This window comes from Pantoea sp. UBA6567, assembly GCF_002434165.1.
Classification (GTDB): domain Bacteria; phylum Pseudomonadota; class Gammaproteobacteria; order Enterobacterales; family Enterobacteriaceae; genus Pantoea; species Pantoea eucrina.
On record NZ_DJJN01000003.1, the window covers coordinates 1 to 57,671 of the forward strand.

Below are 57,671 nucleotides of genomic sequence, written 5' to 3' on the forward strand. Positions count from 1 at the left end.
AGTTCTCGCCGGGTGACAAGCACTAATTTCAACTTTTTTGTCACCCGGTTAATGTTTGCGCAAAACCGATTATTTATGCCTGTTTAATGCGCGCCGGCAGCTCTGCCAGGCTATTTAACACCCAATCTGCTGCTGCTTCACCTTCAGCGGTAACCGTTTTACCGCTGCGCACCAGCACGCGGGTGCCGACGCCAGCGGCCTGCCCTGCCAGCATATCTTCCAGCTTATCCCCTACCATATATGAAGCGGCCATATCGATGTTCAGCTCTTGCTGCGCAGACAGCAGCATTCCAGGCTGAGGTTTACGACAGTCGCAGTTTTGACGGTAAGCAGGCACGGTGGCATCCGGCAGGTGAGGACAATAGTAGATGCCGTCCAGGTCGATATCGCGGTCGGCCAGTGACCAGTCCATCCACTCCGTCAGCTGCATAAAGGTATCTTCCGTAAACATCCCGCGGGCAATACCCGACTGGTTAGTGACCAGCACCAGCGCGTAGCCCATCTTTTTCAGCGCCTGCAGCGCTTCAATGGTGCCTTCTATAAACTGAAAATTGTCGATCTCATGAACATAACCGTGATCAACATTTAATGTGCCATCACGATCGAGAAAAATAGCCGGGACTGGGTTCGCCACGTAAATACTCCTGCTGCAATTAATAGTGCTAAGTATTGCATGATTGGGCATAGCGAGAGAATGGCAGATTGCATTACGTCGATTGATTTAGACGTCTGGATGCCTTACCATCCATTCAGCTTTCGTCCAGCTTCGCTGATCGAATATTGATACACCACGGATAACGTCAGACGATAATAATTAACTAATGATTAAACTCGAAAATATCACCAAAGTGTTCCAGCAGGGTTCACGCACAATACAGGCGCTCTCCGGCGTCAGCCTGCATGTGCCGGCGGGACAGATTTATGGCGTCATCGGTTCGTCAGGCGCGGGCAAGAGTACGCTGATCCGCTGCGTCAACCTGCTTGAGCGCCCTACATCCGGTCGTGTGCTGGTCGACGGGCAGGATCTCACTGCACTCTCTTCCGGGCAGCTGACGCTGGCACGTCGCCAGATCGGCATGATTTTTCAGCACTTCAACCTGATGAACTCGCGTACGGTGGCCGGCAATGTGGCGCTGCCGCTGGAGCTGGGCAATCTGTCAAGCGATCAGATCAAAGCGCGCGTTAGCGAGCTGCTGGAGCTGGTTGGCCTGAATGACAAGCATGACAGCTGGCCAGCTAATCTCTCTGGCGGGCAAAAACAGCGTGTGGCTATTGCGCGTGCGCTGGCCAGCAATCCCAAAGTACTGCTGTGCGACGAAGCCACCAGCGCGCTCGACCCGGCGACCACCCGTTCGATACTGGAGTTGCTGAAAGACATTAACCGCCGCCTCGGTATTACTATTCTGCTTATCACCCATGAGATGGATGTGGTTAAGCGCATCTGCGATCAGGTTGCTGTGATCAGTAACGGCGAGCTGATTGAAAAAGATAGCGTCAGCGAAGTTTTTTCTCATCCAAAAACGCCGCTGGCGCAGCAGTTTATTCAGTCGACGCTGCATCTGGATATTCCGGAAGATTATCAGGAGCGCATGCGCGCGCAGCCTGCCGCACAGGCTGTGCCCCTGCTGCGCCTGGAGTTTACCGGGAAATCTGTTGATGCACCGCTGCTGTCAGAAGCTGCCCGCCGCTTTAATGTGAACAACAACATTATCAGTGCGCAGATGGATTATGCAGGCGGAGTCAAGTTCGGCATCATGCTGGCAGAAATGGATGGCAGTGAAACAGATACGCAGGCCGCGATAAGCTGGCTGAAAGAACATCATGTGAAAGTAGAGGTATTAGGTTATGTCTGAAGCGATGCTGTGGTTACTGACGCGCGGCGTCTGGGAAACGCTGATGATGACCTTTGTCTCTGGCTTTTTCGGGTTTGTTATTGGCCTGCCGGTCGGCGTACTGCTGTATGTTACACGCCCCGGTCAGATTCTGGCGAACAGCGCGCTTTACCGCGTGCTCTCTGCTATCGTCAATATCTTCCGATCGATCCCGTTCATTATATTGCTGGTATGGATGATTCCGTTTACCCGCGCAATTGTCGGCACCTCTATCGGCCTGCAGGCGGCGATTGTCCCGCTGACCGTTGGCGCCGCGCCGTTTATTGCCCGTATGGTTGAAAACGCCCTGCTGGAGCTGCCGACCGGCCTGATCGAAGCCTCCCGCGCGATGGGTGCCACGCCGCTGCAGATTGTCCGCAAGGTGTTGCTGCCGGAAGCGATGCCGGGCCTGGTTAATGCGGCCACCATTACGCTCATTACGCTGGTTGGCTATTCTGCTATGGGCGGTGCCGTGGGCGCGGGTGGTCTGGGCCAGATTGGCTATCAGTATGGCTATATCGGGTATAACGCTACCGTAATGAATACTGTACTGGTGCTGCTGGTCGTGCTGGTATATCTGATTCAGTTCTGCGGCGATCGCATTGTTCGCGCGGTGTCGCATAAATAAGCCAATAACATCAATACTTCTCTATTAAGGAAAGGATATGTCTTTCACATTTAAAAAGATTGCCGCAGCAGGTGCTCTGATTGGTGCTATTGCTCTGGCCGGATGCGATCAGCAGGCAAAAGATCCCAACCATATCAAAGTGGGCGTGATTGTCGGTGCTGAACAGCAGGTTGCTGAAACTGCCGTTAAAGTGGCTAAAGATAAATATAATCTCGACGTCGAGCTGGTGACATTTAACGATTACGTGTTACCTAATGAAGCGCTGAGCAAAGGGGATATTGACGTTAACGCTTTCCAGCATAAGCCCTATCTGGATCAGCAGATCAAAGATCGTGGCTACAAGCTGGTACCGGTTGGCAACACCTTTGTTTACCCGATTGCCGGCTACTCCAAAAAGATTAAGTCGCTGACCGAACTGCAGGATGGCGCGCAGATCGCCATCCCTAACGATCCGACTAACCTGGGCCGCTCCCTGCTGCTGCTGCAGAAAGCGGGACTGATTAAGCTGAAAGAGGGTGTTGGCCTGCTGCCAACGTCGCTGGATATTGTGGAAAATCCAAAGAACCTGAAGATTGTTGAACTGGAAGCGCCACAGCTGCCACGCTCGCTTGACGATCAGCAGATTGCACTCGCGGTTATCAACACAACGTATGCCAGCCAGATTGGTCTGACCCCGGCAAAAGATGGCATCTTTGTGGAAGATAAAGATTCTCCATACGTTAACCTGCTGGTGAGCCGTGAAGATAATAAAGACGCTGAGAACGTGAAGAAGTTTGTTGAAGCGTATCAGTCAGACGAAGTGGCTGAGTCTGCGAACAAAATCTTTAACGGTGGCGCGGTTAAAGGCTGGTAAGTTCACTTCTTTTCTCTCCTGAGGGCGGCGCTGGCCGCCCTTTCTATTTCTGCATGTGGCTGCTGACTTGTTATTTGCGGGCGTCCTTGTTTCAATAACGCCACTTTTATTACAGGAGGATGTTGCCATGCGTTTTTTACCGCTCTGCCTGTTGGCGTTGATGCTGACCGGGTGCGTTCGTGAATATCACCCGATAAGCAGCGCTCCGGCTCGTCCGCAGCAGTCATCCGCTCAGCCACAGCGCAAGCCGGCTCCGCGCCCGGCTCCGGTGAAAATCTATACCGACGCAACCGATCTGGTCAGCAATCCTTTCCGCGATCTGGGTGAAGTGTCTGGCGAAGATTGCCAGAGCAGCACGCAGGATTCGCCTCCCAATATCAATACCGCGCGTAAACGTCTGCAGATCAAAGCAGCGGGTATGAAAGCCAACGCCGTGCTGCTGCACAAATGTGAAATTGTGACCAGTACGCCAGGCTGCTACCGCCAGGCAATCTGCCAGGGCTCAGCGCTGAAAGTTTCCGGTCAATGAGTGAGTTTGCCGTTGCGCAGATTGGCGTGATCCGCTCCCCGTGGAAAGAGAAATTTGCCGTGCCGCGCCAGCCGGGCCTGGTTCAGGATGGCGGCGGTGAACTGCATCTGCAGGCCCCCTACAATCAGCCGGAAGCCGTACGCGGTCTGGAGGCGTTCAGCCACATCTGGATCCTGTTTATGTTCCATCAGACCATGGCCGGCGGCTGGCGCCCTACTGTCCGTCCGCCACGCCTCGGCGGTAACGCGCGTATGGGCGTGTTTGCGACGCGATCAACGTTTCGTCCTAATCCGGTAGGCATGTCGCTGGTTGAGCTGAAAGGGATCCGCTGTGAAAAATCGCAGGTTATTCTGCAGCTCGGCAGCCTTGATCTGGTCGATGGCACACCGGTGATTGATATCAAGCCCTACCTGCCGTTTGCCGAAGCGCTGCCCGACGCGCGCGCCGGGTATGCTCAGGCTGCACCTGAAGCGGCCATGCCGGTGCGTTTTTCAGCCGCCGCTCAGCAGCAGATTCAGCAGCAGGCGCATATTCCCCAGCTGCAGCGTTTTATTAGCGAAGTTCTGGCCCAGGATCCGCGTCCCGCCTATCGCAAAAGTGAATCGCTGGATCGCGAATATGCCGCCTGGCTGCTCGATTTCAACGTGCGCTGGCGCATTGATGAAGCGGGTACTGAGGTCATTGCCGTGGATCCACGCTAAAACAGGCTTTTGAGCGCTGTTTCTCGCTGGTACACTAACGGCCAGTAACGGTCTGCTCTTCTTCTTCCATATAACTGGAATCATAATTAATGCGTACTACTCAATATCTGCTCTCCACGCTTAAGGAGACGCCTTCCGATGCAGAAGTGATCAGCCATCAGCTGATGCTGCGTGCCGGGATGATCCGCAAACTGGCTTCCGGACTCTATACCTGGCTGCCGACCGGGGTTCGCGTGCTGCGAAAAGTTGAAAACATCGTGCGCGAAGAGATGAACAACGCCGGCGCAATTGAAATCTCTATGCCGGTGGTTCAGCCGGCCGACCTGTGGGAAGAGAGCGGGCGCTGGGAGCAGTATGGCCCGGAGCTGCTGCGCATTAAAGATCGTCACGAACGTCCGTTTGTGCTCGGTCCGACGCATGAAGAGGTCATTACCGATCTGATCCGCAACGAGCTGAGTTCTTATAAGCAGCTGCCGCTTAATCTGTATCAGATTCAGACCAAGTTCCGTGATGAAGTGCGCCCGCGGTTTGGCGTGATGCGTTCGCGTGAGTTCATCATGAAAGACGCCTACTCCTTCCATACCTCGCAGGCGTCGCTGCAGGAAACCTACGATGCGATGTATCGCGCCTACAGTCAGAGCTTTACCCGCATGGGTCTCGATTTCCGCGCTGTGCAGGCTGACACCGGCTCTATCGGCGGCAGCGGTTCACATGAATTCCAGGTACTGGCGCAGAGCGGTGAAGATGATGTGATCTTCTCCAGCGAGTCAGACTACGCCGCAAACATTGAGAAAGCTGAAGCGCTGGCTCCGGCTGGCGAGCGTCCGGCGGCAACACAGCCGATGACACAGTTTGCCACGCCACATGCCAAAACCATCGCGGAACTGGTTGAGCAGCATCAGATCCCGGTTGAGAAAACGGTTAAGACGCTGATTGTGAAGGCGAGTGAAGAGAGCGGCCATCAGCTGGTTGCTCTGCTGGTGCGTGGCGATCATGAGCTTAACGAGATCAAAGCTGAACATCTCGATATCGTCGCTTCGCCGCTGGAAATGGGCAATGAAGAGGCGATCCGTGCCGTAACGGGTGCAGGCTTTGGTTCTATCGGTCCGGTCGGTCTGACCATCCCGGTCATTGCGGACCGTACCGTGGCAAAAATGAGTGATTTCTCCGCTGGTGCCAACATCGACGGTCAGCACTTTGCCGGCATTAACTGGGGCCGCGATCTGCCGGAAGCGCGGGTTGAAGATATCCGCAATGTGGTCGAGGGCGATCCAAGCCCGGATGGTAAAGGCGTACTGCAGATCAAGCGCGGTATCGAGGTGGGTCACATTTTCCAGCTCGGCACCAAATACTCCGATGCGATGAAAGCAGCCGTACAGGGCGAAGATGGCCGCAACCAGATTATGACCATGGGCTGCTACGGTATCGGTATTACCCGCGTGGTGGCTGCCGCAATTGAGCAGAACCATGACGAACGCGGCATTATCTGGCCTGCGGCGCTGGCACCGTTTGAAGTCGCAATTCTGCCAATGAATATGCATAAATCTTTCCGGGTTCAGCAGCTGGCAGAATCGCTCTACAGCGAACTGCGCGCCAGAGGCATCGACGTTATCCTCGACGATCGTAAAGAGCGTCCGGGCGTGATGTTTGCTGATATGGAGCTGATTGGCGTGCCGCACACCATCGTGATTGGCGATCGCAATCTCGACAACGAAGAGATTGAGTACAAATCCCGCTCCGCAAGCGAGAAGCAGATGATCAGCCAGCATGAGATCGTCAGCTTCCTGGCCAGCGCGCTGAATAAGTAATGGCAAACGCCTCCTGCGGGAGGCGTTTTTTATCGCACTTTGCCGCGCATCGCTTTTACGCTGCTGCGCCGCGATTTCCCCTCCAGCCGCCGTTCTTTTGACGCGCGCGTTGGCCGCGTCGCGCGACGCGCTTTCTCCACCGTGGTTAACTCGCGGATCAGATTGATCAGGCGCTGCAGCGCGGCCTCACGATTCATCTCCTGACTGCGATACTCCTGCGCTTTAATAATAACCACGCCTTCTGCCGTAATCAGGTGATGACTGGCAGCGAGCAGCCGCGTTTTATAAAACTCCGGCAGCGAAGATGCGCGGACATCAAACCGCAGATGAATAGCCGTCGAGGTTTTATTCACGTGCTGCCCCCCTGCCCCCTGAGCGCGGATAGCCGTCAGCTCTATTTCACTCTCCGGGATCTCAACCGTGCGCGACAGCATAATCATCTGTCACCTGCCGGTTCATACGGCGTTCTGTACTGAATTTTCCTGTTCATCAACTTAACCTTTTGTGCGCCAGCCAGCGTCCGGCAGGCCGTGCCAGCCGCTGTTCTGCTGCTTTTCTTTCTCTATTTCCCCGCTTGCCCTGGCTGATTTCCGGGAAACCCCTGTGTTATAGTCGCCAGGCAACCAGGGTATTTATGCTCTGCTGAGGAGGTGCATGTGCAAACGTATTGTGAGTTAGTTCGCCAGAAATATGCTGAAATCGGCAGCGGTGAGCCGGGATATGTGCCCGACGCGCTGATGTGCGCGCTGAATGCACTCAATGATATCGCCGCTCATTCCGCGCTAAACTCTTCTGTCAGGGATCAGGCAGCCTCGGCTGCTGCAAACTTATTGGTGAGCGACTATGTTGACAAATGAAGCTTATAAACCCATCAATTGCGATGACTACGACAACCTGGAACTCGCCTGCACCCGACACTGGATGCTGTCACTGCAGCTGAAAAATGGCGACCAGCTGAAGGCGAAAGCGCGGGATATGGTTTCGCGCAAAAACGTCGAATATCTTGCGGTTGACCTCTCCGGGGAAACCCGCGAGCTGCGCCTCGATCACATTGCCAGCTTCAGCCATCCTGAACTCGGCACCGTGGTGGTCAGCGAAGACGAGTAGTCTCGCGGCGGGCGGACCCTCTCCGCCCGCGTTTCCTACGGCTTAAGTCCGCTATAGTAAGCCGCTAAATCCTCAATATCGGTATCGCTTAGTCCCGCCACAAACGCTTTCATCACCTCTGCCTGACCGCCGCTGCGCTCACCTTTCTGATAGGCGTGCAACGCATGCGCCAGATAAGGCGCCTGCTGCCCGGCCAGATGAGGATAGAGGGGTATCGCGCTTTTGCCCTCTGCACCGTGACACGCCATACAGCGGGCTGCTTTTTCTGCGCCCGCGGCCGCATCGCCTTCTGCCCATAGCGGCAGCGATACAAAACATAGCACAGCCGTCAGCCAGTGCCTCATGATACCTTCTCCCTGTCAGGCTGATGCCAGATCGCCTGCCAGCCCCGATCGCTGCAGGCAGCGCCTTCATGGGTAACAAACAGGCCCGGCGCGCAAATCAGCGTATGGTTATAGTAGATCAGTGGAATACGCTCCCGCTGCCAGGGCGGGATCGCCAGCTCCTGCCACAGTTTTTTCATTTCGCGTCCGCCCGCCCGTCCCAGCAGATGATAGTAGCCGCGCGCCTGAAAGCGAACGTGAGCCGTTTCATCCGCCGCAGGCAGACGCAGCTCCGCGCGTGAGAAGTCAGCCAGCAGCTGACCCACTCCGCCGGGCAGTACCAGCGGTTGGGTAAGCTGCGGCCAGCAGCATGCCTGGTCACGCAGCGACGGCTGCGGCGGTAACCAGTAGAGCGCATCGCGATAGCGGCGCAGCGTAAAATTTCCCAGCTGCAGCGCCGGCTGTGCATCAGTCCGGCTCGCGATAACCTCAGTACTGATGCGCTGCAGCGCTGCACGTGACGGCATCGCCCCGCCCTGCCCGGCGATCCAGCGGCGCAGCAGCGCGTTACGCCGCGCTTCGCTCATGCTCTGCAACGGCGGAAAATGCAGTGCGCCCTGTGGCGTAAGCAGCTGGCTCAGCTCCTGCTTCAGCAGCTCATCCAGCAGCTGCTCCTGTTCTGCGCAGAGCGCGGCGCTGCGGGCGCTGGCAGCGCTGAAGTGCGGCCAGCGCTGATGCAGCAGCGGCATAATCTGCTGACGCAAAAAGTTGCGGTCGTAGCGGCTGTCGTCATTGCTCTCATCCTCAATCCAGCTGAGCTGGTGCTCAGCCGCCCACTGCTCCAGCTGCTCACGGCTAAGGCTGAGCAGCGGACGCAGATGTTCATGCCCCTGCACTGTGCGCCGCGGCGGCATTGCCGCCAGCCCCGCCGGGCCGCTGCCGCGCTTTAGCGCCAGCAGCAGCGTTTCGCACTGATCGTCCAGATGCTGCGCGGTGAGCAGCTGTTCATCCGGCTGCAGCCGGGCGAAGAGCGCCTGATAGCGCTCTCTGCGCGCCGACGCCTCCACGCCTCCTGCCCTGGCATCAACCGTTACCGGCAATACGTCGCAGGCGATATGCCAGCGCTGGCACTGCTGCCGGCAGTGTGCGGCCCACCGGTCGGCGTGCGGACTCAGGCCGTGATGCACGTGCAGCGCCCGCACGCTCAGCTGCGAATGCTGCTGCTGCCAGCAGACCAGCTGATGCAGCAGCACGGTGGAGTCGAGCCCGCCGCTGAATGCCACCACGTAGCGACCGGCGGGATCCAGCAGCGCAGCAAGGTGGGAAAAAGACATAGTGCCGTTCCATCTGATGATGCCGCCTGATTGCGGCATTCTGCGGCGGCTATTTTACGCCTGATAAAGCTCCAGCGGCAAACCATCCGGATCGGTAAAAAAGGTGCAGGCTTTACCGGTCAGCGCATCGATACGCACCGGTTCGCAGATCACGCCTTTTTCTGCCAGCGCCGCAACCGACTGCGCCACATCCTCTACGCAAAATGCCAGATGGCGCAGGCCGCAGGCTTCAGGTGCGGTTACGCGCGGCGGCGGGGAGGGAAATGAGAACAGCTCAATGGTATAGACGCCGTGCAGGCCGAGGTCGCCTTTCCATGAATCCCGCTCAGCGCGGTAGTACTCACCCAGCAGGGAGAAGCCCAGCACATCGCAGTAGAACGCTTTGCTGCGCGGATAGTCAGTGGCAATAATCGCAATGTGGTGAATCTGTTTGATCTGTAGCATAGCGGCTCCGAAAAAAAATCTGAGCCGCCAAGCCTACGTGCCGGACGTCAGCGTGACCAGAGGCATTTATCCGAAGTCAGGGCTGCGGCGCGTCGCGCAGTACCCGAACCAGATAGCGCCCATCCTCTGTCAGCGTGGTGCCGTGAATATCGGTTTCAAAGCCAGGGTAGTGGCGCCCGATGGTGCAGAGCATCAGCAGAAAGTCGAGCACGGCCCGGCTCTGTTCTGTGATCATCTCACCGGGCATTACCAGCGGCACGCCTGGCGGATAGGGCAAGATCATATTGGCGGAGGTACGCCCTACCAGCTCGCGGATATCCACGGTTTCAACCTCACCTTTGACCTGATGCTGGAACGCCTGATGCGGCGTCATTTTCATTTCAGGCAGGACATCAAAGGCTTTCAGCATCAGCCGCGGCAGATCGTGCTGCAGGATCAGCTGGTGGATCCCCTGCGCCAGCGTCTGGATCCGCATATTGCGATAGAAATCGGGATCCTCCGCATAGAGATCCGGCAGCATATTTTTCACGCGCAGATTAAGATCGTAGGCGCGTTTAAACTCGGTCAGACCGCGCAGCAGGCTCATGGCGCGGGTTTTATCGATCCCGATACTGAACAGAAACAGCAGGTTATAAGGCCCGGTTTTCTCTACCACCACGCCGCGCTGATCGAGAAATTTCGCCACCAGCGACGCCGGGATCCCCTCTTCCGCCATCGCGCCCAGTTCGCTCATGCCGGGCGTCAGGATCGTAACTTTAATGGGATCGAGATACATATGATCGCGATCGGCCTGCTGAAAGCCGTGCCACGCCTCTTCTCCCGGCTGGATCGGCCAGCACTCTGCCTCATCCACCTGCTCTGGCTGCCAGATATCAAAAAACCAGCCATCAGACTCTTCACGCAGCCGCTGGATCTCGCGCCGGAAGTGCAGCGCGCGCTCAACCGAACGGTTAATTAGCCGCTTACCCGGATTGCCGCGCAGCATCGCCGCAGCGGTTTCAATCGATGACACAATGCCGTAGCTCGGCGAGGTAGTGGTGTGCATCATATAGGCTTCGTTAAACGTATCGTGGTCGTAGTCGCCTTTGATATGAATCAGTGAAGCCTGGGAAAACGCGGCCAGCAGCTTATGGGTGGATTGCGTTTCATAGATCACCTTGCCCGGGATCCGTTCACCGCTCATGCCGCTTTTTCCGCTGTAGATGGGATGAAAGTTGGTATAAGGCACCCAGGCGGAATCGAAGTGGATCGACGGCACATCCAGCGTCTGCTTGATATATTCCGTGTTGTAGAGCAATCCGTCGTACGTTGAATTGGTGATCACCGCATGGACCGGCCAGCTGGCGCGCGGCGTGCTATCCACTTTGCTCTGAATAGCCCCCCGGGTAAATTCACGCTGCGGAATACCGCCCAGAATGCCCAGCGCATTACGCGTTGGCTTGAGCCAGACGGGCACGATGTCGCTCATCATCAGCAGATGGGTCAGCGATTTGTGACAGTTGCGGTCAATCAGTACCGTACTGCCTGCCGGGGCGGCATACATACCGACAATTTTGTTTGAGGTTGAGGTGCCGTTGGTCACCATATAGCTCTGCTCTGCCCCAAAGGTACGGGCAATATACTCTTCGGCGTCGAGATGCGGGCCGGTATGGTCGAGCAGCGAACCCAGTTCGGTGACGGAGATAGAGACATCGGCTTTCAGCGTGTTGGCACCGAAAAAGTCATAAAACAGGCTGCCGACCGGGCTTTTCTGAAAGGCGGTACCGCCCATATGGCCTGGCGTACAGAAGGTGTATTTACCCTCTTTAACATAGGTAAACAGCGCTTTGGTCAGCGGGGGTAAAATTTTATCGATGTACTCATCGGTATACTGGCGGATATGCAGCGCGATATCGTCTGCGGTGCTGAGCGCATATTCAAAAAACTGCAGCGCCATGCGCATTTCATTAACGCTGACGTCCATCTGCGAATGGGTGTTGATAAAGGCGTAGAGCGGCAGCGACTCATTGAGCTGGTTGATGTCGCTGCAGAGCGCCATGCTGTACTCATCCCAGTCAAATACGACGCCGCATACGCGCGGGTTGTGCTCAATCAGCTTCAGCAGGTCGCTGGCATTACTGGGATAAACGGTGTGAAAGCCCTGCAGTTTCAGCGCGGTATCCAGTTCGCGAATTGGTTCATCTTTGTAGAACGCGCCGTGCGGTCCCATGATCGCAATAATATTCAATGCTCACCTCCTGTGGTCTTGTGGCACAGAGTAAGGATAGCGAAAAGTGGCCGGAGAATGTTCCGGAATAGCGCCGTTGCAGGCCTGATGTTTTCAGCGATGCATTTCGGTCGCCATAAATGGCGCCCTTGGGGGATCGCTGCCGCCATAAATGGCGGTCCTGCAGGGAACTCAGGCCCGATCGTGGAAAACAGGCATAAAAAAAGCGGACCGGAGTCCGCTTTTTTGCTGCAGGGCTTACCTTACGCGTAACCGTAGTTCATCAGGCGCTGATAGCGGCGATCGAGCAGCTCTTCCGTGCTCAGCCCGTCGAGATCGGCCAGATCGGCCAGCAGCTGCTGTTTCAGAGAAGCGGCCATATCAACCGGACGACGATGCGCGCCACCCAGCGGCTCAGGAATGATTGAGTCGATCAGCTTCAGCTCCTGCAGACGCCCGGCGGTGATGCCCATCGCTTCTGCCGCCAGCGGCGCTTTATCTGCGCTTTTCCACAGAATTGACGCACAGCCTTCCGGTGAAATCACCGAGTAGGTGCTGTACTGCAGCATGTTCACTTTGTCGCCCACGCCAATCGCCAGCGCGCCACCAGAGCCGCCCTCGCCAATCACGGTGCAGATCACCGGAATTTTCAGACCAGACATCTCACGCAGGTTACGGGCAATCGCTTCAGACTGACCGCGCTCTTCGGCGCCCACGCCCGGATAAGCACCCGGCGTGTCGATAAAGGTGATAAGTGGCATCTTAAAACGCTCTGCCATCTCCATCAGACGCAGCGCTTTACGATAGCCTTCTGGTGCAGGCATACCGAAGTTACGGCGAATTTTCTCTTTGGTTTCACGCCCTTTCTGATGACCAATGATCATCACCGGACGGCCATCCAGACGTGCGATACCACCCACAATCGCTTTGTCGTCAGCATAGGCGCGATCGCCTGCCAGCTCGTCAAAGTCGTCAAATGCGTTGCGCACGTAGTCCAGCGTATAGGGACGCAGCGGATGACGCGCCAGCTGCGCGACCTGCCATGCACCTAAATCGGAGAAGATTTTACGGGTCAGTTCAACGCTTTTCTCGCGAAGGCGCTGAATCTCTTCATCCAGATTAATATCGTGTTTCTCATCTGAACGGCCAATCGATTTAAGCGAATCGATCTTCGCTTCGAGTTCGGCGATCGGCTGTTCAAAATCCAGGTAATTAAGACTCATAATGTTCCTGTTTTAGTCAAACTCCAGTTCCACCTGCTCCGATCCTACTAACGACCGCAGGTCGTTAAGTAAACGATCGCTGGGCGAAATACGCCACGCTGCACCAAAGCGCAGCTTCGCCCGCGCATCTGCTCTCTGATAATAGAGATGTACCGGAATGGTCCCGGAACGATGAGGTTCCAGAGACTGGCGGAGACGGTTTAAAAGCTGGTCATCAATTTGCCTGTCCGTCAGCGAGATAGCAAGTCCGCGCGCATATTTTTCCCGCGCTTCATCGATATCCATCACTTCCCTGGCGGTCATTTTAAGCCCGCCGCTGAAGTCATCAAAGCTGACCTGTCCGCTGACGATCAGGATACGGTCTTTCTCCAGCAGCTGCTGGTACTTATCTAACGCATCGGTAAATAGCATGACTTCCAGACGACCGGAGCGATCGTCTAGAGTACAAATACCAATTCGGTTGCCGCGCTTGGTCACCATCACGCGGGCGGCAATCACCAGCCCCGCAGCGATGGTGACCTTGCCACGTTCAGTAGGATGCATATCTTTCAGCCGCATCCCGCCGACGTAGCGCTCAATCTCTTTCAGATACTGATTAATCGGATGCCCGGTAAGATAGAGCCCCAGCGTTTCACGCTCGCCATCCAGCTGCACCTGCTCTGGCCACGGCGTAATTGACGCATACGATTTTTCGACCTGCTCCGGCTCTTCAGCCAGCACGCCAAACATATCTGCCTGCCCCGTCGCCTCTGCTTTAGCATGCTGGTCAGCGGCTTTCAGGGCATCGCTCAGGGCGCTCATCAGCGCCGCACGATGGGGTCCGAGCCGGTCAAACGCGCCGGACATGATCAGCTTCTCCATCACCCGGCGGTTAATTTTGCGCGTATCGGTACGCGCGCAGAGATCGAACAGCTCTTTAAAATAGCCGCCCTGATTACGCGCTTCGAGAATCGCTTCAATCGGGCCTTCACCGACGCCTTTGATCGCGCCGATGCCGTAGACAATTTCACCGTCGTCGTTAACGTGGAACGGATAGAGGCCGGCATTGATATCCGGCGGCAGCACTTTCAGGCCCATGCGCCAGCACTCATCCACCAGCCCGACCACTTTCTCGGTGTTATCCATATCGGCGGTCATGACCGCAGCCATAAACTCAGCCGGATAGTGTGCTTTCAGCCACAGCGTCTGATAGGAGACCAGCGCATAGGCTGCAGAGTGCGATTTGTTAAAACCATAGCCGGCGAACTTCTCTACCAGGTCGAAGATTTTCATCGACAGTTCGCCGTTGATACCCATGCTTTCAGCGCCCTCTTTGAACACTGAACGCTGCTTCGCCATCTCTTCCGGTTTCTTTTTACCCATCGCACGACGCAGCATATCAGCGCCGCCCAGCGTATAACCCGCCAGCACCTGTGCGATCTGCATCACCTGCTCCTGATAGAGAATGATGCCGTAGGTAGGCTCCAGTACCGGCTTCAGACTCTCATGCTGCCACTGGATGTCAGGATAGGAGAGTTCTTCGCGGCCATGCTTACGGTCGATAAAGTTATCCACCATGCCGGACTGCAGCGGGCCGGGACGAAACAGCGCCACCAGGGCGATCATATCTTCAAAGCAGTCAGGCTTCAGTCGCTTGATCAGATCTTTCATGCCGCGCGATTCAAGCTGGAACACCGCGGTGGTCTCTGAGCGCTGCAGCATATCGAAGCTTTTTTTATCATCAAGCGGAATAGCCGCAATGTCGATCGGCGGCAGCCCCTGCTTTTCACGGCGCGGGTTGATCATCTTCAGCGCCCAGTCGATGATGGTCAGCGTACGCAGGCCGAGGAAGTCAAACTTCACCAGTCCGGCATACTCCACATCATTTTTATCAAACTGGGTGACGGGGAACTGGCCGTTTTCATCGCAGTAAAGCGGGGCAAAATCGGTGATTTTGGTCGGCGCAATGACCACGCCGCCAGCGTGCTTGCCGGCGTTTCGCGTGACGCCTTCCAGCTTGCGCGCCATGTCGATCAGCGCCCTGACCTCTTCATCGGCGTCATAGATCTCAGGCAGCTGCGGTTCAGCCTGAAACGCTTTTTCCAGCGTCATGCCCGGATCGGGCGGCACCAGCTTGGAGATGCGATCGACAAAGCCATAAGGATGGCCCAGCACGCGCCCTACATCGCGGATCACCGCTTTCGCCGCCATGGTGCCGAAGGTGATAATCTGCGAAACCGCTTCACGGCCATACATCTCGGCAACGTGATCGATCACCTGATCGCGCTTCTCCATGCAGAAGTCGACGTCAAAGTCGGGCATGGAGACACGTTCCGGATTCAGGAAGCGTTCAAACAGCAGGTCAAATTCCAGCGGATCGAGGTCGGTAATCTTCAGCGCATAGGCCACCAGTGAACCGGCACCGGAACCGCGTCCGGGTCCGACCGGGATCCCGTTATCTTTTGACCACTGGATAAACTCCATCACGATCAGGAAGTAGCCCGGGAACCCCATCTGGTTGATAACGTTGAGCTCAATCTCCAGACGCTCATCGTAGGCCGGGCGCTTCTGCGCACGCAGCTCTTCATCCGGAAAGAGAAACGCCAGGCGCTCTTCAAGCCCCTCGCGTGATTTCACCACCAGAAACTCTTCGGTGGTCATCTCGCCGGTCGGGAACTGCGGCAGAAAATATTCGCCGAGGCGGACGGTGACGTTACAGCGCTTAGCAATCTCTACGCTGTTTTCCAGCGCTTCCGGGATGTCCGAAAACAGCTCGCACATCTCCTCTTCGCTGCGCATATATTGCTGAGGACTGTAGTGGCGCGGACGTTTCGGATCGTCCAGCGTATAACCGTCGTGGATCGCCACGCGGATCTCATGCGCATCGAAGTCCTCTTCATTGATGAAGCAGACTTCATTGGTTGCCACTACCGGTATCCCTTCCGCTATCGCCAGCTCAACGGCGGCATGCAGATAGCTCTCCTCATCGGCGCGTCCGGTGCGGAGCAGCTCAAGGTAGTAACGGTCGGGAAAGTGCTGCTGATAAAAGCTCAGACACTGCGCCACCAGCGCGTTATTGCCGCGCAGCAGGCTGCGTCCGACATCGCCGCGTCGTCCGCCCGACAGGACAATCAGCCCTTCGCCCAGCTCAATCAGCCAGTCGCGATCGAGGATAGGCCCGGCAATGCCGTAGCCGCGCTGATAGGCGCGCGAAATCAGCAGTGTCAGATTCTGATAGCCGGTGTTATTCGCCGCGAGCAGCGTAAGCTGCGTAAGCTCATCGCCCATCAGCTCGCTGGCGACCTGAAAATCAGCGCCGATAATCGGCTTAACGCCGGCACCGTGGGCGCTGCCATAGAAGCGCACCAGGCCGCAGAGGTTGGTGTAATCCGTAATCGCTATTGCCGGCATCCCCAGCGCCGCGGCTTTTTTCACCAGCGGACCGGTCTTCGCCAGGCCATCGACCATGGAGTAGTCGCTGTGCACGCGCAGATGTATAAAACGAGGTTCAGCCATATCGGTTTCCGGTTAAAACAGCGTCAGGCTTAATAAAGCGGCGCGGGTTGTACTGAGGCGTGCAGTTCGGCATCCAGCAGCGTGTTGCGCACCGGCGCAAAACTGCGACGATGATGCGGCGTGGCACCAAACTGTTTGAGCTTCGCCATATGAAGCGCGGTGGGGTAACCTTTATGCTGCGCAAAGCCATACTGCGGAAAGAGACGATCGAGTTCAGCCATTTCGCGATCGCGCGTCACTTTGGCAATAATGGATGCAGCGCTGATTTCCTGCACCAGACTGTCGCCTTTGATCACCGCCTGCGCAGGCATCGCCAGCGCCGGACAGCGATTGCCATCGATCAGCACAAAATCGGGCGTAAGGTGCAGCCCTGCCACCGCGCGCTGCATCGCCAGCAGCGTGGCATGCAGAATATTGAGCTGGTCGATCTCTTCTGGCTCAGCCCTGCCGAGGCTCCACGCCAGCGCCTTTTCGGTAATTTCATCATACAGCGCCAGACGGCGCTTTTCCGACAGCTTTTTTGAGTCTGCCAGACCAGCAATCGGGTTAGCAGGATCGAGGATCACCGCCGCCGTTACTACGGCCCCTACCAGCGGGCCGCGTCCGACTTCGTCCACGCCCGCAATACGTTGCGCATCAGGATAGATAAATTCAGCCATGAGCAATCTCCAGTACCGCATCCGCCGCCTGCTCATCGGCATTCCAGCGGATCTGCTGATGCAGTTGAGTAAAGGTTTCCAGCAGCGCGTCGCGTTCGGCACCCGCATGCAGCAGCGGCTCCAGCGCGGCGGCCAGCGTCTGCGGCTGGCACTCATCCTGCAGCAGCTCTTTAACCAGCTCCCGTCCCGCCAGCAGATTAGGCAGCGAGACGTAAGGCGTTTTGACCAGGCGCTTCGCCAGCCAGAAGGTAACGGGTTTCATACGATACCCCACGACCATCGGGCACTTTGCCAGCATACACTCCAGCGCCGCCGTGCCGGATGCCAGAATAGCCGCATCGCTGGCGATCATCGCCTGACGCCCTTTGCCATCCAGCAGGTGCATAGGCAGCTCAGGCGCAATCTCCGCTTTAATCTGTTCAAACTGCGCCCGCCGCTTTGCGTTAACCAGCGGAACCACGATTTCCAGCGCCGGGTAGCGCTGACGCAGCAGCTGCGCCGCGCGCAGAAAATCGGCGCTCAGCATTTCAACTTCTGCGCCACGACTGCCTGGCAGTAAACCCAGACAGATCGCGTCGTCTGCAATACCCAGCTCGCGACGCGCGGCCTGCTTATCAGGCTGCAGCGGCATCGCATCAGCCATGGTGTGACCGATAAAACGACACGGCACGTTAAAGCGATCGTAAAACGCTTTCTCGAACGGCAGAAACGCCAGCACCATATCGGTATTGCGGCCAATCTTAAAGACGCGCTTCTGACGCCATGCCCAGACGGAAGGGCTGACGTAGTGCACGGTACGAATACCGGCGCGCTTCAGGTTGCCTTCCAGGGTGATATTAAAATCTGGCGCATCGATACCCACAAATACGTCAGGGCGGAGCGCGGTGAAGCGCTGCGTCAGGTCTTTGCGGATGGTCAGCAGGCGTCGCAGGCGGCCCAGCACTTCGACAATGCCCATGACCGCCAGCTCTTCCATTTCGTACCAGACTTCGCAGCCTTCTGCCTGCATCAGCGGACCCGCTACGCCAACAAAGCGTGCATCAGGATGACGCGCTTTCAGCGCGCGGATCAGACCGGCACCAAGAATATCGCCGGAGGTTTCTCCGGCGACCAGGGCAATCGTTAAGGGACGCACTGACATGAATTAACGGATCAATCCACGGGTTGAACGGGCGAAGAAATCAAAGAACGGCTGGACTTCGCTGTGCTGCTGCGCCAGCGCCTCGATTTCAGGCTTTACCTCATCCAGCGTTTTACCACTGCGGTAGAGCAGCTTGTAAGCGTTGCGAATAGCATGCAGCGCCTCTTTGCTGAAGCCGCGACGCTTGAGACCTTCAATATTGACGCCAAACGGCGTGGCGTGGTTACCCTGCGCAATAATGTATGGCGGAATATCCTGCGCCACGCCGGAACAACCGCCAACCATAACGTGAGCGCCGATAGTGCACCACTGGTGCACGGCCGTCACGCCGCCGATGATCGCAAAATCATCCACGGTAACGTGGCCGCCCAGCGTCACGTTATTTGCCAGAATGCAGCGGCTGCCGATCACGCAGTCGTGTGCAATGTGCGCATTCACCATCAGCAGGTTGTCGCTGCCAACTTTAGTCAGTCCGCCACCCTGCGTGGTGCCGCGATGAATGGTCACGCTTTCGCGGATCCGGTTGCGATCGCCGATTTCGGTGCGGGTAGGCTCACCCGCATATTTCAGATCCTGGTTTACCTCACCAATAGAGACAAACTGATAGATCTGGTTTTCTTCGCCGATGCGCGTATGGCCATTAACCACAACGTGTGATTTCAATACCGTACCTGCGCCAATTTCCACGTCAGCGCCCACAATACAGAAGGGACCGATATGAACATTTGCACCCAGTACAGCACCCTCTTCAACGATGGCGGTCGGATGGATGGTGGCGGTTGAATCAATCACTAATTATGCCTCCCGGCTACGGGCACACATCATGGTCGCTTCACAGACAATTTTACCATCCACTGTAGCAACGCCTTTAAAACGTGTCAGACCACGACGGGTTTTTTCGAAGGTGACTTCCATGATCATCTGGTCACCTGGTACTACCGGGCGCTTGAAGCGGGCTTCATCGATACCGGCAAAATAATAGAGCTCGCCAGGTTCCAGTTTGCCAACGCTTTTAAACGCCAGAATACCGGTCGCCTGCGCCATCGCTTCTAAAATCAGAACGCCTGGGAAAATCGGTTTACCAGGGAAGTGCCCCTGGAAAAACGGTTCATTAACAGAAACGTTCTTTACCGCACGCAGATATTTGTGCTCTTCAAAATCCAGCACGCGATCCACCAGCAAAAACGGATAGCGGTGCGGCAGCAGTTCTAAAATCTCTTCGATTTTCAGAGTATGCGTTTCAGTAGTCAAAATACTCTTCCTGTCCTAAAAAATCTGATGGCAACAATAACACGGCCTGCACCGATCAAAATGATCTTTCGCAGGCCGCAAATCAGTTCGGTGGCGTTCGCTTCTCTGCGCTACCTGCCGTCCTTTACCACACTGAAGGGCAAAAGCAGGCAGGCGGCATTATTATGAAAGCGGGTCGCGCGGATGTGCTTAGCTGTTTTTATCAACTTTGCGTTCGATGGCTTTCAGACGTTTGCTTATGTCATCGATATTCATCACCAGCGCTGCCGTTTTACGCCAGGCTTTGTTCGGTTGCAGTGGGATCCCTGAGGAGTAAACCCCCGGCTCTGTAATGGGACGCATTACCATGCCCATACCGGTTACGGTTACTTTATCGCAGATCTCCATATGGCCGTTAATGACGCTGGCGCCGCCAATCATACAGTAACGTCCAATCTTCAGGCTACCGGCCATGATCACACCTCCCGCAACGGCTGTATTGTCACCAATTACAACGTTGTGGGCAATCTGACACTGGTTGTCTATGATAACACCATTGCCGATCAGAGTGTTATCCAGCGCACCGCGATCGATAGTGGTGCAGGCACCAATCTCTGTCCGGTCACCGATGATGACCGTGCCGAGCTGAGGGATTTTCACCCAGTTGCCGCGATCGTTAGCATACCCGAAACCATCTGCACCGATGACAGTGCCTGACTGAATCAGACAATCCTGACCAATCTGAATCTCATGATAAATCGTCACGTTGGCCCAGAGGCGCGTGCCGCTGCCAATCCGGCTCTTTTTGCCGACAAAGCAGCCTGCACCAATCACGACGTTGTCACCCAGCTCAACGCCAGACTCAATCACCGCGTTCGCCCCTACCGACACATTTTGTCCCAGCGAGGCGGAAGGATCGATCACCGCGCTGGGCGCGATATTCTGCGCGGGCTGCGGCGTGGTGTCCAGCAGTTGTGCCATGCGGGCATAGGTAAGATAGGGATTTTTCACTACCAGGGCGGCAGTATTGCACCATTCCAGATCCGCTTCCGTCAGCACCACGGCTGACGCCTGAACGCTGGCGAGCTGCTCGCGGTAGCGGCTGTTGGCAAGAAAAGTGATTTGACCAGGGGTGGCGGATTGCATAGAAGCAATGCCGGAGATGACGATATCGCCATCTCCGTGCAATTCTGCATCCAACTGCTGGGCTAAATCAGCCAGTCGAATTGATGACATCGATTATTTAACCTGTTTCAGCACGTCAGCAGTAATGTCTTTCGCATTAGCAGCATAGGCTACGGCGTTAGCATCAATCACGACATCATAACCATCGCTGTCTGCCACTTTCTTCACGGCATCCTGGATACGGCTCAGCAGTTTGTTACGCTCTTCCATCTGGCGACGACGGTTATCCTGTTCGAAAGCCTGGGCTTTGCTGGAGAAGGCTTCGCGCTGGGACATGATGTCTTTTTCCATGCGGCTGCGCTCGCTCGCCTTCATGGTAGAAGCATCACGCTGCAGTCTCTGCATTTTGGTCTGCAGATCGCGTTCCTGGCCCTGCAGCTCAGTTGCGCGGCCTTTGAACTCATTTTCAAGCTGTTTAGCAACGGTCGCACGTTGCGGTAACTGCTGGAAAATGCTGGACACGTTTACCACTGCAATTTTGTCAGCAGCCTGAACGCCAGCGGAAACCGCTAAAGCAAGACCCAGACCTGCGGCACACAACAACTTTTTCACTATAAACTCCTTACCATCAACGTTTGTGTCTGCGACACAGTGTTTGGCTCGCTTAGCGCTTTGCTGCGCTAAGCTATGCCGTACTTCGCTTCCGCTTCCCTGCTCAGAACATTACCAGGTTTTACCAATGTTAAACTGGAACTGCTCTGCTTTGTCTCCCTCGACTTTCTTCACCGGCTGGGCATAGGAGAAGACCAGCGGGCCCAGTGGCGACATCCACTGCAGCGCCAGGCCTGCAGAGACGCGAATGTTGTTAGGATCGCTGTAGTCCGGAATATCCGCAGCGCGGGTGGCTGCCGTATTCTGCCAGTTGGTATCCCAGACGGTACCGGCGTCCACAAACAGTGAAGTGCGCACAGAGTTAGCGTACTTCTCGCTCAGGAACGGCGTTGGCGTGATCAGCTCGAGGCTGGCAATCGCCATTGCGTTACCGCCTACTGCATCATCTGACTTACAGATCCCGTTTGGATCGGTCAGATTACACGATGAGGAGCGATCGTTGAGGTAAGCGGCTTTCGGACCAATCGTATTGGAACGGAAACCACGTACCGTGCTGGAGCCGCCGGCGTAGAAGTTCTCATAGAACGGCATCTCTTTATCCCCGATGCCGTCTCCATAGCCCACACGACCACGCCCCAGGACTACCCAGGTGCCGTCACGGTTCAGCGGCACATACTGCTGCGTATCCAGCGTCGCTTTATAGAACGCGTTGTCTGAACCTGGAATCGTCACCTTACCGTTCAGGTTGGTGCGGTTACCGCGCGTCGGGAAGAAGCCGCGATCCAGCGTATTGTAGGTCCAGCCATAGTTAAAGGTAAAATCATCCGCAGAGAAATCGCCTTTATTATTGAGTCCCTGTGGACGCCCGACCGAGTCGAGGTAACGCCACATTGCTACCTGCGGCCGCATGTTCGACAGATCGTTATGCACATAGCCTAAGCCAACGCGCAGGGTGTTGTTCTCATTAACCGGGAAGCCGAGCGTGCCATCAACACCGTAACTCTTGTTGGTGTAGTCTGACAGATCGGCATCGTCCGCTTTAAAGTCGTTATAGAACAGGCGACCGCCCAGACTCACGCCGTCAACCGTAAAGTAGGGATCGGTCAGTGAGAATTCAGCATAGGTCTGATAATCATTTTTGGTACCGCTGATACTAACGGTATTACCGGTACCGAGCCAGTTATCCTGGGTAACACCCACCTGGAAGCTGACGCCGCTTTCTGTTCCGTAGCCCACGCCAAAGTTAAAGGTACCGGTGTTGCGCTCTTTAACTTTGTAGACCACATCCACCTGATCCGGCACGCCTGGTACGCGCTGCGTATCCACATCAACCGTTTCAAAGTAACCGGTGCGGTTCAGACGCTCTTTACCCTGATCAACCAGATCGCTGCCCAGCCATGCGCCTTCCATCTGACGCATCTCACGGCGCAGTACAGCATCTTTTGAGGTGTCGTTCCCTTCAAAACGGACTTTACGCACGTAATAGCGATTACCGGCATCAACGTTAATATGCAGCTTAACGGTTTTGTCAGCGTCGCTGATTTCCGGCTGCGTCACGACGCGCGGATAGGCATAGCCATAGCGGCCCAGCAGCTTTTTGATATCATCTTCCATCTGCGTCACTTTGGTGCCGTTGTAAAGCTCACCATTCGGGATTTTGGTCAGATGTTCAATTTCTGCTGAGTGGCCTGCCATGCTGCCGTTCACAATCACGCCGGCGATTTTATACTGGTCGCCTTCGTTGATGTTGACGGTGATGTAGATGCCTTTTTTATCCGGCGTCAGGCTGACCTGAGTCGAGTCGATATTAAAGCGCGCATAACCGCGATCCAGATAGAAACTGCGCAGCGTCTCAAGGTCGCCGGCCAGCTTCTGCTTCTGATATTTGCGATCGCCAACCACGTTCCACCACGGCACTTCATCACGCAGCTGGAAGCGGGAGATCAGTTCATCAGAGCTGAACGCTTTGTTACCCACGATGTTGATCTGCTGAATTTTGGCAGAGACACCTTCCTGGAAAACAAATTTCAGATCCACGCGGTTACGCGGCAGCGGTGTGGCAATCGCTTTTACGCTGGCGGTGTATTTGCCGACGCTGTAGTAGAAATCTTCCAGTCCCTTCTCGATTGAAGAGAGCGTGGTGCGATCCAGCGCTTCGCCGACGCGAACGCCTGACGCTTCGAGGTTCTGCTTCAGCTGATCCTCTTTCACCGCCTTGTTACCGGAGAATGTGATGCTGGCAATAGTCGGACGCTCTTTAACCTGAACAATCAGGGTCGTTCCGTCACGTAAAACCTGCACATCTTCAAAATTGCCGGTGGCAAACAGTGAGCGAATGGTGTTTCTGATATCATCATCATTCACCGTATCACCGACGCGTACCGGCATGCTGAGCAGAGCCGCGCCGACGGCGACTCGCTGGAGACCTTCGAAATGAATGTCGTTCACCACGAAATCGTCTGCACCGTAAACGGTGGCGCTGCTAAACAGCAGCGACGCTATGAGCAACTTTTTCATCGCCATCGTTGTTATGCGTTTTCCTAACACATCCCGCACCTGTCTGCGTTCCAGACGTTACAGGCGAGAGAAATCATTGAAAAGTGCAAGCCCCATTAACAGCACCAGCAGAATTGAGCCGATGCGATAACTGAAGTCCTGAACTCGCTCGGACACCGGTCCTCCTTTGATCTTTTCGATCGCCAGAAAAAGCAGATGCCCACCATCTAAAACCGGTAACGGAAACAGGTTGATGATGCCCAGATTGACGCTTATCAGCGCCAGGAACATCAGATAATAAATCACCCCGTACTCCGCTGATAAACCGGCACCCTGCGCAATCGAAATCGGGCCGCTCAGGTTATTCAGCTTTACATCACCTGTAATCAGCTTACCCAGCATCGACACCGTAAGCTTCATCAGCTGCCAGGTTTTGACGCCTGCCTCACCGATAGCGGCCACCGGCCCATACTGTTTCACCGTTTTATATGCGTCAGGCAGCGGCTGCACGCGCGGAATAACGCCGGCGAATCCCTCTTCAGGCTTGCCCGGCTTCGCGGCTGGCGTCAGCGTCAGAGAGTGCCGGGCGCCATTTCGCTCAACCTCAAGCGCCATCGGTTTACCCGGATTATCCCATACCTGCCCGGCAAATGCCTGCCACTGCGTTAACGGCTGACCATCGACTTTAACGATCCTGTCGCCCGCTTGCAAACCGGCAGCGCTGGCGGGTGAATCCGCCTGTATTTCTGCCAGCGTGGTTTCAATCTGTGGCCCGCGTGGACGAATGCCGAGCGCTACCACCGGATCCTGCTTGTCTGGCTCAAACTGCCAGTCACGCAGGTCGACCCGCTTCTGCTGGGTTGCGCTTTCGCCAAACTGAGAAACGGTCAGCGTGGTACTCTCATCGCCGATTTTCCCAATCAGGGCCATGCGCACAGCATCCCAGTCAGGCGTTTCGATACCGTCAACTGCGTTAAGTTCCATGCCTGACTGAATTTGCGCTTCCGCTGCGACGGAGCCGCTCACAATTTCGCCAACCACCGGCCGTACGCCGGGCACGCCATGCATAAAGACCAGCCAGTAAGCGAAGATAGCGAAGAGGAAATTGGCAACCGGCCCCGCGGCGATGACGGCAGCACGCTGCAGCACGGTTTTGTTGTTAAACGCCTCGTGACGGCGCTCAGCGGAAACGCTCTCTACGCGCTCATCCAGCATTTTGACATAGCCGCCGAGCGGGATCAGCGCAATAACATACTCTGTCCCCTGCCGGTCAGTCCGTCGCCAGAGCGCCTTACCGAAACCGATAGAAAAGCGTTCGACATAGATGCCGCACCGGCGTGCCACCCAGAAGTGGCCAAACTCATGCACGGTGATCAGCACGCCCAGCGCGACGATGAAAGCAGCAAAACTCCAGAGAATGCTTAACATAGTTGCTGCTCCTAGAGGGTATGAAACACCAGCAGCAGCAGGCAGGCAAATACCGGCACGGCCGCTGTGAGGCTATCGATACGATCGAGGATACCACCGTGGCCGGGGATAAGATTTCCGCTGTCTTTAATGCCCGCTTCACGCTTAAACATACTTTCAGTGAGATCGCCCAGTACTGAGGCGAGCGTGGCAACAACGGCACACGCAATCAGCGTGCCCGGCGCCACCGTCAGCGGAGCCAGCAGCGCAAACAGCCAGGCGATGATAGCGGAGGAGAGCAGCCCGCCAAAAAAGCCTTCCCAGGTTTTACCCGGCGAGACTTTAGGCGCCAGCTTGTGTTTGCCGAACAGCCGACCAAACATATAGGCACCCGAGTCCGCGCCCCATACCAGCAGCATAACGAACAGGAGCCACCAGGCGCCGGCGAAGTGATCAATGTCGTAGTGATACTGGCGCAGCGCGATCATGCCACAGAAAAACGGGACGATAGTCAGCACGCCAAACAGCAGACGAAGCGGACGCGAGCCGCGCCAGAGTGCGGCAGAGGCGGGATAGAACAGCACCAGAAAGAGAGCAACGACCCACCAGCCAAGTGCGGCCCAGAGCGAGCTTTCCAGCTGAGGCTGATGCGCATCGTGAGAATAGGACGGTAAGGTAAACAGCATCGCTGCCAGCAGCAGGCCACAGAGCAGCGCCAGCCAGACGCGCTGCTGACGGGTAGCCATACCGGCCAGCTGCCCCCACTCCCAGGCGGCGAGCATGCAGATAGCAATCGTAGTAATCGCGAAACCAGACAGCGGTAACCAGAATAGCGCAGCGATCACCAGCGGAATCAAAATAAACGCGGTGATCAGACGAGACTTCAGCAAAGGTTACCCCCAGGTAGCTCAGGCGCCGCCTGGTGCAGCGCCGCCATAGCGTCGCTCCCGCAGAGAGAATGCATTCAGTGCACCTTCAAAAACATGTTCATCAAAATCAGGCCAAAGAACATCGGTAAACCAGAACTCAGCATAGGCTATCTGCCACAGCAGGAAGTTGCTGATTCGATGCTCTCCCCCGGTCCTTATCACTAAATCCACCGGCGCCAGCTCCTGCATACAGAGGTAGGGAGCAAGGCTTTCTTCGGTTATCTGGTCAGGACGCAGTAGCCCTTCCTGAACCTGTTCGGCCAGTTTCCTGGCACCCTGGATAATATCCCAACGGCCGCCATAGTTGGCAGCAATGTTGAGGGTCAGTCCATTATTTTGTTGAGTCAGTTCCTCGGCGCGGCGAATGCGTTCCTGAATACGACCAGAAAAACGGCTGATATCACCAATAATGCACAGACGTACATTATGTTTATGCAGGCTCTTTACTTCACTGTCGAGAGCCCAGATAAATAATTCCATTAACGCCGTCACTTCCTGCGGCGGTCGGCTCCAGTTTTCACTGCTGAACGCATAGAGCGTTAACGCTTCCAGCTTGTGGCTGACCGCAAAGCTGACGGCACGGCGAACCGATTTTACCCCGGCTTTGTGGCCTGAAATACGCAGTTTGCCCTGATTTTTTGCCCAGCGACCATTACCATCCATAATGATGGCCACGTGACGTGGTGTGCAGTACGACCCGTCATCGATTGTATTGTGATTGTTGGACGACATAACGCGTAATAATTCCTTTCATCAGAAATGCTGTGTTTTCTGAATACATTGCGCCTGCGGCAAAGGCCGGCCCGTAAGCCGGATGACATCGAAACAATGTCGTGCCGTAAAACGCGAGCGACTATACCATTTTCAGCCAGAGCGAACAAATAGCGGGGCTATCAGCCAGCCAGAGTGACGCGTGACAGCAGTGCCTTTGCATGCTGCCGCGCCAGTCGATCGATTTCCAGCACCTCATCAATACTGGCTGGCTCCGGCGAGCTGAGCGTAGCCAGTACTTCGCTGTTGAGGGCGGCAATATCGGTAAAGCGAATCTGATGCTGCAAAAACGCTGCTACCGCGATTTCATTTGCTGCATTCAGCGTCGTCGTGGCCGCCTGCCCTGCAGTACACGCATCGATTGCCAGCTTCAGGCAGGGATAGCGTACGTAATCGGGTTCAGCAAACGTCAGCGCTTTCATTCGGGTGAAATCAAGCGGCGTGACGCCAGCGGCGATACGTGCAGGCCATGCCATGCTGTGAGCAATCGGTGTGCGCATATCAGGCGATCCCAGCTGCGCCAGCACGCTGCCGTCACAATAACGCACCATAGAGTGGATCACCGACTGCGGGTGCAGGATGACCTCCATTTGCGCGTCAGTGGCGTTGAACAACCAGCGGGCTTCAATGTATTCAAGACCTTTATTCATCATAGTGGCCGAATCAACGGAGATTTTGCGCCCCATTGACCAGTTCGGATGCGCACAGGCCTGATCCGGCGACATAGCAGCCAGATCTGCCAGTGGCGTGTCACGAAAAGGACCACCCGATCCCGTGAGGAGAATCGAGTCGATCCCGTTCTCCCGCAGATCAGCGTACCCCAACTGATGCTGTATGGAAGCGGGCAAACTCTGAAAAATGGCATTATGCTCGCTATCGACCGGCAGCAGCTGCGCCTGATGCTGACGCACAGCCTCCATAAACAAGCGGCCGCACGTGACAAGTGACTCCTTGTTAGCCAGCAGCACGGTTTTTCCGGCACGAATCGCTGCCAGCGTTGGCTGCAGGCCCGAGGCGCCGACAATCGCCGCCATCACCTGATCAACCTCATCCAGCGCCGCCAGATCGCAGGCTGCCTGAACGCCGGAGAGCACTTCGGTATCGACGTTGAGTGCTCTCAGTCGCTCACGCAGGTCGGCAGCGGCGGTCTCATCAGACATCGCCGCATAGCGCGGCCGGAACTGCTGGCACTGCTCAGCCATCAGCGCAGCATTCTGCCCTGCGACCAGCGCCGTAACCTGATAGAGATCGGGATTCGCGGCGACAACCGCCAGCGTACTGGTGCCAATTGAGCCGGTGGATCCCAGAAGAGTTAATTGCTTCATCATGCTATCCCTGTGAAGTCATCATAGGTGCCCGCAACGGCGCCAGGCACAATGTAAAACGCCGCCAGAGTGCATTCGGTACGAATACGGCTCTGAACGGCGTTTTATATCTGTTACAGGCAGGCGCTTACCTGCCTCCAGCAGATACAGATCGGGCTGACAGACTCAGAAGTCCATCAGCTCCTTCTCTTTTTCTGCCAGCGCAGCATCAACATGCTTGATGTGAAGGTCGGTCATTTTCTGGATATCATCCTGTGAACGACGTTCGTCATCTTCGCTGATCTCTTTATCTTTCAGCAGCGCTTTGATCTTATCGTTGGCATCACGGCGAACGTTACGCACGGAAACACGCCCCTGCTCTGCTTCGCCACGAACGATTTTGATCAGATCTTTACGGCGCTCTTCTGTCAGCGCCGGCAGCGGAACACGGATGTCGGTGCCGGCTGAACTTGGATTCAGGCCGAGGTCGGACGTCATGATCGCTTTCTCAACGGCCGGACCCAGAGAGCGATCGAACACGTTGATTTTCAGCGTACGGGAATCTTCTACCGTTACGCTGGCGAGCTGACGCAGTGGCGTAGGTGTACCGTAGTATTCCACCACAATGCCGTCGAGCAGTGAAGGTGAAGCACGACCGGTACGCACTTTGCTGATGGTGCTTTTGAATGCTTCCACGCACTTGTCCATGCGTGTTTCGGCATCTTTTTTAATATCGTTAATCACGTTAAAACCCTTGGATTCGGTTTGACCTGGCCATTTCCGCACGCGTCGGAACTGGTATCGATAAACATCGATCATCCTGCTACCTGCTGCTGACGTACAAGCCGCCTGCAACATCGATTATGTCAGGTAGTGGCGCAGCGTCAGGCACTGCGCTATCAGAATATACCTTATTTTACCTTGCGTCGGATATTAATGCGTAATCAGGGTGCCTTCTTTTTCACCCATTACCACGCGACGCAGTGCGCCAGGCTTATTCATGTTGAAGACGCGAATCGGCAGTGCGTGGTCACGCGCCAGCGTAAAGGCGGCCAGATCCATAACTTTCAGCTCTTTTTCCAGCACTTCAGCGTAGCTGAGCTGATCGTACAGCGTCGCGTCCGGATTTTTCACCGGATCGGCTGAGTAGACGCCATCTACTTTGGTCGCCTTCAACACGACGTCCGCTTCAATCTCAATGCCGCGCAGGCAGGCAGCAGAATCGGTAGTAAAGAACGGGTTGCCGGTACCGGCAGAGAAGATCACCACGCGGTTATTACGCAGCAGGCTGATCGCTTCAGCCCAGCTGTAGTTGTCACAGACGCCGTTAAGCGGGATGGCAGACATCAGGCGTGCGTTCACATAGGCGCGGTGCAGCGCATCACGCATTGCCAGGCCGTTCATGACGGTCGCCAGCATACCCATGTGGTCGCCTACTACGCGGTTCATGCCCGCCTGAGCGAGGCCTGCGCCACGGAACAGGTTACCACCACCAATCACCACACCTACCTGGATGCCCAGCTCAACCAGCTCTTTCACCTCTTGCGCCATGCGGTCAAGCACGCTCGCGTCGATACCAAAACCTTCGGCACCCTGCAGGGCCTCGCCGCTCAGTTTCAGTAGGATACGTTGGTATACAGGTTTTGCGTTGGTCGCCATGGTCAATTCTTCCTGGAGGATAAGATGAATGAGAAGTTAAATCTGGTGGATCATCCGCTTAGCGCGTCAAAAAAGCTATTGGGATGAGACTGAAAATTACTGCGCCAAAACGCAGACAAAAAAGAACCGCCTCGCGGCGGTTCCGGTCACTCATTAAGACTGTTTGGACATCGCAGCCACTTCAGCTGCAAAGTCGGTTTCAACTTTCTCAATGCCTTCGCCCACTTCAAAGCGGATGAAGTTGATGACATCTGCGCCTTTCTCTTTCAGCGCCTGACCCACAGTTTTGCTTGGGTCGATAACGAAAGCCTGACCAGTCAGAGAGACTTCGCCGGTGAATTTCTTCATACGGCCTTCAACCATCTTCTCTGCGATCTCTTTTGGCTTGCCAGACTGCATCGCGATATCCAGCTGTACCTGGTACTCTTTCTCAACCACGTCAGCAGAAACATCTTCTGGCTTAACGAACTCTGGCTTGCTTGCCGCAACGTGCATTGCGATCTGCTTGCTCAGCTCTTCATCAGCAGCGGTGGTAGAAACCAGAACGCCGATACGCGCGCCGTGCTGGTAGCTGTTCAGCTGAGCGCCTTCCAGTACTGCTACGCGACGGATGTTGATGTTCTCACCGATTTTAGCAACCAGTGCAACACGCTCTTCTTCGAACTGTGCTTTCAGCGCTTCAACGTCGGTGATTTTGCCGGCAGTAGCTGCATCCAGAACTTTGTCAGCAAACGCCTGGAAACCGCCATCTTTAGCAACGAAGTCAGTCTGGCAGTTAACTTCCAGAATCACACCGTAACCATCAACGATTTTGGTTTTGATCACGCCGTCAGCTGCAACGTTACCTGCTTTTTTCGCAGCTTTGATTGCGCCAGACTTACGCATGTTTTCAATTGCCAGCTCGATGTCGCCGTTCGCTTCGGTCAGCGCTTTTTTGCAGTCCATCATGCCTGCGCCAGTACGCTCACGCAGTTCTTTTACCAATGCAGCGGTAATTTCAGCCATTCCAGAATCCTCGGTTCGTTTCCGGGTGCGTGCGCACGCGCAGAAACCTGTTGCGGAAAATTTACTCTGCCCCGCCAGCCCGTAACAGGGAGCGCGACAGACGGAGATAAATAAAAGGGGCCTGTGCGGCCCCTTATACAGATAACATCTGATGTCTAAGGGCTCTCAGAAAGAGCAATCCTTATTAAGCGTTTTCTAAAGACGCGTCTTCAGCCTGCTCAGCCAGGTCCTGTGAACGGCCTTCGCGCACGGTAGTGGCAACAGCAGTCAGGTACAGGCTTACAGCACGGATCGCATCGTCGTTACCAGGGATAACGAAATCAACGCCATCTGGATCAGAGTTGGTATCAACGATAGCAAATACCGGGATACCCAGGTTGTTTGCTTCTTTGATTGCGATGTGTTCGTGGTCAGCATCAACAACAAACAGCGCATCTGGCAGACCGCCCATGTCTTTGATACCCCCCAGGCTGTTTTCCAGCTTGGCCAGCTCACGAGCACGCATCAGTGCTTCTTTCTTGGTCAGTTTGTCGAACGTGCCGTCCTGAGACTGAGTTTCCAGATCTTTCAGACGTTTGATTGACTGACGAACGGTTTTCCAGTTAGTCAGCATACCACCTAACCAGCGGTGGTTAACGAAGAACTGGTCGCAGCTCAGAGCTGACTCTTTTACCGCTTCAGCAGCAGCGCGCTTGGTACCAACGATCAGGATTTTACCTTTGCGAGAAGAGATCTTCTGCAGCTCAGCCAGAGCGTCGTTGAACATTGGTACAGTTTTCTCAAGGTTGATGATGTGAACCTTGTTACGTGCACCAAAAATGAATGGCTTCATTTTTGGGTTCCAGTAACGGGTCTGGTGACCGAAGTGAACACCAGCCTTGAGCATGTCGCGCATGGAAACAGTTGCCATGATTACCTCTAAAGTATGTTTGGGGTTGGGCCTCCATGTATCCCATACGACCGACCTCTTTCAAGGCACCCCGGCGTATGTGTCGATACATGTGTGTTTTAGTACACATAATGAGATTTATGCGCTTCCTGCCGTCTCGCTTTCGTAAGACAGCAGAGAATCGTCGGCGCGCTTTATACCATAACAGGTATAAATACGCCAGCGGTTGTTAGCGCAAAACGTGTGCGGCAATCCCGATTTGGCAGCCCATTTGCTGCCTGCTAACATGACTGCCACAGAACTCATTATTGTCGAAAATTTCGGCGATTGCGGAAAAATTCATGGCTATCTCAATTAAAACTCCTGACGAAATCGAAAAAATGCGCGTGGCGGGCCGCCTGGCCGCTGAAGTGCTGGAAATGATCGCCCCTCACGTTGTGCCGGGTGTGACCACCGGTGAGCTTGATCGCCTCTGCCACGAGCACATCACACAGCAGCAGCAGGCGGTTTCTGCCTGCCTTGGCTATCACGGCTTCCCTAAATCGGTCTGCATCTCGGTAAACGAGGTGGTGTGCCACGGTATTCCCAGCGACGATCGCGTCCTGAAAGAGGGTGATATCGTGAACGTTGATGTCACCGTCATTAAAGATGAGTATCACGGTGATACCTCAAAAATGTTTATCGTCGGCAAACCCACTATCCTCGGCGAGCGCCTCTGCCGCGTGACGCAGGAGAGCCTCTATATCGCTCTGCGTCTCGTTAAGCCAGGCATTCGCCTGCGTGAGCTGGGACGCGCGATCCAGCAATACGTTGAGGCGCAGGATTTCTCCGTGGTGCGTGAGTATTGCGGTCACGGTATTGGCAAAGGCTTCCATGAAGAGCCGCAGGTGCTGCACTATGACGCCGACGACAGCGGTGTGGTGCTGCAGGCCGGCATGACGTTTACCGTGGAGCCGATGGTTAACGCAGGCGATTACCGCATCCGCACCATGAAGGATGGCTGGACGGTGAAAACCAAAGATCGCAGCTTGTCCGCGCAGTATGAGCATACTATTGTGGTGACAGAAACTGGCTGTGAGATTCTGACGCTGCGTGAGGATGACACTATTCCGGCGCGGCTGGAAAACGTCTGATCCTCTCTCTGCTACCCACTGAGCCGGCTTAATGCCGGCTTTTTAATGCGCGAAGGGGCATGTTGATGAGCGGTAACGTGACCGAGGCAGTACACAAAATTCTCACCGATTCACCCGCCGGCTGGGCTGACGACGCGCTAACGCGTGAACAGCTGAAAGCCGCGCTGGAGCAGTTTCAGCACGCGCTGAGCCTCGCCTTTGATGCCGGCAGCGACGTGGAGTCGCTGATCGACACGCGCACGCTGTTTATCGATCGTCTGCTGCGACGGCTGTGGCGTTTCTTCGGTTTTGATACGCTAAGTGATATGGCGCTGGTCGCGGTGGGCGGCTATGGCCGTGGCGAGCTGCATCCGCTGTCGGACATCGACATTCTGATCCTCAGCCGTCAGCCCCTTGATGAGGCCGCCGCGCAGCGCACCTCTGAACTGATCACGCTTATGTGGGATCTGCGGCTTGAGGTGGGACACAGCGTGCGCACGCTTGAGGAGTGCCTGCTGGAGGGCTTATCCGATCTCACCGTGGCAACCAACCTGATTGAGTCGCGCATGCTGACCGGCGACGTTGCGCTGTTTCTTGAGCTGCAGAAGAATATCTTCAGCGAAGGCTTCTGGCCCTCATCGCGCTTTTTTGCTGCCAAAATTGAAGAGCAGCAGGAGCGCCATCAGCGTTACCACGGCACCAGTTACAATCTCGAACCCGATATCAAAAGCAGTCCGGGCGGCCTGCGCGATATCCATACCCTGCAGTGGGTAGCGCGTCGCCATTTTGGTGCCACCACCATGGATGAGATGATGGGCTTTGGGTTCCTGACCGAAGCGGAGCGCAATGAGATCAACGAGTGTCAGGAGTTTCTCTGGCGCATCCGCTTCGCCCTGCATCTGACGCTGCCACGCTACGACAACCGCCTGCTTTTTGATCGGCAACTGACCGTCGCGCATCGCCTCAGCTACTCCGGCGAAGGCAACGAGCCGGTTGAGCGCATGATGAAAGATTTCTACCGCGTAACGCGCCGCATTAGCGAGCTGAACCAGATGCTGCTGCAGCTGTTTGATGAAGCGATCCTCGCCCTGCCAGCGACCGAAAAGCCGCGTGCGCTGGATGATGATTTTCAGCTACGCGGCGACCTGATTGACCTGCGCGACCCGGATCTGTTTCAGCGCGAGCCGCAGGCCATTCTGCGCATGTTTTATGTCATGGTACGCAACGCCTCAATTACCGGGATCTACTCCACTACCCTGCGCCAGCTGCGTCATGCGCGCCGCCATCTGCGGCAGCCGCTGTGCCAGATTGCTGAGGCGCGCCGCACTTTTATGGCGATTCTGCGTCATCCCGGCGCGGTAAAACGCGCGCTGCTGCCGATGCATCGCCATAGCGTACTCTCCGCCTATACGCCGCTCTGGGGCAACGTGGTCGGCCAGATGCAGTTTGATCTGTTTCACGCCTACACGGTGGATGAGCACACCATTCGCGTGTTGCAGAAGCTGGAGAGCTTCGCCGATGAGAGCACGCGGCCAAAGCATCCGCTGTGTGTGGAACTCTGGCCGCGCCTGCCCCAGCCGGAGCTGCTGCTGATGGCAGCGCTGCTCCATGATATTGCCAAAGGCCGCAACGGCGATCACTCAATACTGGGCGCGCAGGATGCGCTGGAGTTTGCTGAGCTGCACAACCTCAACTCCCGGGAGACCCAGCTGGTGGCCTGGCTGGTGCGTCATCATCTGCTGATGTCGGTCACCGCCCAGCGTCGCGATATTCAGGACCCTACGGTGATCCAGCAGTTCGCCGAGATAATGCAGAATGAGAATCGCCTGCGCTATCTGGTCTGCCTCACCGTCTCCGATATCTGCGCCACCAATGAGAGCCTGTGGAACAGCTGGAAGCAGAGCCTGCTGCGCGAGCTGTTTTTTGCTACCGAGAAGCAGCTGCGACGCGGCATGGAAAATAGCCCGGATCTGCGCGAGCGGGTGCGCCACCATCGTCTGCAGGCGCTGGCGCTGCTGCGCATGGAGAACCTCAATGAAGAGCGGCTGCACCATATCTGGAGCCGCTGCCGCGCCGACTATTTTCTGCGCCATACGCCTAATCAGCTGGCGTGGCACGCCCGTCATCTGATTGACCACGACCTCAGCCAGCCGCTGGTGCTGGTCAGCCCGCAGGCGACGCGCGGCGGCACGGAGATTTTTATCTGGAGCCCGGATCGCCCCTATCTGTTTGCCGCCGTAGCGGGTGAACTCGACCGCCGTAATCTCAGCGTGCACGACGCGCAAATCTTTACCAGCCGTGACGGCATGGCAATGGATACCTTTATCGTCCTCGAACCCGATGGCAGTCCGCTTTCACCCGATCGCCACCCGCTGATTATTCAGGCATTACAGCAGGCCATTACGCAGCAGGAGTGGGTGCCGCCGCGTACCCGTCGCCAGTCCGCGCGCCTGAAACATTTCAGCGTGGACACTGACGTGAAATTTTTGCCGACCCACACCGACCGGCGCAGCTATCTGGAGCTGATCGCGCTCGATCAGCCAGGACTGCTTGCCCGGGTAGGTGAAGTCTTTGCCGATCTCGGCGTGTCGCTGCACGGTGCGCGCATCAGCACCATCGGCGAACGGGTTGAGGATCTCTTTATCCTCGCCAATAGCGAACGGCGCGCGCTGAATGCAGAAATGCGCGATGTGTTACAACAACGGTTGACAGAGGCCCTTAATCCAAACGATAAAGTGTCCTGAATCACACTGCACAGATAAATTGAATCCTGTCCGGACACGTCCGGGCATCCGTATGACAGACTCAGGAAATAGCTATGCAACAGTTACAGAGCGTTATTGAATCCGCCTTTGAGCGCCGTGCTGACATCACGCCCGCCAGCGTCGACAGTGCCACCCGTGAAGCGATCAATCAGGTGATTGGTCTGCTGGACAGCGGCGAACTGCGCGTCTCTGAAAAAATCGATGGCGAATGGGTAACGCATCAGTGGCTGAAAAAAGCGGTGCTGCTGTCGTTTCGCATCAATGACAATCAGGTTATGGAAGGGGCTGAAACCCGCTTTTATGACAAGGTGCCGATGAAATTTGCCGGCTGGGACGATGCGCGCTTTAAAGCGGCAGGTTTCCGCGTGGTGCCACCAGCAGCCGTACGCCAGGGCGCTTTTATTGCGCGTAACACCGTGCTGATGCCTTCCTACGTCAACATCGGGGCTTTTGTCGATGAAGGTACCATGGTTGATACCTGGGCCACCGTGGGCTCCTGTGCGCAGATTGGCAAAAACGTGCATCTCTCCGGCGGCGTGGGCATTGGCGGCGTACTGGAGCCGTTGCAAGCTAATCCAACCATCATCGAAGATAACTGCTTTATCGGCGCACGTTCCGAAATCGTTGAGGGCGTGATTGTCGAGGAGGGTTCGGTGATCTCAATGGGCGTTTATATCGGCCAGAGCACCAAAATTTACGATCGCGAAACCGGTGAAGTTCACTACGGCCGCGTCCCGGCTGGTTCAGTAGTGGTCTCAGGTAATCTGCCGTCGAAAGATGGCAGCTACAGCCTCTACTGCGCGGTAATCGTGAAAAAAGTTGACGCTAAGACGCTGAGCAAAACGGGTATCAACGAACTGCTGCGTACTATCGATTAACTTCTCTGAGCGCTTTTCTTACTCATGACGGCACTGGCAACGGTGCCGTCATTTTTTCTTTACACCCCGCCTGATACAACCTGTTTTGCGCCGCAAATTAACTGGTGCGTTTACTTTTCAAACAGTCCATAATTCGCGCCAGTTAACTCCGGACGCGCACTGTCTGACCCGGTTTTTCGTCTAAAGTTTATAAGTATGCCGTAAGCATTCCGGATCCGACCTGGAACGATTGATGACATGTCTGCGCGCTCACTCATTCTCAGAGGAAATTTAAACGCCATGTATGACAACCTGAAAAGCTTAGGTATCAGCAATCCTGAAGACATCGATCGTTACAGTCTGCGTCAGGAAGCGAACAACGACATCCTGAAAATCTATTTCCGCAAAGATAAAGGCGAATTTTTTGCCAAGAGCGTGAAATTCAAATATCCGCGCCAGCGCAAAACCGTGGTGGCCGAACATAACGGTCAGGGCTTCCGTGAAATTCAGGAGATCAGCCCCAACCTGCGTTACGTTATCGATGAGCTGGATCAGATTTGCCAGCGCGATCGGGTTGAGGTGGATCTGAAGCGCAAGATCCTCGACGATCTGCGCCATCTGGAGAGCGTGGTCTCTAATAAGATCGCTGAGATTGAAGCCGATCTCGATCAGCTGACCCGTAACAGCCGCTGATCCGTTTACACATCGCACTCAGGCCAGCGCTGCTGGCCTTTTTTACGCCCGTTCATCCAGCTGCAGCGCCACATACAGCAGCAGCCGGTCGTCGAAATTGCCGAGATCCAGTCCGGTCAGTTCTGAAATCCGGTTCAGACGATACTCCAGCGTATTACGATGAATAAACAGCGCGCGTGCCGTGGCGCCAGGCTGCACGTTATGGCTGAACCAGGCGAGCAGCGTACGCCGTAATAAACCGTTGGTATCGATGCTTCTGAGTTTTTCCAGCGGACGCGCCAGCTCGCTGGCCTGCCAGCCGCCACGCAGGCTGTCGAGCAGTACCGGCAGCACCAGATCCTGATAAAAAAAACTGCGCTGCTCCGGCATACGCTGCTTGCCCACTGACATAGTGGTGCGGGCAGTACGCCACGAGCGCGCAATGCCGCCCGGTCCGGGGAAATAATTGCCCAGCGCAATCCGCATACGCACCTGACCGCTCTCTTTCATACGCTGCAGCAGCTGGTCAACGCGCCGGCGGTGATCGTCGTGATCGTAACGGCCGTGAGCGTTCAGCGCGGGTTTCAGCACCACCATCTCCGTCAGCGATACGATGGCAATGAGGTTATCGCGATCCGGCGTGGTCAGCAGCGTCTGCAGCTGCTGCAGCTCTGACATTGCGCTGTCTACGCCCAGCTGGCCGCTATCCACTTCCACTACCGCCACCACACGCGGCTGGTTAAGATCGATGCCCAGCCGCTGCGCCCATTCGTTCAGCGTCGGCGAGAGTGTGTCGCTGCGGATCAGGTTAAGCACCAGCTCTTCGCGCAGGCGGCTATCCTGCGCCAGCAGATGCAGCAGCCGCGCCTGTTCCAGCATCATCTCCGCCGTCATACAGACCAGTTCGCCGTAATGCCGCAGGGCAGCAGGTTCTCCGGTCAGCCCGATGACTCCCACGATGCTGCCTTCAATGCGCAGCGGCAGATTGACGCCAGGCCGCACGCCGTGCAGATGCTTTGCTACCGCTTCATCAATATCCACCACCCTGCCCTGCGACAGTACCAGCAGCGCGCCCTCGTGCAGCTCGCCGATACGTTCACGATCGCCGCTGCCGATAATGCGCCCGCGCGCATCCATCACGTTGACGTTGCTGTCGATAATTTTCATGGTGCGCGCAACGATATCCTGCGCCAGACGCGCATCAAGATGAGAGGTTGCCATGGATCACTTCCTGAGCAAGGGGCAAACCGACAGAATACGCATCCTGCTGACGGCTGACATTGTGCAATTGCACATAGTGGCGGAGAGATTGCGGAAAATGTTACCGGGCGCACAAAAGAAAAAAGGCGAGCCGCAGCCCGCCCGGTTTATGCAGGGAGAATTACTGCATCAGCAGATAAAGCGACGCGTCACCGCGCAGAATGTTGAGCGCCAGTACCGGCGGTTTCGTGTCGAGAATTTTACGCAGTTCACCCAGGTTATCGATCGCCTGCTGGTTAACCCCGAGGATGATGTCACCTTTCTTCAGGCCGATACGCGCGGCCGCGCTGCCTGCTTTCACGCTGTCAACGCGCACCCCTTTGTGGCCATTGCTCTCCACGTTGCTGAGATCGGCGCCTTCAATACCGGTGTAAATGGTCGCCGACTGCACTTTATCTTTGGTGCTCTGCTGCAGCTCTACCGTCACGCTCTGGGATTTACCCTCGCGCAGCAGACCCAGCTGAAGTTTGGTGCCCGTCGGCAGCGAGCCCACTTCAGCACGCAGGGCAGCAAAGCTGCTCAGCGGCTTGCCATTCAGTGAAACCACGACGTCGCCGGCTTTCACGCCCGCTTTTGCCGCCGCAGAACCAGGCAGAACCTGGCTGACAAAGGCGCCGCGCTGGGCATCAACCTTCATCGCTTTCGCCAGCTCTGAGTTCAGCTCGGTGCCGAGGATCCCCAGCTCACCGCGTTTAACCTGACCAAACTCCACCATCTGCGCCGTCAGGTTTTTCACCATCGAGCTGGGAATAGCAAAGCCGATGCCGATGTTACCGCCATCCGGTGCCAGAATAGCCGTGTTAATCCCGATCAGCTCGCCGTTCAGATTGACCAGCGCACCGCCCGAGTTGCCGCGGTTGATGGCGGCGTCAGTCTGGATAAAGTTCTCGTAATTCTCCACATTCAGGCCGCTGCGGCCCAGCGCAGAGACGATGCCGGAGGTCACGGTTTCACCCAGCCCGTAAGGGTTGCCGATCGCAACGGTATAGTCACCTACCCGCAGCGTATCAGAATCGGCCATTTTAATCGCCGTGAGGTTTTTCGCATCCTGCAGCTGGATCAGGGCAATATCAGACTGCGGATCTTTACCGATGATTTTGGCCTCATAGCGGCGGCCGTCGCTGAGCTGAACCTGAATTTTTGTGGCGTTGTCCACTACGTGGTTGTTGGTAACCACATAGCCTTTCTCTGCGTTAATAATGACGCCGGAACCGAGTGCGCGGAACGGCTGTTTTTGTGCATTGCCCGGTGCGCCATCATCTGCGCCACCGCCACCCTGACAGAGCGGCGATCCCTGAAAAGGCGATCCATCCTGACAGAAAGGCGAATTATCGCCAAAGAACTGCTGAAACTGCTGCGGCATGCGCGGCGTTTTTACCGCAGTGCTGCCTTCAACGTTTATGCTCACCACGGAAGGCATCACTTTTTCCAGCATGGGTGCCAGACTGGGCAGCTGCTGGCTGGAGGAGGACGCCGTTTCAGCGGCAAATACTGCAGCAGGCGCGCACGCCATACTCAGACTCAGTGCCAGCGCACTCAGCATCAATCTGTTTTTTTTCATTCGTTTTTTCTCTCTGAAAGTTGCAGCCTGACCATTGCTGTGGCCGTCATAACGGAGATAAATTTTATACGCAAAAAAGGCGATAAAGTTTTGCCTAAAGGTAAATATTTATGCGTCGTCTTTACAAAACTGGCCCTATTCTACCGCCATCATCCGGCGATATTCGTCCCACGCATAATTATCCGTCATGCCGCTGATATAATCCTGAATAAGGCGGAAGCGATAATAGCGCTCCCATAACAGCCGCTGATATTTATGCTCAACGACGCGCGCGCGCATCTGCTGCTGGTACGCCTTACGATGTTTACCGGAGAGCTTATGGAACAGGCGCGTCTCAATAGGATGGCCCGCCAGATAATCATCATTCATTAAGGTGGTAAATTGCTCATAATTGAGCTGCATCAGCGACTGATAGATCTCCAGCAGGCCTTTAATTACCCGGTAGCCCTGCAGCTCCAGCTGCTCTACTTCAGGATGATTAAATACCTGCTGACGCGCCACGGTTTTAAACAGCTTCAGCAGCCGCCCTTCATCACCATCATCTTCCAGCAGGGCGTGATTAAAATTGCCGGAGAAAATGGCCGGCAGGTTATCGACAAAGCGCCGCACCGCATGGCCTACCAGCAGATTCTGCACGTTTACGCGCAGCGACATAAAAAACTGATCGCTGATGCTGCGCCGTTTTTTCTGATTCGCCTCTTTCCAGGCCTCACCAATGGTGCGGCTAAATGCATCACCGGGAATCAGCGGCCCCCAGGCTTTAACCAGCGCGTGATAGAGCGTATCCACGGTAAATATCGCTTTTTCAACGGCATCATCCAGGTCGGCAATACAGTATGAAATATCATCCGCCGCCTCCATTATCCAGGTCAGCGGATAGCGATGATGTTCCGCCAGATCGGTGGCGACGCGCAGCTCCGCAATATATTCCCGTTCAGAGAGATAAAAGCCGGGTTTTTTCATCAGGACGCTGAATTCAGCCGGCTTCTCACCCTGCCACCAGGCGGGGGCAGTATATTTCAGAATGCAGGCGACCTGGGCATAGCTAAGGTTAAGCTGCAGCAGCGTATGGACCAGCCGAATCGCCTGTGCATTCCCCTCAAAATTGCACAGATCCTGACGAATCATTGCATTCAGTTCGTTAAAGTCAGCCTGCTGTTCGTCGCTGGCCACGCCGGCGACCAGCGGATCCACCAGCTCTGCCGGCAGATTATCTTCGAACCAGTCATTAATCGCCGCTTCGCCAAAATGTCCAAACGGCGGGTTGCCGACGTCATGCAGCAGACAGGCCATCTCGACCAGCGTCTCTGTAGCCCCTTCAAAACCGTCCAGGCCATACTGCTCCAGCCCGCCGCCCTGGGTTTTCAGGGTATGGAGAATCTCCTTGGTAATGTAGCGGCCGGTCTGCTGGACCTCCAGCGAATGAGTCAGCCGCGAGCGTACGGCTGCGTTGCGCTCCAGCGGGAATACCTGGGTTTTTTGCTGCAGCCGGCGGATAGCGGCGGAGTTAATGATCCGGCCCCGATCGCTCTCAAAATGGCGGGTGATCGCGTATTCGCCTTCCGGCGCTTTACGGCTGGTATAAGGGCGCGTGAAACCGATCTTCTTCCTGAAATTAATCGCCACCATAGCGGGCCCTCTTTTTGGTGAATTCATCGCTCTGAAGCCATGATAGACTATGCCTCAGTTTCCTCTTAAACATCTATAAACACAGCGAGATTCTTTATGAAAGCAGGCATTATTGGCGCGATGGAGCAGGAAGTTACCCTGCTGCGTGACAAAATTGAAAACCGTCAGACGCTGAAGCTGGCCGGATGTGAAATCTATACCGGTACCCTGAATGGCGTTGAGGTTGCCCTGCTGAAATCAGGAATCGGGAAAACGGCCGCCGCGCTGGGCACCACCCTGCTGCTGCAGCTCTGCAAACCCGATCTGGTGATCAACACCGGCTCTGCGGGTGGCCTTGCGCCGACGCTGCAGGTCGGGGATATCGTGGTATCTGATGAAGTACGCTATCACGACGCCGACGTCACCGCTTTTGGCTATGTGCCGGGTCAGATGGCAGGTTGCCCGGAAGCGTTTGTGGCCGACAGCCAGCTGGTGACGGCCGCTGAGCAGACAATTAGCGAGCTGCAGCTGAACGCCGTGCGCGGCCTGGTGGTCAGCGGCGACGCGTTTATCAACGGTGCAGAGCCGCTGGCACGCATCCGCTCACAGTTTCCGCAGGCGATTGCCGTAGAAATGGAAGCCACCGCCATTGGTCATGTTTGTCACCAGTTTAACGTGCCGTTTGTCGTGGTACGCGCCATCTCTGACGTCGCCGATAAAACCTCCCACCTGAGTTTTGATGAGTTTCTCAGCGTGGCGGCCAGACAATCCTCTCTGATGACAGAGCGCCTGCTTGCCCGTCTGACGCATGGCTAAGTGGCTGCTCGCCGGGCTGCTGCTGCTCTGCAACGGCCTGGTGTTAGCGGCTCCGCGCGTCATTACCCTCGCCCCGCATCTTACAGAGATGGCCTTTGCCGCCGGTATCACACCGGTGGCGGTCAGCGCCTGGTCCGACTATCCACCCGCTGCCCGGACGCTGCCGCAGGTAGCGAACTGGCAGGGCATCGGCGTTGAGCAGGTGCTGCAACTGAAACCAGACGTGGTACTGGCGTGGCGTGGCGGTAACCCGGCGCGTCAGATTGAACAGCTGCAGCACGCTGGCGTCAGGGTGGTCTGGATCGATCCGCAAAGCCTGGATGAGATGATAGATACCGTGCAGTCGCTGGCGCGCTGGAGCCCGCGGCCTGAACAGGCTGTTTCAGCTGCGCAGGCGCTGCGGGCGCAGGAAGCTGCATTGCGCCAGCGCTACCGGCACGCTGCTCCGGTGGCGCTGTTTCTGCAGTTCGGACAGCAGCCGCTGTTTACCGCTTCGCGTAACACGCTGCAAAATGAGATCGTCACGCTGTGCGGCGGGCAGAATATTTTTGCCGACAGCCGGGTTAGCTGGCCGCAGGTCAGCCGGGAGCAGGTGCTGATACGGCAGCCGCAAGCGATTGTCATCAGCGGCGATACCGCACAGGCCGCCAGCATCACCCGGTTCTGGCGCTCACAGCTCAGCGTACCGGTGATTGCCATTAACCCCGACTGGCTGAGCCGCCCCGGTCCGCGCCTGCTGCTGGCCGCGCAGCAGCTCTGCGCTGCGCTGCATCCGCTAAAAAAATAAGCGCCCGCGCATAAAGTTCAGCCCGCATATGTCGACAATGAAGAGAGCAGGCACGGCAGCCACGTAAGCTACGTGCCCTTTTAGCGCAACGCGCTTTTGACTACACCAGGAATTAATCATGACCCGAGCTGTACTGCTGGCCATTATGCTGGCGGGCGCGGCGTCCGCCATGGCGGCTGGCACCAGCGGCTCGATTGCGGTGTCGCTGACTATCGTGTCACGCTGCACTGTCTCATCCGCCAGTGCACCGGGGCTGCCCGCCGCTGACTGCGCGGGCGGTAGCGGCGCTCAGCCGCGTATTTCCCGGCAGACGCTCACGGGCGATGCGCGCCGGCACGACACAACACAATTAGTCACTATTGAGTGGTAGAACTGGCTGCCGGAACGGCAGCCAGACTGGCATCAGATACTGAAAGAGGAACCACAGCCGCAGGTGGTTTTAGCATTGGGGTTGGTAACAATAAAGCGCGAACCTTCCAGACCTTCGGTGTAGTCCACCGATCCGCCCACCAGATACTGCAGGCTCATTGGATCCACTACCAGCGATACGCCCTGCTTTTCGATGGTCATATCGCCATCGTTCATCTGGTCATCAAAGGTAAAACCATACTGGAAGCCGCTGCAACCGCCGCCGGTGATATAGACGCGCAGTTTCAGCGCCGGATTCTCTTCATCCGCAATCAGATTTTTTACTTTATTAGCTGCTGCATCGGTAAACTGCAAAGGCAGCGCTGCTACGTCATCACTCATGTTTTACTCCGCGTAAACGTCCAGGTCAGAAAACAACCTTAATCACGCTATTATCTGCCAGCCGCCCGGTGCAATCAAGTAGCACCCTTGACACTGTGTGCCCCTGAAATGAACTACAGTTTAAACCCTGCGTGCGCGAGGCCCCTGCTGCGCGCTGCGCGGCGGTTCACCGTCGCGGCATCTTCCCGTAGAATGACGGGATGAATTTTTCCAGACAGCCGGAGCCAAACCATGAGTAAGTCAGAAAATCTATACACCGAAGCACAACGTCTGATCCCGGGCGGCGTGAACTCCCCGGTGCGCGCGTTTACCGGTGTCGGCGGCGTACCTCTGTTTATTGAACGCGCCGATGGCGCCTTTTTGTATGACGCAGATGGTAAAGCCTATATCGACTATGTCGGCTCCTGGGGCCCGATGGTACTGGGCCACAATAACGCGACCATCCGCAACGCGGTCATTGAGGCTGCCGCGCGCGGCCTGAGCTTTGGTGCGCCGACTGAAATGGAAGTGAAAATGGCGGAGCTGGTGTGCGAGCTGATGCCGGGTATGGATATGGTGCGCATGGTGAACTCCGGTACGGAAGCGACCATGAGCGCCATCCGCCTGGCGCGCGGCTTTACCCATCGCGATAAAATTATCAAGTTTGAGGGCTGCTACCATGGTCATGCCGACTGCCTGCTGGTCAAAGCGGGTTCCGGTGCACTCACGCTGGGTCAGCCGAACTCCCCAGGCGTGCCGGCTGACTTTGCCCGCCATACGCTGACCTGCACCTATAACGATCTCGCCTCTGTCCGCACGGCGTTTGAAGAGTATCCGGACGATATCGCCTGTATCATCGTGGAACCGGTTGCCGGCAACATGAACTGTATCCCGCCGCAGCCTGACTTCCTGCCAGGCCTGCGCGCGCTGTGCGACGAGTTTGGTGCCCTGCTGATTATCGATGAGGTGATGACCGGTTTCCGCGTGGCGCTGGGCGGCGCGCAGACCTACTACAACGTGATGCCTGACCTTACCTGCCTCGGTAAAATCATCGGCGGCGGCATGCCGGTCGGCGCATTTGGTGGCCGTCGCGACGTGATGGAAGCGCTGGCACCTACAGGTCCGGTCTACCAGGCGGGCACGCTGTCGGGTAACCCGATTGCGATGGCAGCCGGTTTTGCCTGCCTGACGCAGATTGCTCAGCCAGGCACGCACGCCACGCTGACCGCGCTAACCACGCAGCTGGCTGAGGGCCTGCTGACTGCCGCGCAGGCGGAAAATATCCCGCTGGTGGTAAACCACGTGGGCGGCATGTTTGGTCTGTTCTTCACCGATGCTGAAAGCGTGACCTGCTATGCAGATGTCACTCGCTGTGACACAGAGCGTTTTAAGCGCTTCTTCCATCTGATGCTGAGCGAGGGGATCTACCTGGCCCCCTCCGCCTACGAGGCGGGCTTTATGTCGCTGGCGCACACGCCGGAAGATATTGAGCGTACCGTTGCCGCAGCGCGTCGCTGCTTTGCCCAGCTGTAACGCCGGACTGCTCTGAGGAGCGACCCGCCCTGCCCTGGCAGGCCATAACAAAAAGGTGCGCCACGGCGCACCTTTTTTCTGTCACGCGCGGCGCAGCAGCCAGATGAAATAGGGGGCGCCAAAGAAGGTTGCCATCAGCCCTGCCGGGATCTGATCCGGAAACGCCAGCATCCGGCCGCACCAGTCAGCCACCAGCATCAGCCCGGCGCCGGTTACGCCAGCCATCATCATCTGCGGCAGCGCGCGCCGGAAGCCGAGCATACGCACAATATGCGGTGCCATCAGCCCGATAAAGCTCAGCGGTCCGACCGTCAGCGTCGCGGCGGCGGTCAGCGCGGCGGCCAGCAGCAGCAGCAGCAATCGTGAGGCAGTCAGTGACATCCCCGCGGAGCGGGCGGTGGCGCTGCTAAGCGGCAGCAGCGTCAGCCAGCGGCTTGCCAGCGGTGCCAGGGCGACCAGTATCAGCGCGATGACCGCACTCTGCAGCGCCTGCGGCAGCGAGATGCTATAGGTGGAGCCGGAGATCCAGCTCAGCAGCCCCTCCATGCGCGGATCGCCGCTCGCCAGCAGTAGCATCAGCAGCGTGGCAAACGCGCTGTTCAGCGCCATTCCTGCCAGCAGCATACGCTGCGGTGAAAAGCCCCCCCGGCTGGCAACCAGCATAATGACGCCGAGCGTTAACGCTCCTCCGGCTATCCCTGCCGGCAGCAGCCACGCCAGCGCATCGCCCGGCACAAAAAACAGCATCAGCACCACGCCGCACGCCGCCCCGGAACTGATACCCAGCACTTCCGGGCTGGCCATCGGGTTGCCGGTCAGACGCTGGATCAGCGTACCCGCCACGCCCAGCATCATTCCCACCGCCAGCGCCGCCAGCACGCGCGGTGCGCGCCACGGCAGCAGCTGCTGCAGCATGTCACCGCTTACCCATGCCCAGCCCGTAGCGTTACGGCCAAAACTGATACCCGCAACGGTCAGCAGCAGCAGCACCGCCAGCCCCGTCAGCACCCAGCGCAGCACACGCTGACGCTCGGCCGGCACCCGATCCCCGGCGTTCATCTCCGGCGGCTGAGAGCCGGCACGCAGCCGCGGCAGCAGCCACAGCAGCAGCAGCACCCCGGTCAGCGCCGTCGCCGTGCCGGTCGAAATCTCACGCCAGTACACCGTGAGCAACTGCACCGACTGATCGGCCAGCCACAGCAGCAGTGCACCAATCAGCGGAGCCAGCAGAATGCGGCTGAGCAGCCGCCGCGCACCCAGCATTTTTGCCAGCAGCGGCGCAAATAGCCCAATAAAACCGATAATGCCGGCAATGTTCACCAGCTGCGCGCTGAGCAGAATTGCCAGCGCCAGCGCGGCAACGCGTGCGATGGAAAGCGACAGGCCAAGATTTTTTGCCACGCCATCATCCAGTCCCATCAGCGTCAGCGGACGCAGCAGCGCCAGCGTCAGCACAAACGCCAGCAGCAGCCGGGGCCAGAGCAGCGCCACGTTGTGCCCGTCGAGCTGATTAAGCGCCCCGGTGCTCCAGAGGAACATATTCTGCAGCTGATCGTGATTAAAGATGGCAAAGACCTGATTGACCGCGCCGGCATACAGGCTCAGAACCAGTCCGGCGAGGATCAGCGTCACCGGTGAAAGCCGTCTGCCCCACGCCACGCCAAACACCAGCACGCCGACCAGCAGCGCACCACCTGTCGCCGCAAACTGCTGCGTAAGCTCACCACCCGGCAGCTGCCACAGCGTGGCAACGGTAATGCCCAGCTGAGCGCCGGAGGAGATACCCAGCGTGGCAGGCTCTGCCAGCGGATTACGCAGCACCTGCTGAAACAGCAGGCCCGCCAGTCCCAGTCCGGCGCCGAGCAGCAGCGCCAGTGCCAGACGCGGCAGCAGACTGTAGTGAAAGACCATCTGGCGAATCGCATCGATATCGGGCGTCAAAAACGCCTGCGGCCACTGCGCCAGCGGCAGCGCGTGCTGCAGGTTGATAAAGGTCAGCAGCAGAGCGATAGCAAATATCGCACTCAGCAGCGCGGCGGGAAAAAGAGAGATACGCATTAACGGGACTCCAGCGCGCTTTCCAGCACGCGTACAAATCGCAGGGCTGCCAGCGTGGCACCGTAATACCATACGGCCGGCACGCGCCGGAAGCGGCCAGCACGCACAAACGGCAGCGCCTGCCACAGCGCGGTGCGGGTCACCTGCTGCATATCGCGCTGATTATCGTGGTCAAAGCAGAGCACCTCAACGTTGCCCACTTCAGCCAGCCGCTCCAGGCCGATGACCGCGCTGCCCCAGTAGCTGGTTTCACCCTGCCAGGCACTGGTAAGACCGAGCCGCTGCATGACATCCAGAAACAGGCTGTTCTGCCCGAAAACAATGGCGTGCCGGCTGTCGAGCAGCGACATCAGCAGGATTGGTCGTCCGGCCCATCCCTGCAGGCGCACCCGTGCCGCCGCCAGCTGCTGTCCGGTCTCCTGCAGATGCTGCTCCGCCTGCGCCTCGCGTCCAATGTGCGCGCCCAGCTGCCGCAGCGAGTGTTGCGCGGCGCTGAACGGCTTGCCGTCGCCGCTGTGAAGCGAAAAACCCAGCGTCGGGGCGATATGCTGCAGCGTTTCTGCTGACGGACCAAAGCCGCTGTAGTACAGGATCAGCGAGGGATCCAGCTGCGTCATCAGCTCCAGATTAGGTTCACCACGCAGGCCAAGATCGACGGTGCTGGCGGGCAGCGGCGGCTCGCCAACCCAGATATTGTAGTTGTGTACATCCGCCACGCCGAGCGGTGCCACGCCCAGCGCCATCAGCAGTTCAGCTGAGAGCCACTCCAGCGCCAGAATGCGTGAATTGTCCGGCACGGCAGCACGCAGCGGCGCGCACTGCATAAGCGGCGAGAGCGCCAGCGCCGTCAGCAGACGACGACGGGTCAGTGAGATCATCCCTGCTCCTCAGCGAACAAAACTGACGGGCGCGCCGCCCTGCGGGTGCGGCAGTATGCCCATCGGAATACCGTAGATCGTGCCCAGCACGTCAGCCTGCATGATCGCCGCCGGTTCCCCTTCGGCGATAACCTCGCCCTGACGCAGCGCCACCAGCCTGTCGCAGTAGCGCGCCGCCATGTTGATATCGTGCAGCACGGCAATCACGGTGAGTCCGCGCTCGCGGCTCAGCCGCTGGATCAGCGCCAGCACCTCAACCTGATGCGCAATATCCAGCGCCGACGTCGGCTCATCCAGCAGCAGGCAGCGGCTATTTTGCGCCACCAGCATCGCCAGCCAGGCGCGCTGACGCTCGCCGCCGGAGAGGCTATCCACCAGACGGCCGGCAAAGGGTTTCAGCCCCACCAGCGCAATCGCCTCCTCAACCCGGTTGCGATCTTCCGCGCCGTAACGTCCCAGCGCACCGTGCCACGGATAGCGCCCCATCGCCGTCAGTTCGCGCACCGTCATGCCTTCTGCCGCAGGCAGCTGCTGAGGCAGATAGGCCACCTGACGTGCAAACGCTTTGCTGTTCCAGTGCGCCACCGGTTCGCCGTTCAGCAGCACTTCTCCTGCCGTCGCAGCATGATGGCGCCCCAGCATTTTCAGCAGGGTCGATTTTCCCGAGCCGTTATGGCCAATCAGTGCGGTCACTTTTCCCGGTGTAAACGTAAGCGACAGCGGATGCAGCAGCGTGCGCCCCGGCACGTGAAAGCTGGCACTATCCAGCGCAAAAGTGGTTTCGGCGTAGTGCGAATGCAGCATGGTACTCCCTGGCTAACGGGCGCGGCGCGCCCGGATATCAGTCTCAGAAACGGAAGGTAGCGGTACCCACGATACGGCGCTCAGCGCCCCAGTAGCAGGCGTAGTCGCGGTAGCAGCTGGCGACGTAGTCACGATTGAACAGATTGTTGACGTTGACGCCCACAGTCGAACCCGGCAGGCCGAAGCGACCCAGGTCGTACTTCAGCGCGGCGTCTACCGTGGTGTAAGCGGCGACATCGAAGCTCTGGTTCGCGTTGCTACCGCTGGCATACAATCCTTTGCTTTCACCGACGTAACGCACACCGGCACCGATAGTTACGCCCGATAGCGCCGTGTCATGGAAGGTGTAGTCGCCCCACAGCGATGCCATGTGCTTCGGCACCTGCACCGGCGTGCGGCCTTTCAGCAAGTTATCTTCGGTGTATTCCGCATCGGTATAAGAGTAAGCCGCCGTCAGGTTGATGCTGGCGTTCACCGCGGCTTTCGCTTCCAGCTCCACGCCGCGTGAACGGATTTCGCCGCTCTGCACGCTAAACTGCGGATTATCAGGATCGGCCGTCAGGTTTTTGGTTTTGGTGAGCTGATACACAGCGGCCGTCATAACAATCGGACGATCTTTCGGCACATATTTTACGCCTGCCTCATACTGCTTAGCGCGTGAAGGATCGAACGCCTGACCGTTCCCTGTCGCACCAGCATTCGGGATGAACGCTTCGCTATAGCTGAAGTAAGGTGCAATACCATTATCGAATACGTAGTTAACCCCGCCGCGCCAGGTAAATGCCTGATCATTCTGACGGTCTACGGAATTTTCCACCCGATCGGTAACGGAGTTCATCGCGTAATCGTAGCGGCCACCGAGTGTTAACACCCAGCGGTTCCATTCCATTTGATCCTGCGCATACAGGCCAGTCTGGCGCTGCTGATTTAAATGCTGATAAGGATTGGTATAAGGGGTATAGCTGTCATCACCATATTGCGGATTGAATGGGCTAAGACCACTGGCGACACCAAACTGACCATCAATGTCGTTACGGGTGCGCTGGAAATCAACGCCCAGCAGCAAGGTATGAGCTAAATCACCGGTAGCAAAGTTAGCCTGGGCCTGCGTATCAACCGCGAACTGGTTGAGTTTCTCTTTCGAGAATGCCGCATTACGGGTAATACGTTGATTATCAGGGTTATAACCGAAGCCATAAATGCTGCGGTAATCCGTACGCAGTTCGGCATAGCGCAGGTTCTGCCGCACCGTCCAGGTATCGCTGAAGCTATGCTCAACGCTGTACCCGACCATTTTGGTGTTGCGCGAAATCTTGTTGCTCTCTTCGCCTTCATCAAAATGGGTCGGCAGTTTGTAACTGCTGCCGTCCGGGCGGGTGATGCCCACCACCGTGCCTTCGCGCGGCAGCCAGCCGTAATAGCCGGTTTCCGGTTCATTCTGGAAGTAAGTCAGCAGGTCAAAACGCGTATTTTCGTCCGGACGCCAGCTGAATGAAGGCGCAATGGTGTAGCGCTTCTCTTTGTTCATCGCCTGCTGCGCATCAGCGCTGCGCGCGAGGCCGGTCAGACGATAGCTGTAGACGCCTGCGTCATCGAGCGCGCCGCCGAAATCGAAGCCGGTTGAGAACAGATTGTCATTGCCCATCTGGAACTGCACTTCACGCAGCGTCTCCTGCGTGGGGCGCTTGCTGACCAGCGCCACTACGCCGCCCGGATTACTTTTTCCATAGAGCACCGATACCGGGCCGCGCAGCAGCTCCGCACGCTCCAGGAACCAGGGATCGAGGGCGAATTCTGAGTAGTTGTCGCCCTGCAGTTTCAGGCCATCCAGATACTGATTGGTGTTGGTTTCGCTGAAGCCGCGAATTGAGAGTGCATCAATCACGTCCGAACTGCCGCGGTTACCGGTCAGTACGCCAGGGGTATAGTTGAATGCCCCTTTAACGCTGGTGACGGCATGCATCGCCATCTCTTCCTGCGTCACCACCGAAACCGACTGCGGGTTTTTTTCAATCGGCGTATCGGTTTTGGTGCCGGTGGCGCTCTGCTTCGCCGCAATGGTCGGGGCCGGGCCCCAGGCGCTCTCCTGTGCCACCGTGCCGGTATCGGCAGCGGTGACAACAACAGTCTCTTCTGCCAGCGCCTGCGCGCTCAGCGTACCCAGTGTTAACGCAATAAATAAAGCCAGCGGGCGACGAGGCGTCAGCTCCGGCCGGAAAAAAGTAGTTCGCGCACTCATGAAGGAGTCTCTCAACAGATGAACAATGCGGGCGAATGAAAACGATAATGATTATCAGACGCAAAGATTCTAGGCGAAGCTGCGCGCGATCTGCAAGATGTAATCTGCGCGATTGCCGCAATTACTGCCCGATTGCAGCATCGATTGATCGCGGATAAAAAACCGGAGGCAAAAAAAAGGGCGCCGGAGCGCCCTGTATGAAGGGATGACTTATTTACTGCCGAACATATCTTTGATCCAGCCCGCCACGCCGTCAGAATCCTTTTGCTCATTCTGCGACTGTTGCTGCTGTTGCTGTTGCTGCTCAGGCTGCTGCTGCTGTTGCTGCTGGAACACCTGCTGCTGCTCCATCTGCTGCTGGCAGAGTGCGGCCGGATCCAGCGTCCAGACCGGCAGTGAACGCCAGGTACTGCTGCCAGATCCGCAGACGAAATTACCCGCAGAATCAACGTTCATCTGCGTGATATCCTCCGGCGGCGTCAGGACCAGCGGCATCGGCGCCTGATTATCGAGATAGCGACGGTAAATCTGCATCGCACCGCTGGAGCCATAGAGTTTCGACGTCTGGTTGTTATCACGTCCGACCCAGGTAATCGCCACTTCTTTACCGTCAACACCGGCAAACCAGCTGTCGATCAGATCGTTGGTGGTCCCGGTTTTGCCCGCCAGGTGCGCTTTCGGATAGCGTGCGCCCAGAGCATGGGCGGTACCGCGTTCCGCCACCTGCTGCATGGTATAGAGCGTCAGATAGGCCGCCTGAGCAGGCTCCACGCGCTGCGCCTGCGGAAAGCTCTGGAACAGAACCGAGCCATCTTCAGCGATGACCGAACGCACCGCCGACAGGTCAGCACGGTTGCCGCCGCTGGCGATCGACTGGAACGCCTGCGCCACTTCCACCGGCGTCAGGTTCAGCGCGCCCAGCAGCATCGCCGGCACCGGATGTAGCTGATCTTTCGACACGCCCAGTTTATTCCAGGTATCCACTACCGCATCCAGCCCCAGCGTCATGCCCAGATTAACCGTTGGCACGTTCATGGAGTTAGTCAGCGCATCCACCAGCATCACCTTGCCGCTGAAGCGACGATCGTCGTTCATTGGCTTCCAGACGCTGCCGTTGGGCTGCTTCAGCGCAATCGGTTCATCCGCGATCCAGCTGTTCAGCCGGTAGCTGTTGGGCTGACTCAGCGCGGTCAGATAGGTAGCCGGTTTCGCCAGCGAGCCGATAGAGCGGCGCGCCTGCAGCGCGCGGTTATAGCCGGCAAACTGCGGATCGGAACCGCCAACCATAGCACGCACTTCACCGCTGAAGCGGTCTACCACCACCATGGCGGTTTCCAGATCTTTCAGCCCGCGCTGTTTCTTCAGCGTGGGGATCCCCTCTTCTACCGCCTTTTCAGCCGCGTCCTGTGAAACCGGATCGAGCGTGGTGAAAATTTTCACGCCCGAGAGATCTTTTACCTTGTCGCCCAGCTTCGCCTGCAGCTCATTACGCACCATCTGCATAAAGGCGGGCTGCGGGGTGATCACGCCGCCTTTTGGCTGTACGCCCAGCGGACGCGCCGAGAGCATGTCATACAGCTCCTGGTCAATCACCTGCTGCTGCTGCAGCAGACGCAGCACCAGATTACGTCGCTCCAGCGCCAGCTTTGGATTCCGCCACGGGTTGTAGAGCGAGGCGCCTTTTACCATTCCGACCAGCATCGCCTGCTGATCGAGGCTGAGCTCATCAACCGGACGCCCGAAATAGTAGAGGCTGGCCAGCGGGAAGCCGCGGATCTGATCGTTACCGGCCTGACCGAGATAGACCTCATTGAGGTAGAGCTCAAGGATGCGATCTTTGCTGTAACGCGCATCCATGATCACCGCCATATAGGCTTCACGCGCTTTACGCCATAGTGAGCGCTCATTGGTCAGGAACAGGTTTTTAACCAGCTGCTGCGTCAGCGTACTGCCGCCCTGTACCGCTTTTCCGGCGGTGATGTTGGCCAGAAATGCACGGCCGATCGAGTAAGGGCTGATCCCGTCATGCTCATAGAAGTGACGATCTTCGGTCGCGATCAGCGTATCGACCAGCAGATCCGGGAAGCCGGCACGCGGCACAAACAGACGCTGTTCGCCGTTAGGCGACTGCAGCATGGTGATCAGGCGCGGATCGAGACGGAAGAAACCGAAGTCGCGCCCGGTATCGAGATTTTTAATACCGGAGAGCTCATCGTTGCTGAAGGTCAGACGCGCGTTGATCTGTCCCTCTTTGCTGTCAGGAAAATCAAACGGCCGGCGCAGCAGATCGATGGTATTGCCCTTGACGCTGAACTCGCCCGGACGCGTAATGCGCGACACTTCGCGATACTGCGTACCTTCCAGCAGCGCAATCATCTCTTTCTTATCATAGGCCATGCCAGGCTCAAGGCTGACCATGCGCCCGTAGACGGCGGCAGGCAGCTGCCAGACTTTACCATCAATACGGCTGCGGATCTCAGAGTCGAGATAGACGCCCCAGGCCGCCATCACAACAACAACAACGAGGAAGAGCTTAATGAGCCAGCCTAACCAGCGGCGCTTGCCGCGCTGCGGGCCTTTACCCCTTCCTTTACTTTTCGGTGGCACCGGAGCGCTCTCCTCATAATCTTCATCAATATCAGTTTGCCCGATGTGGCCATCAGGCTCTTTGCGGTGCCCGCGCCGCGCGGTAGTGCGCGGCGGCTTTGGCGCTTTTCCTTTGCGCCCAATAGGTTCGCGATCGTTCCCAGACATACTCTCTTCTCTCCAGGCATAGCGGTAGCTGCGGCCGTTACTCTAACTGCTTTCTCCCGCGGCGCATGGCAGAACCCTCTGAATTCGATCCACAGGGTTACGGGGAAAACTTTTTGGTGCGCCTTGTTGGCAGGGCGCTGGCCGGATCGTCCGGCCATGGATGTTTGGGGTAGCGCCCTTTCATCTCTTTCTGCACCTCGGGGTACGCGCCGCGCCAGAACGCCGCCAGATCGCGGGTGATCTGCAGCGGACGATGCGCCGGTGACAGCAGCTCCAGCACCAGCGGCACGCGGCCCTCAGCGATAGCCGGATTCTGCGCCTCGCCAAACATCTCCTGCAGGCGAACGGCCAGCGCGGGCGGATTCTCTGCGTGATAGCGGATGGGCAGGCGGCTTCCGGTCGGCACAGTGTAGTGAGTTGGCAGCGCACTATCCAGCCGCTGACGTTGCGACCATGTCAGCAAATGTAATAATGCCCGGCTGAGGTTAATGCCCTGCAGCCCTTTCAGATCGCGCACGCCCGTCATCTCAGGCAGTAACCAGCTTTCCAGTGTATCAAGCAATGCCGTATCGTCCAGCGGCGGCCACCCCTCTTCCGGCAACCACTGCGTCGCGCACTGCAGGCGCAGGCGCAGCTGCTCCGCTTCCGGCGTCCAGCCCAGCACCGACAATCCCTTTTCGCGTATCCAGCGCAGCATGGCAGGATGCAGAATCTCAGCGTCTGGCCGCGCCTGAGGCTGCGCGCTGAGCACCAGCTCGCCCAGCAGTTCGCGTTTCCAGGCGCGCAGCGTGCCTCTCTCCTCATCCCATTCCACGTCAACCCGGCGGGTAATGAGCTGCGGCAGCGCTGCCCGCAGCGCCGTCAGGTCCACCGGCAGCGCCAGCAGCATGCGTGCGTCCGCCGCGCCCGCCCCCTGCAGCAGCGCGGGCGCAATCAGGGCGGGATAGCGACTAAGGCCGTGATCCTCATCCAGCATGGCGCCGAGACCGTTTGCCAGCTGGTAGCGTGCGCTCTCGCCGCGCCGCTGCGCAATGCGGTCGGCAAAACCCGCCGCCAGCAGCAGCGGAATGCGATCGGCATCCACCCGTCCACCGCTGGCGTGCAGACGCTGCTGCCACTGCCGCGCCCGCCGCTGCCACTGCGGCTGGGGATGGTTCAGCGCGTCACGCAAATCGACGCTGCCGCCACGCGGCGGATCTTCGAGAGTGGCCACCAGCAGCGCCGCGCTGGCAATGGCATCGCTCTCCTCCCCCGCCGCGCAGAGTATGGCCGCAAGACGCGGATCGCTGCCGAGCCGCGCCATTTTCCGGCCGGTGGCGTTAAGCCGTCCGGCGCTGTCCAGCGCGCCCAGCTGGTGCAGCAGCGCGTCCGCCGCCTGCAGGTTGCGGGCCGGCGGCAGGTCAAGCCACTGCAGCTGCGCTGCCGTGCTACAGCCCCACTGCAGCAGCTCCAGCCGCAGACCGGCGAGATCGCTGCTTAAGATCTCTGCATCACTCTGCGCCGGCGCGCGCAGCGCCTGCTCCTGTGCCAGCAGATGCAGGCAGATACCCGGCTCAAGCCGGCCGGCGCGCCCGGCGCGCTGCGTCATGGATGCCTGACTGATACGCTGCGTTTGCAGCCGGGTGACGCCGCTGCGGGCATCAAACTGCGCGACCCGCTCCAGCGCGCTATCGACCACCAGACGGATCCCCTCGATGGTCAGGCTGGTCTCCGCAATGTTCGTAGCGAGCACGACCTTCCGGCGGCCGGCGGCGGCCGGCAGAATGGCGCGCCGCTGCGCCTCCAGCGGCAGCGCACCGTAGAGCGGAGCCAGATCGATATCGTCCCCCACCCGTACGCTCAGCTCCCGCCTGACACGCTCAATCTCCGCCACGCCCGGCAGAAACAGCAGCAGCGAGCCGTGCTCCTCGCGCAGCAGCTGGACGACCTCGCGCGCCACCGCCTCCTCAAAACGCGTCTGCGGATTGAGGGTGGCATAGCGGCGCGCCACCGGATAGCTGCGTCCGGCCGATACAATGGCAGGCGCAGCGGGCAGCAGCGCCTGCAGACGCTGATTATCCAGCGTGGCGGACATCAGCAGCAGCTTCAGGTCATCGCGCAGCCCCTGCTGCACATCCAGTAGCAGCGCCAGCGCCAGATCGGCCTGCAGGCTGCGCTCATGAAACTCATCAAGGATCACCAGCGCTACGTCCTCCAGCATGGGATCGCGCTGCAGCATGCGCGTCAGGATCCCCTCGGTGACCACTTCGAGTCGGGTATGCGCACTGACGCAGCTCTCACCGCGCAGCCGGAAGCCCACGGTTTCACCCGGCTGCTCGCCAAGCTGCTCCGCCAGCCGCTGGGCCACATTGCGCGCCGCCAGACGACGCGGTTCCAGCATAATAATACGCCCCGGCAGCGACGCCTGCTGCAGCAGCTGCAGCGGCAGCCAGGTCGATTTTCCTGCGCCGGTAGGGGCCGCCAGCAGCACCTGGGGCGAACGCTCCAGCGCCGTCAGCAGCGCAGGCAATACCTCGCTGACCGGTAATTCACTCACGCTCTTCTCCTGCTCTGCCTGTGCTAATATGGCGCGCATTGTACACCACCCGGCGCAGATTACCGGAGCACGCTTATGACCACGCAACGCCTGTTTTTTGCTCTTGAACTGCCTGCTCCGCTTCAGCAGCAGCTGGTGCAGTGGCGGGCGGATAATTTTGCCGCTGAGGCCGGTACGCCGGTTGCAGCGGCCAACCTGCATCTGACGCTGGCGTTTCTGGGTGAGGTGAACCGCGAGACGCAGGAGAGCCTGCAACAGCTCGCCGCGCGTATTACCCAGCCCGCTTTTACGCTTGACCTGGATGATGCCGGACACTGGCCACGCCCCGGCGTAGTATGGCTCGGCTGCCGCCGCGCGCCGCGCGGACTGCTGCAGTTGGCGTCGCTGCTGCGCGCTCAGGCGGCACGACACGGCTGCGCGCAGAGCGCACAGCCTTTTCATCCGCACGTTACCCTGCTGCGCCACGCCACACAGCGCATTGTGCTGCCGCCGCGCGGGTTTCACTGGCAGATGGAAGCGACCCGGTTTGCGCTCTGTTCATCGCTCTTTTCCCGCGGCCGTACGCGCTACAAAACCGTGGCGCGCTGGCCGCTCACTTCAGCCTGAGGATCCACCATGCAGTTTACTCTGCCGCTTAAGCCGGCTCGTCTGGTGGCGCGCTACAAGCGCTTTCTGGCTGACATCGTGACGCCTGAGGGCGACCTGCTGACCATCCACTGCGCCAACACCGGCGCCATGACCGGCTGCGCCACGCCCGGCGACACGGTGTGGTACTCCACGTCAGCCAGCACGACGCGCAAATATCCGCACAGCTGGGAGCTGACAGAGACGCAGTCGGGCCACTGGATCTGCGTTAATACGCTGCGCGCTAACCAGCTGGTGCAGGAGGCGCTGCAGCAGCAGCATATTCCGGAATTATCCGGTTACACCCACTGCCGCAGCGAAGTGAAATA

51 protein-coding genes (1 of these 51 running past the window's edge) are annotated in these 57,671 nt (G+C 57.4%); 18 read left to right on the forward strand and 33 right to left on the reverse strand.

What is annotated here, in order from left to right; all coding sequences use genetic code 11:
- Positions 1-73 precede the first annotated feature (73 nt).
- A complete protein-coding gene (gene gmhB / locus B4M48_RS01380) occupies positions 74-634 on the reverse strand; it encodes a D-glycero-beta-D-manno-heptose 1,7-bisphosphate 7-phosphatase (protein WP_071669039.1) in 561 nt (186 codons plus the stop codon).
- A 187-nt stretch (positions 635-821) separates the two neighbouring features.
- Between gmhB and metN the strand changes: the two genes are divergently transcribed.
- The 6 genes from metN to proS all read left to right on the forward strand — a co-directional run bounded on the left by metN (position 822) and on the right by proS (position 6,390).
- A complete protein-coding gene (metN, locus tag B4M48_RS01385) occupies positions 822-1,853 on the forward strand; it encodes a methionine ABC transporter ATP-binding protein MetN (protein WP_288655786.1) in 1,032 nt (343 codons plus the stop codon).
- Positions 1,846-2,499 (forward strand): methionine ABC transporter permease MetI, encoded by a 654-nt coding sequence (locus B4M48_RS01390; RefSeq protein WP_039382787.1) that lies wholly within the window; start codon positions 1,846-1,848, stop codon positions 2,497-2,499. Before metN ends, B4M48_RS01390 begins: the two co-directional genes overlap by 8 nt.
- A gap of 37 nt (positions 2,500-2,536) precedes the next feature.
- The gene (locus B4M48_RS01395; protein ID WP_065650069.1) at positions 2,537-3,352 is read left to right on the forward strand and encodes a MetQ/NlpA family lipoprotein; all 816 of its coding nucleotides are present in this window, start codon (positions 2,537-2,539) and stop codon (positions 3,350-3,352) included.
- Between the two features lie 127 nt (positions 3,353-3,479).
- Positions 3,480-3,881: an Rcs stress response system protein RcsF gene (gene rcsF, locus B4M48_RS01400; RefSeq protein WP_039382781.1), complete on the forward strand. Its 402-nt coding sequence runs from the start codon at positions 3,480-3,482 to the stop codon at positions 3,879-3,881.
- Positions 3,878-4,582, forward strand: coding sequence for a tRNA (N6-threonylcarbamoyladenosine(37)-N6)-methyltransferase TrmO (gene tsaA / locus B4M48_RS01405; protein ID WP_250341114.1), 705 nt, complete (start codon positions 3,878-3,880; stop codon positions 4,580-4,582). The genes rcsF and tsaA overlap by 4 nt, the downstream gene beginning before the upstream one ends.
- Before the next feature lie 89 nt (positions 4,583-4,671).
- Positions 4,672-6,390: a proline--tRNA ligase gene (gene proS / locus B4M48_RS01410; protein ID WP_071669042.1), complete on the forward strand. Its 1,719-nt coding sequence runs from the start codon at positions 4,672-4,674 to the stop codon at positions 6,388-6,390.
- Positions 6,391-6,419: 29 nt separating this feature from the next.
- Here proS and arfB read toward each other — a convergent pair whose 3' ends face one another.
- Complete coding sequence (gene arfB / locus B4M48_RS01415) at positions 6,420-6,830, reverse strand: alternative ribosome rescue aminoacyl-tRNA hydrolase ArfB (protein WP_039382771.1); 411 nt, start codon at positions 6,828-6,830, stop codon at positions 6,420-6,422.
- A 216-nt stretch (positions 6,831-7,046) separates the two neighbouring features.
- Here arfB and B4M48_RS01420 point away from each other — a divergent pair, with 216 nt between their 5' ends.
- Both B4M48_RS01420 and rof read left to right on the forward strand, forming a co-directional pair.
- The gene (locus B4M48_RS01420) at positions 7,047-7,247 is read left to right on the forward strand and encodes a YaeP family protein (protein ID WP_071669043.1); all 201 of its coding nucleotides are present in this window, start codon (positions 7,047-7,049) and stop codon (positions 7,245-7,247) included.
- Positions 7,234-7,497 (forward strand): Rho-binding antiterminator, encoded by a 264-nt coding sequence (gene rof / locus B4M48_RS01425; protein ID WP_039382769.1) that lies wholly within the window; start codon positions 7,234-7,236, stop codon positions 7,495-7,497. Before B4M48_RS01420 ends, rof begins: the two co-directional genes overlap by 14 nt.
- A gap of 35 nt (positions 7,498-7,532) precedes the next feature.
- Here the strand turns inward: rof and B4M48_RS01430 are convergent, their stop codons facing one another.
- The 21 genes from B4M48_RS01430 to rpsB all read right to left on the reverse strand — a co-directional run bounded on the left by B4M48_RS01430 (position 7,533) and on the right by rpsB (position 31,770).
- The gene (locus B4M48_RS01430) at positions 7,533-7,841 is read right to left on the reverse strand and encodes a c-type cytochrome (protein ID WP_071669045.1); all 309 of its coding nucleotides are present in this window, start codon (positions 7,839-7,841) and stop codon (positions 7,533-7,535) included.
- Entirely contained in the window at positions 7,838-9,154 is a 1,317-nt protein-coding gene (tilS, locus tag B4M48_RS01435; protein ID WP_288655789.1) for a tRNA lysidine(34) synthetase TilS, read from the reverse strand. The genes B4M48_RS01430 and tilS overlap by 4 nt, the downstream gene beginning before the upstream one ends.
- Before the next feature lie 54 nt (positions 9,155-9,208).
- Positions 9,209-9,598 (reverse strand): VOC family protein, encoded by a 390-nt coding sequence (locus B4M48_RS01440; RefSeq protein ID WP_039382762.1) that lies wholly within the window; start codon positions 9,596-9,598, stop codon positions 9,209-9,211.
- A 76-nt stretch (positions 9,599-9,674) separates the two neighbouring features.
- On the reverse strand, positions 9,675-11,825 hold the full coding sequence (locus B4M48_RS01445; RefSeq protein ID WP_288655791.1) for a lysine decarboxylase LdcC: 2,151 nt from the start codon (positions 11,823-11,825) through the stop codon (positions 9,675-9,677).
- Positions 11,826-12,067: 242 nt separating this feature from the next.
- Positions 12,068-13,027, reverse strand: a complete 960-nt coding sequence (gene accA / locus B4M48_RS01450; RefSeq protein WP_039382756.1) for an acetyl-CoA carboxylase carboxyl transferase subunit alpha — start codon at positions 13,025-13,027, stop codon at positions 12,068-12,070.
- Between the two features lie 12 nt (positions 13,028-13,039).
- Positions 13,040-16,522 (reverse strand): DNA polymerase III subunit alpha, encoded by a 3,483-nt coding sequence (dnaE, locus tag B4M48_RS01455; protein ID WP_071669047.1) that lies wholly within the window; start codon positions 16,520-16,522, stop codon positions 13,040-13,042.
- A gap of 29 nt (positions 16,523-16,551) precedes the next feature.
- Positions 16,552-17,181 carry a ribonuclease HII gene (gene rnhB / locus B4M48_RS01460; RefSeq protein ID WP_283340898.1) on the reverse strand — a complete coding sequence of 210 codons (630 nt, stop codon included), beginning with the start codon at positions 17,179-17,181 and terminating at the stop codon, positions 16,552-16,554.
- Positions 17,174-18,322 carry a lipid-A-disaccharide synthase gene (gene lpxB / locus B4M48_RS01465; protein ID WP_039382748.1) on the reverse strand — a complete coding sequence of 383 codons (1,149 nt, stop codon included), beginning with the start codon at positions 18,320-18,322 and terminating at the stop codon, positions 17,174-17,176. Before lpxB ends, rnhB begins: the two co-directional genes overlap by 8 nt.
- Positions 18,323-18,325: 3 nt before the next feature.
- Positions 18,326-19,114, reverse strand: coding sequence for an acyl-ACP--UDP-N-acetylglucosamine O-acyltransferase (gene lpxA, locus B4M48_RS01470; RefSeq protein WP_039382744.1), 789 nt, complete (start codon positions 19,112-19,114; stop codon positions 18,326-18,328).
- A 3-nt stretch (positions 19,115-19,117) separates the two neighbouring features.
- Entirely contained in the window at positions 19,118-19,573 is a 456-nt protein-coding gene (gene fabZ / locus B4M48_RS01475; RefSeq protein ID WP_007893924.1) for a 3-hydroxyacyl-ACP dehydratase FabZ, read from the reverse strand.
- Between the two features lie 189 nt (positions 19,574-19,762).
- Positions 19,763-20,788 carry a UDP-3-O-(3-hydroxymyristoyl)glucosamine N-acyltransferase gene (gene lpxD, locus B4M48_RS01480; RefSeq protein WP_039382740.1) on the reverse strand — a complete coding sequence of 342 codons (1,026 nt, stop codon included), beginning with the start codon at positions 20,786-20,788 and terminating at the stop codon, positions 19,763-19,765.
- A gap of 3 nt (positions 20,789-20,791) precedes the next feature.
- On the reverse strand, positions 20,792-21,289 hold the full coding sequence (skp, locus tag B4M48_RS01485; RefSeq protein WP_039382739.1) for a molecular chaperone Skp: 498 nt from the start codon (positions 21,287-21,289) through the stop codon (positions 20,792-20,794).
- Positions 21,290-21,400: 111 nt separating this feature from the next.
- Entirely contained in the window at positions 21,401-23,812 is a 2,412-nt protein-coding gene (gene bamA / locus B4M48_RS01490; RefSeq protein WP_039382738.1) for an outer membrane protein assembly factor BamA, read from the reverse strand.
- A gap of 51 nt (positions 23,813-23,863) precedes the next feature.
- Positions 23,864-25,213: a sigma E protease regulator RseP gene (rseP, locus tag B4M48_RS01495; protein WP_288655793.1), complete on the reverse strand. Its 1,350-nt coding sequence runs from the start codon at positions 25,211-25,213 to the stop codon at positions 23,864-23,866.
- Between the two features lie 11 nt (positions 25,214-25,224).
- Positions 25,225-26,082, reverse strand: coding sequence for a phosphatidate cytidylyltransferase (gene cdsA, locus B4M48_RS01500; protein ID WP_039382735.1), 858 nt, complete (start codon positions 26,080-26,082; stop codon positions 25,225-25,227).
- An 18-nt stretch (positions 26,083-26,100) separates the two neighbouring features.
- Positions 26,101-26,853, reverse strand: a complete 753-nt coding sequence (gene ispU / locus B4M48_RS01505) for a (2E,6E)-farnesyl-diphosphate-specific ditrans,polycis-undecaprenyl-diphosphate synthase (RefSeq protein ID WP_039382733.1) — start codon at positions 26,851-26,853, stop codon at positions 26,101-26,103.
- Between the two features lie 161 nt (positions 26,854-27,014).
- Positions 27,015-28,217 carry a 1-deoxy-D-xylulose-5-phosphate reductoisomerase gene (gene ispC, locus B4M48_RS01510; RefSeq protein ID WP_175540480.1) on the reverse strand — a complete coding sequence of 401 codons (1,203 nt, stop codon included), beginning with the start codon at positions 28,215-28,217 and terminating at the stop codon, positions 27,015-27,017.
- A 165-nt stretch (positions 28,218-28,382) separates the two neighbouring features.
- Complete coding sequence (gene frr, locus B4M48_RS01515; protein ID WP_039385717.1) at positions 28,383-28,940, reverse strand: ribosome recycling factor; 558 nt, start codon at positions 28,938-28,940, stop codon at positions 28,383-28,385.
- A 189-nt stretch (positions 28,941-29,129) separates the two neighbouring features.
- Entirely contained in the window at positions 29,130-29,855 is a 726-nt protein-coding gene (gene pyrH, locus B4M48_RS01520) for a UMP kinase (protein WP_039382729.1), read from the reverse strand.
- A 153-nt stretch (positions 29,856-30,008) separates the two neighbouring features.
- Positions 30,009-30,860: a translation elongation factor Ts gene (gene tsf / locus B4M48_RS01525; RefSeq protein WP_039382726.1), complete on the reverse strand. Its 852-nt coding sequence runs from the start codon at positions 30,858-30,860 to the stop codon at positions 30,009-30,011.
- A gap of 184 nt (positions 30,861-31,044) precedes the next feature.
- Positions 31,045-31,770 (reverse strand): 30S ribosomal protein S2, encoded by a 726-nt coding sequence (rpsB, locus tag B4M48_RS01530; protein WP_039382724.1) that lies wholly within the window; start codon positions 31,768-31,770, stop codon positions 31,045-31,047.
- Positions 31,771-32,090: 320 nt separating this feature from the next.
- Here rpsB and map point away from each other — a divergent pair, with 320 nt between their 5' ends.
- From map to B4M48_RS01550, 4 genes are all read left to right on the forward strand, one after another.
- Complete coding sequence (gene map / locus B4M48_RS01535; protein WP_039382722.1) at positions 32,091-32,882, forward strand: type I methionyl aminopeptidase; 792 nt, start codon at positions 32,091-32,093, stop codon at positions 32,880-32,882.
- Positions 32,883-32,947: 65 nt separating this feature from the next.
- Positions 32,948-35,605 carry a bifunctional uridylyltransferase/uridylyl-removing protein GlnD gene (glnD, locus tag B4M48_RS01540; protein WP_108570005.1) on the forward strand — a complete coding sequence of 886 codons (2,658 nt, stop codon included), beginning with the start codon at positions 32,948-32,950 and terminating at the stop codon, positions 35,603-35,605.
- Between the two features lie 74 nt (positions 35,606-35,679).
- Positions 35,680-36,504, forward strand: a complete 825-nt coding sequence (gene dapD, locus B4M48_RS01545) for a 2,3,4,5-tetrahydropyridine-2,6-dicarboxylate N-succinyltransferase (protein ID WP_039382717.1) — start codon at positions 35,680-35,682, stop codon at positions 36,502-36,504.
- Positions 36,505-36,783: 279 nt separating this feature from the next.
- Positions 36,784-37,176 (forward strand): DUF3461 family protein, encoded by a 393-nt coding sequence (locus B4M48_RS01550; RefSeq protein ID WP_039382714.1) that lies wholly within the window; start codon positions 36,784-36,786, stop codon positions 37,174-37,176.
- A gap of 42 nt (positions 37,177-37,218) precedes the next feature.
- Here the strand turns inward: B4M48_RS01550 and B4M48_RS01555 are convergent, their stop codons facing one another.
- From B4M48_RS01555 to dgt, 3 genes are all read right to left on the reverse strand, one after another.
- Positions 37,219-38,376, reverse strand: a complete 1,158-nt coding sequence (locus B4M48_RS01555) for a CdaR family transcriptional regulator (RefSeq protein ID WP_071669051.1) — start codon at positions 38,374-38,376, stop codon at positions 37,219-37,221.
- A gap of 160 nt (positions 38,377-38,536) precedes the next feature.
- Entirely contained in the window at positions 38,537-39,976 is a 1,440-nt protein-coding gene (gene degP / locus B4M48_RS01560; protein WP_039382707.1) for a serine endoprotease DegP, read from the reverse strand.
- A gap of 135 nt (positions 39,977-40,111) precedes the next feature.
- Complete coding sequence (gene dgt / locus B4M48_RS01565) at positions 40,112-41,605, reverse strand: dGTPase (RefSeq protein ID WP_039382705.1); 1,494 nt, start codon at positions 41,603-41,605, stop codon at positions 40,112-40,114.
- 96 nt (positions 41,606-41,701) lie between these two features.
- Here dgt and mtnN point away from each other — a divergent pair, with 96 nt between their 5' ends.
- The 3 genes from mtnN to B4M48_RS01580 all read left to right on the forward strand — a co-directional run bounded on the left by mtnN (position 41,702) and on the right by B4M48_RS01580 (position 43,557).
- Positions 41,702-42,400 carry a 5'-methylthioadenosine/S-adenosylhomocysteine nucleosidase gene (mtnN, locus tag B4M48_RS01570; RefSeq protein ID WP_039382702.1) on the forward strand — a complete coding sequence of 233 codons (699 nt, stop codon included), beginning with the start codon at positions 41,702-41,704 and terminating at the stop codon, positions 42,398-42,400.
- A complete protein-coding gene (gene btuF, locus B4M48_RS01575; RefSeq protein ID WP_071669054.1) occupies positions 42,393-43,187 on the forward strand; it encodes a vitamin B12 ABC transporter substrate-binding protein BtuF in 795 nt (264 codons plus the stop codon). Before mtnN ends, btuF begins: the two co-directional genes overlap by 8 nt.
- Positions 43,188-43,305: 118 nt before the next feature.
- Positions 43,306-43,557: a hypothetical protein gene (locus B4M48_RS01580; protein WP_039382696.1), complete on the forward strand. Its 252-nt coding sequence runs from the start codon at positions 43,306-43,308 to the stop codon at positions 43,555-43,557.
- Positions 43,558-43,589: 32 nt separating this feature from the next.
- Here the strand turns inward: B4M48_RS01580 and erpA are convergent, their stop codons facing one another.
- Positions 43,590-43,937, reverse strand: a complete 348-nt coding sequence (erpA, locus tag B4M48_RS01585; protein ID WP_039382693.1) for an iron-sulfur cluster insertion protein ErpA — start codon at positions 43,935-43,937, stop codon at positions 43,590-43,592.
- 231 nt (positions 43,938-44,168) lie between these two features.
- Here erpA and hemL point away from each other — a divergent pair, with 231 nt between their 5' ends.
- On the forward strand, positions 44,169-45,449 hold the full coding sequence (gene hemL / locus B4M48_RS01590) for a glutamate-1-semialdehyde 2,1-aminomutase (RefSeq protein ID WP_288655797.1): 1,281 nt from the start codon (positions 44,169-44,171) through the stop codon (positions 45,447-45,449).
- An 81-nt stretch (positions 45,450-45,530) separates the two neighbouring features.
- Here hemL and fhuB read toward each other — a convergent pair whose 3' ends face one another.
- The 6 genes from fhuB to hrpB all read right to left on the reverse strand — a co-directional run bounded on the left by fhuB (position 45,531) and on the right by hrpB (position 56,757).
- Positions 45,531-47,507, reverse strand: a complete 1,977-nt coding sequence (gene fhuB / locus B4M48_RS01595) for a Fe(3+)-hydroxamate ABC transporter permease FhuB (RefSeq protein WP_288655799.1) — start codon at positions 47,505-47,507, stop codon at positions 45,531-45,533.
- Entirely contained in the window at positions 47,507-48,385 is an 879-nt protein-coding gene (gene fhuD, locus B4M48_RS01600) for a Fe(3+)-hydroxamate ABC transporter substrate-binding protein FhuD (RefSeq protein ID WP_071669056.1), read from the reverse strand. Before fhuD ends, fhuB begins: the two co-directional genes overlap by 1 nt.
- A gap of 9 nt (positions 48,386-48,394) precedes the next feature.
- On the reverse strand, positions 48,395-49,189 hold the full coding sequence (gene fhuC / locus B4M48_RS01605; RefSeq protein ID WP_039382680.1) for a Fe3+-hydroxamate ABC transporter ATP-binding protein FhuC: 795 nt from the start codon (positions 49,187-49,189) through the stop codon (positions 48,395-48,397).
- 43 nt (positions 49,190-49,232) lie between these two features.
- Complete coding sequence (gene fhuA / locus B4M48_RS01610) at positions 49,233-51,428, reverse strand: ferrichrome porin FhuA (RefSeq protein WP_288655801.1); 2,196 nt, start codon at positions 51,426-51,428, stop codon at positions 49,233-49,235.
- 210 nt (positions 51,429-51,638) lie between these two features.
- On the reverse strand, positions 51,639-54,182 hold the full coding sequence (gene mrcB, locus B4M48_RS01615; protein ID WP_071669059.1) for a bifunctional glycosyl transferase/transpeptidase: 2,544 nt from the start codon (positions 54,180-54,182) through the stop codon (positions 51,639-51,641).
- Between the two features lie 97 nt (positions 54,183-54,279).
- A complete protein-coding gene (gene hrpB, locus B4M48_RS01620; RefSeq protein ID WP_288655803.1) occupies positions 54,280-56,757 on the reverse strand; it encodes an ATP-dependent helicase HrpB in 2,478 nt (825 codons plus the stop codon).
- A gap of 36 nt (positions 56,758-56,793) precedes the next feature.
- Between hrpB and thpR the strand changes: the two genes are divergently transcribed.
- Together thpR and sfsA are read left to right on the forward strand one after the other, a co-directional pair.
- Positions 56,794-57,324: an RNA 2',3'-cyclic phosphodiesterase gene (gene thpR, locus B4M48_RS01625; RefSeq protein WP_039382671.1), complete on the forward strand. Its 531-nt coding sequence runs from the start codon at positions 56,794-56,796 to the stop codon at positions 57,322-57,324.
- Between the two features lie 9 nt (positions 57,325-57,333).
- On the forward strand, positions 57,334-57,671 hold the start of the coding sequence (sfsA, locus tag B4M48_RS01630; protein ID WP_039382667.1) for a DNA/RNA nuclease SfsA. 382 nt of this gene lie beyond the right edge of the window; the window shows 338 of its 720 coding nt (coding positions 1-338); it begins with the start codon at positions 57,334-57,336; the stop codon falls past the right edge of the window.

Bases quoted from the DNA above. Each gene is read 5' to 3' on its own strand.
- metN (WP_288655786.1), top strand. From the start codon at position 822: ATGATTAAACTCGAAAATATCACCAAAGTGTTCCAGCAGGGTTCACGC.
- B4M48_RS01390 (WP_039382787.1), top strand. From the start codon at position 1,846: ATGTCTGAAGCGATGCTGTGGTTACTGACGCGCGGCGTCTGGGAAACG.
- B4M48_RS01395 (WP_065650069.1), top strand. From the start codon at position 2,537: ATGTCTTTCACATTTAAAAAGATTGCCGCAGCAGGTGCTCTGATTGGT.
- rcsF (WP_039382781.1), top strand. From the start codon at position 3,480: ATGCGTTTTTTACCGCTCTGCCTGTTGGCGTTGATGCTGACCGGGTGC.
- tsaA (WP_250341114.1), top strand. From the start codon at position 3,878: ATGAGTGAGTTTGCCGTTGCGCAGATTGGCGTGATCCGCTCCCCGTGG.
- proS (WP_071669042.1), top strand. From the start codon at position 4,672: ATGCGTACTACTCAATATCTGCTCTCCACGCTTAAGGAGACGCCTTCC.
- arfB (WP_039382771.1), bottom strand. From the start codon at position 6,830: ATGATTATGCTGTCGCGCACGGTTGAGATCCCGGAGAGTGAAATAGAG.
- rof (WP_039382769.1), top strand. From the start codon at position 7,234: ATGTTGACAAATGAAGCTTATAAACCCATCAATTGCGATGACTACGAC.
- B4M48_RS01430 (WP_071669045.1), bottom strand. From the start codon at position 7,841: ATGAGGCACTGGCTGACGGCTGTGCTATGTTTTGTATCGCTGCCGCTA.
- tilS (WP_288655789.1), bottom strand. From the start codon at position 9,154: ATGTCTTTTTCCCACCTTGCTGCGCTGCTGGATCCCGCCGGTCGCTAC.
- B4M48_RS01440 (WP_039382762.1), bottom strand. From the start codon at position 9,598: ATGCTACAGATCAAACAGATTCACCACATTGCGATTATTGCCACTGAC.
- accA (WP_039382756.1), bottom strand. From the start codon at position 13,027: ATGAGTCTTAATTACCTGGATTTTGAACAGCCGATCGCCGAACTCGAA.
- dnaE (WP_071669047.1), bottom strand. From the start codon at position 16,522: ATGGCTGAACCTCGTTTTATACATCTGCGCGTGCACAGCGACTACTCC.
- rnhB (WP_283340898.1), bottom strand. From the start codon at position 17,181: ATGGCTGAATTTATCTATCCTGATGCGCAACGTATTGCGGGCGTGGAC.
- lpxB (WP_039382748.1), bottom strand. From the start codon at position 18,322: ATGTCAGTGCGTCCCTTAACGATTGCCCTGGTCGCCGGAGAAACCTCC.
- lpxD (WP_039382740.1), bottom strand. From the start codon at position 20,788: ATGTCATCAATTCGACTGGCTGATTTAGCCCAGCAGTTGGATGCAGAA.
- bamA (WP_039382738.1), bottom strand. From the start codon at position 23,812: ATGGCGATGAAAAAGTTGCTCATAGCGTCGCTGCTGTTTAGCAGCGCC.
- rseP (WP_288655793.1), bottom strand. From the start codon at position 25,213: ATGTTAAGCATTCTCTGGAGTTTTGCTGCTTTCATCGTCGCGCTGGGC.
- ispU (WP_039382733.1), bottom strand. From the start codon at position 26,853: ATGTCGTCCAACAATCACAATACAATCGATGACGGGTCGTACTGCACA.
- ispC (WP_175540480.1), bottom strand. From the start codon at position 28,217: ATGAAGCAATTAACTCTTCTGGGATCCACCGGCTCAATTGGCACCAGT.
- pyrH (WP_039382729.1), bottom strand. From the start codon at position 29,855: ATGGCGACCAACGCAAAACCTGTATACCAACGTATCCTACTGAAACTG.
- tsf (WP_039382726.1), bottom strand. From the start codon at position 30,860: ATGGCTGAAATTACCGCTGCATTGGTAAAAGAACTGCGTGAGCGTACT.
- rpsB (WP_039382724.1), bottom strand. From the start codon at position 31,770: ATGGCAACTGTTTCCATGCGCGACATGCTCAAGGCTGGTGTTCACTTC.
- map (WP_039382722.1), top strand. From the start codon at position 32,091: ATGGCTATCTCAATTAAAACTCCTGACGAAATCGAAAAAATGCGCGTG.
- glnD (WP_108570005.1), top strand. From the start codon at position 32,948: ATGAGCGGTAACGTGACCGAGGCAGTACACAAAATTCTCACCGATTCA.
- dapD (WP_039382717.1), top strand. From the start codon at position 35,680: ATGCAACAGTTACAGAGCGTTATTGAATCCGCCTTTGAGCGCCGTGCT.
- B4M48_RS01550 (WP_039382714.1), top strand. From the start codon at position 36,784: ATGTATGACAACCTGAAAAGCTTAGGTATCAGCAATCCTGAAGACATC.
- B4M48_RS01555 (WP_071669051.1), bottom strand. From the start codon at position 38,376: ATGGCAACCTCTCATCTTGATGCGCGTCTGGCGCAGGATATCGTTGCG.
- degP (WP_039382707.1), bottom strand. From the start codon at position 39,976: ATGAAAAAAAACAGATTGATGCTGAGTGCGCTGGCACTGAGTCTGAGT.
- dgt (WP_039382705.1), bottom strand. From the start codon at position 41,605: ATGGTGGCGATTAATTTCAGGAAGAAGATCGGTTTCACGCGCCCTTAT.
- mtnN (WP_039382702.1), top strand. From the start codon at position 41,702: ATGAAAGCAGGCATTATTGGCGCGATGGAGCAGGAAGTTACCCTGCTG.
- btuF (WP_071669054.1), top strand. From the start codon at position 42,393: ATGGCTAAGTGGCTGCTCGCCGGGCTGCTGCTGCTCTGCAACGGCCTG.
- B4M48_RS01580 (WP_039382696.1), top strand. From the start codon at position 43,306: ATGACCCGAGCTGTACTGCTGGCCATTATGCTGGCGGGCGCGGCGTCC.
- erpA (WP_039382693.1), bottom strand. From the start codon at position 43,937: ATGAGTGATGACGTAGCAGCGCTGCCTTTGCAGTTTACCGATGCAGCA.
- hemL (WP_288655797.1), top strand. From the start codon at position 44,169: ATGAGTAAGTCAGAAAATCTATACACCGAAGCACAACGTCTGATCCCG.
- fhuB (WP_288655799.1), bottom strand. From the start codon at position 47,507: ATGCGTATCTCTCTTTTTCCCGCCGCGCTGCTGAGTGCGATATTTGCT.
- fhuD (WP_071669056.1), bottom strand. From the start codon at position 48,385: ATGATCTCACTGACCCGTCGTCGTCTGCTGACGGCGCTGGCGCTCTCG.
- fhuC (WP_039382680.1), bottom strand. From the start codon at position 49,189: ATGCTGCATTCGCACTACGCCGAAACCACTTTTGCGCTGGATAGTGCC.
- fhuA (WP_288655801.1), bottom strand. From the start codon at position 51,428: ATGAGTGCGCGAACTACTTTTTTCCGGCCGGAGCTGACGCCTCGTCGC.
- mrcB (WP_071669059.1), bottom strand. From the start codon at position 54,182: ATGTCTGGGAACGATCGCGAACCTATTGGGCGCAAAGGAAAAGCGCCA.
- hrpB (WP_288655803.1), bottom strand. From the start codon at position 56,757: ATGCGCGCCATATTAGCACAGGCAGAGCAGGAGAAGAGCGTGAGTGAA.
- thpR (WP_039382671.1), top strand. From the start codon at position 56,794: ATGACCACGCAACGCCTGTTTTTTGCTCTTGAACTGCCTGCTCCGCTT.